The 54,461-nt window shown below is 73.4% G+C and carries 59 protein-coding genes and 6 pseudogenes (2 of these 65 cut by a window edge); 29 read left to right on the top strand and 36 right to left on the bottom strand.

Annotated features, from left to right (window positions below; all coding sequences use genetic code 11):
* The 6 genes from QQK22_RS07545 to QQK22_RS07520 all read right to left on the bottom strand — a co-directional run.
* Positions 1-44, bottom strand: the beginning of a protein-coding gene (locus tag QQK22_RS07545; protein ID WP_284250373.1) for a hypothetical protein. 310 nt of this gene lie to the left of the window's left edge; only the first 44 of its 354 coding nucleotides appear in the window; it begins with the start codon at positions 42-44; its stop codon lies beyond the left edge, outside the window.
* Positions 37-192, bottom strand: coding sequence for a hypothetical protein (locus QQK22_RS07540; protein WP_284250372.1), 156 nt, complete (start codon positions 190-192; stop codon positions 37-39). Before QQK22_RS07540 ends, QQK22_RS07545 begins: the two co-directional genes overlap by 8 nt.
* Positions 180-656: a hypothetical protein gene (locus QQK22_RS07535; protein ID WP_284250371.1), complete on the bottom strand. Its 477-nt coding sequence runs from the start codon at positions 654-656 to the stop codon at positions 180-182. The genes QQK22_RS07540 and QQK22_RS07535 overlap by 13 nt, the downstream gene beginning before the upstream one ends.
* The gene (locus tag QQK22_RS07530) at positions 656-859 is read right to left on the bottom strand and encodes a hypothetical protein (protein ID WP_284250370.1); all 204 of its coding nucleotides are present in this window, start codon (positions 857-859) and stop codon (positions 656-658) included. Before QQK22_RS07530 ends, QQK22_RS07535 begins: the two co-directional genes overlap by 1 nt.
* An 80-nt stretch (positions 860-939) precedes the next feature.
* The gene (locus tag QQK22_RS07525; protein WP_284250369.1) at positions 940-1,152 is read right to left on the bottom strand and encodes a helix-turn-helix domain-containing protein; all 213 of its coding nucleotides are present in this window, start codon (positions 1,150-1,152) and stop codon (positions 940-942) included.
* 88 nt (positions 1,153-1,240) lie between these two features.
* Positions 1,241-1,516, bottom strand: coding sequence for a helix-turn-helix transcriptional regulator (locus tag QQK22_RS07520; protein ID WP_284250368.1), 276 nt, complete (start codon positions 1,514-1,516; stop codon positions 1,241-1,243).
* Positions 1,517-1,733: 217 nt separating this feature from the next.
* Between QQK22_RS07520 and QQK22_RS07515 the strand changes: the two genes are divergently transcribed.
* The 5 genes from QQK22_RS07515 to QQK22_RS07495 all read left to right on the top strand — a co-directional run bounded on the left by QQK22_RS07515 (position 1,734) and on the right by QQK22_RS07495 (position 5,676).
* Positions 1,734-2,414 carry a hypothetical protein gene (locus QQK22_RS07515; RefSeq protein ID WP_284250367.1) on the top strand — a complete coding sequence of 227 codons (681 nt, stop codon included), beginning with the start codon at positions 1,734-1,736 and terminating at the stop codon, positions 2,412-2,414.
* A 92-nt stretch (positions 2,415-2,506) separates the two neighbouring features.
* On the top strand, positions 2,507-2,980 hold the full coding sequence (locus QQK22_RS07510) for a DUF6932 family protein (RefSeq protein WP_284250365.1): 474 nt from the start codon (positions 2,507-2,509) through the stop codon (positions 2,978-2,980).
* A gap of 674 nt (positions 2,981-3,654) precedes the next feature.
* Positions 3,655-3,915, top strand: a complete 261-nt coding sequence (locus QQK22_RS07505; protein ID WP_284250364.1) for a hypothetical protein — start codon at positions 3,655-3,657, stop codon at positions 3,913-3,915.
* A gap of 28 nt (positions 3,916-3,943) precedes the next feature.
* Positions 3,944-4,360 carry an ImmA/IrrE family metallo-endopeptidase gene (locus tag QQK22_RS07500; protein WP_284250363.1) on the top strand — a complete coding sequence of 139 codons (417 nt, stop codon included), beginning with the start codon at positions 3,944-3,946 and terminating at the stop codon, positions 4,358-4,360.
* Between the two features lie 191 nt (positions 4,361-4,551).
* The gene (locus QQK22_RS07495) at positions 4,552-5,676 is read left to right on the top strand and encodes a tyrosine-type recombinase/integrase (RefSeq protein ID WP_284250362.1); all 1,125 of its coding nucleotides are present in this window, start codon (positions 4,552-4,554) and stop codon (positions 5,674-5,676) included.
* A 140-nt stretch (positions 5,677-5,816) separates the two neighbouring features.
* On the opposite strand, the gene QQK22_RS07490 is transcribed toward QQK22_RS07495, so the two are convergent.
* From QQK22_RS07490 to QQK22_RS07475, 4 genes are all read right to left on the bottom strand, one after another.
* Positions 5,817-6,227, bottom strand: a complete 411-nt coding sequence (locus QQK22_RS07490) for a hypothetical protein (RefSeq protein ID WP_284250361.1) — start codon at positions 6,225-6,227, stop codon at positions 5,817-5,819.
* Between the two features lie 529 nt (positions 6,228-6,756).
* Entirely contained in the window at positions 6,757-7,641 is an 885-nt protein-coding gene (locus QQK22_RS07485; RefSeq protein ID WP_284250360.1) for an LGFP repeat-containing protein, read from the bottom strand.
* Between the two features lie 270 nt (positions 7,642-7,911).
* Positions 7,912-8,670 carry a hypothetical protein gene (locus tag QQK22_RS07480; protein ID WP_284250359.1) on the bottom strand — a complete coding sequence of 253 codons (759 nt, stop codon included), beginning with the start codon at positions 8,668-8,670 and terminating at the stop codon, positions 7,912-7,914.
* A 4-nt stretch (positions 8,671-8,674) separates the two neighbouring features.
* Positions 8,675-9,397 carry an LGFP repeat-containing protein gene (locus QQK22_RS07475; protein ID WP_284250358.1) on the bottom strand — a complete coding sequence of 241 codons (723 nt, stop codon included), beginning with the start codon at positions 9,395-9,397 and terminating at the stop codon, positions 8,675-8,677.
* A 349-nt stretch (positions 9,398-9,746) separates the two neighbouring features.
* Between QQK22_RS07475 and QQK22_RS07470 the strand changes: the two genes are divergently transcribed.
* Positions 9,747-10,280, top strand: coding sequence for a hypothetical protein (locus QQK22_RS07470; protein WP_284250357.1), 534 nt, complete (start codon positions 9,747-9,749; stop codon positions 10,278-10,280).
* Positions 10,281-10,296: 16 nt separating this feature from the next.
* On the opposite strand, the gene QQK22_RS07465 is transcribed toward QQK22_RS07470, so the two are convergent.
* Positions 10,297-10,434 (bottom strand): hypothetical protein, encoded by a 138-nt coding sequence (locus QQK22_RS07465; protein ID WP_284250356.1) that lies wholly within the window; start codon positions 10,432-10,434, stop codon positions 10,297-10,299.
* 156 nt (positions 10,435-10,590) lie between these two features.
* Between QQK22_RS07465 and QQK22_RS19240 the strand changes: the two genes are divergently transcribed.
* Positions 10,591-10,872 (top strand): hypothetical protein, encoded by a 282-nt coding sequence (locus QQK22_RS19240; RefSeq protein ID WP_284250355.1) that lies wholly within the window; start codon positions 10,591-10,593, stop codon positions 10,870-10,872.
* Between the two features lie 79 nt (positions 10,873-10,951).
* The gene (locus QQK22_RS07455) at positions 10,952-11,317 is read left to right on the top strand and encodes a hypothetical protein (RefSeq protein WP_284250354.1); all 366 of its coding nucleotides are present in this window, start codon (positions 10,952-10,954) and stop codon (positions 11,315-11,317) included.
* Here QQK22_RS07455 and QQK22_RS07450 read toward each other — a convergent pair.
* From QQK22_RS07450 to ppgK, 4 genes are read right to left on the bottom strand one after another with little or no spacing between them, the layout of a single operon-like run.
* Positions 11,269-11,583, bottom strand: a complete 315-nt coding sequence (locus tag QQK22_RS07450) for a hypothetical protein (protein WP_284250353.1) — start codon at positions 11,581-11,583, stop codon at positions 11,269-11,271. The genes QQK22_RS07455 and QQK22_RS07450 overlap by 49 nt on opposite strands.
* Before the next feature lie 48 nt (positions 11,584-11,631).
* A complete protein-coding gene (locus tag QQK22_RS07445; protein WP_284250352.1) occupies positions 11,632-11,946 on the bottom strand; it encodes a hypothetical protein in 315 nt (104 codons plus the stop codon).
* A gap of 50 nt (positions 11,947-11,996) precedes the next feature.
* Positions 11,997-12,380 (bottom strand): hypothetical protein, encoded by a 384-nt coding sequence (locus tag QQK22_RS07440; RefSeq protein WP_284250351.1) that lies wholly within the window; start codon positions 12,378-12,380, stop codon positions 11,997-11,999.
* A 1-nt stretch (position 12,381) separates the two neighbouring features.
* Positions 12,382-13,143, bottom strand: a complete 762-nt coding sequence (gene ppgK / locus QQK22_RS07435; protein ID WP_284250350.1) for a polyphosphate--glucose phosphotransferase — start codon at positions 13,141-13,143, stop codon at positions 12,382-12,384.
* Between the two features lie 153 nt (positions 13,144-13,296).
* Here ppgK and QQK22_RS07430 point away from each other — a divergent pair, with 153 nt between their 5' ends.
* Complete coding sequence (locus QQK22_RS07430; RefSeq protein WP_284250349.1) at positions 13,297-13,494, top strand: hypothetical protein; 198 nt, start codon at positions 13,297-13,299, stop codon at positions 13,492-13,494.
* 54 nt (positions 13,495-13,548) lie between these two features.
* Here QQK22_RS07430 and panB read toward each other — a convergent pair whose 3' ends face one another.
* Entirely contained in the window at positions 13,549-14,385 is an 837-nt protein-coding gene (panB, locus tag QQK22_RS07425; protein WP_284250348.1) for a 3-methyl-2-oxobutanoate hydroxymethyltransferase, read from the bottom strand.
* A gap of 146 nt (positions 14,386-14,531) precedes the next feature.
* Here panB and QQK22_RS07420 point away from each other — a divergent pair, with 146 nt between their 5' ends.
* On the top strand, positions 14,532-15,869 hold the full coding sequence (locus QQK22_RS07420; RefSeq protein WP_284250347.1) for a glutamine synthetase family protein: 1,338 nt from the start codon (positions 14,532-14,534) through the stop codon (positions 15,867-15,869).
* A 4-nt stretch (positions 15,870-15,873) separates the two neighbouring features.
* A pseudogene (locus QQK22_RS07415) lies at positions 15,874-18,941 on the top strand (bifunctional [glutamine synthetase] adenylyltransferase/[glutamine synthetase]-adenylyl-L-tyrosine phosphorylase).
* Between the two features lie 102 nt (positions 18,942-19,043).
* Here the strand turns inward: QQK22_RS07415 and QQK22_RS07410 are convergent.
* The 3 genes and pseudogenes from QQK22_RS07410 to QQK22_RS07400 all read right to left on the bottom strand — a co-directional run bounded on the left by QQK22_RS07410 (position 19,044) and on the right by QQK22_RS07400 (position 22,176).
* Positions 19,044-20,158, bottom strand: a pseudogene (locus QQK22_RS07410) (threonine aldolase family protein).
* A complete protein-coding gene (locus QQK22_RS07405) occupies positions 20,145-20,870 on the bottom strand; it encodes an SDR family NAD(P)-dependent oxidoreductase (RefSeq protein WP_284250346.1) in 726 nt (241 codons plus the stop codon). Before QQK22_RS07405 ends, QQK22_RS07410 begins: the two are co-directional and overlap by 14 nt.
* Positions 20,863-22,176, bottom strand: coding sequence for a DUF6421 family protein (locus QQK22_RS07400; protein WP_431310186.1), 1,314 nt, complete (start codon positions 22,174-22,176; stop codon positions 20,863-20,865). Before QQK22_RS07400 ends, QQK22_RS07405 begins: the two co-directional genes overlap by 8 nt.
* A gap of 403 nt (positions 22,177-22,579) precedes the next feature.
* Here QQK22_RS07400 and QQK22_RS07395 point away from each other — a divergent pair, with 403 nt between their 5' ends.
* The 4 genes from QQK22_RS07395 (at position 22,580) to QQK22_RS07380 (ending at position 29,461) form a co-directional block, all read left to right on the top strand.
* Positions 22,580-23,263 carry an alpha/beta fold hydrolase gene (locus QQK22_RS07395; protein WP_284250345.1) on the top strand — a complete coding sequence of 228 codons (684 nt, stop codon included), beginning with the start codon at positions 22,580-22,582 and terminating at the stop codon, positions 23,261-23,263.
* Between the two features lie 14 nt (positions 23,264-23,277).
* Positions 23,278-24,303 carry an LLM class flavin-dependent oxidoreductase gene (locus tag QQK22_RS07390; RefSeq protein WP_284250344.1) on the top strand — a complete coding sequence of 342 codons (1,026 nt, stop codon included), beginning with the start codon at positions 23,278-23,280 and terminating at the stop codon, positions 24,301-24,303.
* 43 nt (positions 24,304-24,346) lie between these two features.
* On the top strand, positions 24,347-25,144 hold the full coding sequence (locus QQK22_RS07385) for a 2,3-bisphosphoglycerate-dependent phosphoglycerate mutase (protein WP_284250343.1): 798 nt from the start codon (positions 24,347-24,349) through the stop codon (positions 25,142-25,144).
* Between the two features lie 123 nt (positions 25,145-25,267).
* Positions 25,268-29,461, top strand: a complete 4,194-nt coding sequence (locus tag QQK22_RS07380) for a lamin tail domain-containing protein (RefSeq protein WP_284250342.1) — start codon at positions 25,268-25,270, stop codon at positions 29,459-29,461.
* A 25-nt stretch (positions 29,462-29,486) separates the two neighbouring features.
* Here QQK22_RS07380 and QQK22_RS07375 read toward each other — a convergent pair whose 3' ends face one another.
* The 3 genes and pseudogenes from QQK22_RS07375 to QQK22_RS07365 all read right to left on the bottom strand — a co-directional run bounded on the left by QQK22_RS07375 (position 29,487) and on the right by QQK22_RS07365 (position 31,328).
* Positions 29,487-30,002 carry a GyrI-like domain-containing protein gene (locus tag QQK22_RS07375; RefSeq protein ID WP_284250341.1) on the bottom strand — a complete coding sequence of 172 codons (516 nt, stop codon included), beginning with the start codon at positions 30,000-30,002 and terminating at the stop codon, positions 29,487-29,489.
* Between the two features lie 68 nt (positions 30,003-30,070).
* A complete protein-coding gene (locus QQK22_RS07370; RefSeq protein WP_284250340.1) occupies positions 30,071-30,427 on the bottom strand; it encodes a DUF3626 domain-containing protein in 357 nt (118 codons plus the stop codon).
* A 110-nt stretch (positions 30,428-30,537) separates the two neighbouring features.
* Positions 30,538-31,328, bottom strand: a pseudogene (locus QQK22_RS07365) (SDR family NAD(P)-dependent oxidoreductase).
* An 87-nt stretch (positions 31,329-31,415) separates the two neighbouring features.
* On the opposite strand from QQK22_RS07365, the gene QQK22_RS07360 reads away from it, so the two are divergent.
* On the top strand, positions 31,416-32,306 hold the full coding sequence (locus QQK22_RS07360) for an AraC family transcriptional regulator (protein ID WP_284250339.1): 891 nt from the start codon (positions 31,416-31,418) through the stop codon (positions 32,304-32,306).
* A gap of 70 nt (positions 32,307-32,376) precedes the next feature.
* Here the strand turns inward: QQK22_RS07360 and QQK22_RS07355 are convergent, their stop codons facing one another.
* The 3 genes from QQK22_RS07355 to QQK22_RS07345 are packed head-to-tail and all read right to left on the bottom strand — an operon-like array spanning position 32,377 to position 34,774.
* Positions 32,377-32,574, bottom strand: coding sequence for an S-layer homology domain-containing protein (locus QQK22_RS07355; RefSeq protein ID WP_284250338.1), 198 nt, complete (start codon positions 32,572-32,574; stop codon positions 32,377-32,379).
* Positions 32,553-34,430, bottom strand: coding sequence for a bifunctional metallophosphatase/5'-nucleotidase (locus QQK22_RS07350; RefSeq protein ID WP_284250337.1), 1,878 nt, complete (start codon positions 34,428-34,430; stop codon positions 32,553-32,555). The genes QQK22_RS07355 and QQK22_RS07350 overlap by 22 nt, the downstream gene beginning before the upstream one ends.
* A gap of 35 nt (positions 34,431-34,465) precedes the next feature.
* Positions 34,466-34,774 carry a hypothetical protein gene (locus QQK22_RS07345; RefSeq protein ID WP_284250336.1) on the bottom strand — a complete coding sequence of 103 codons (309 nt, stop codon included), beginning with the start codon at positions 34,772-34,774 and terminating at the stop codon, positions 34,466-34,468.
* 154 nt (positions 34,775-34,928) lie between these two features.
* On the opposite strand from QQK22_RS07345, the gene QQK22_RS07340 reads away from it, so the two are divergent.
* A complete protein-coding gene (locus tag QQK22_RS07340) occupies positions 34,929-35,357 on the top strand; it encodes a pyrimidine dimer DNA glycosylase/endonuclease V (protein ID WP_284250335.1) in 429 nt (142 codons plus the stop codon).
* Complete coding sequence (locus QQK22_RS07335; RefSeq protein ID WP_284250334.1) at positions 35,354-35,926, top strand: GNAT family N-acetyltransferase; 573 nt, start codon at positions 35,354-35,356, stop codon at positions 35,924-35,926. The genes QQK22_RS07340 and QQK22_RS07335 overlap by 4 nt, the downstream gene beginning before the upstream one ends.
* Before the next feature lie 29 nt (positions 35,927-35,955).
* Here the strand turns inward: QQK22_RS07335 and QQK22_RS07330 are convergent, their stop codons facing one another.
* Complete coding sequence (locus QQK22_RS07330) at positions 35,956-36,534, bottom strand: TetR/AcrR family transcriptional regulator (RefSeq protein ID WP_284250333.1); 579 nt, start codon at positions 36,532-36,534, stop codon at positions 35,956-35,958.
* 50 nt (positions 36,535-36,584) lie between these two features.
* Here QQK22_RS07330 and QQK22_RS07325 point away from each other — a divergent pair.
* Positions 36,585-37,162, top strand: a pseudogene (locus QQK22_RS07325) (sugar O-acetyltransferase).
* A gap of 83 nt (positions 37,163-37,245) precedes the next feature.
* Positions 37,246-37,461 (top strand): hypervirulence associated TUDOR domain-containing protein, encoded by a 216-nt coding sequence (locus QQK22_RS07320; protein WP_284250332.1) that lies wholly within the window; start codon positions 37,246-37,248, stop codon positions 37,459-37,461.
* Between the two features lie 7 nt (positions 37,462-37,468).
* Here the strand turns inward: QQK22_RS07320 and QQK22_RS07315 are convergent.
* Positions 37,469-38,316 (bottom strand): annotated as a pseudogene (locus tag QQK22_RS07315) (SDR family NAD(P)-dependent oxidoreductase).
* Here QQK22_RS07315 and QQK22_RS07310 point away from each other — a divergent pair.
* Positions 38,276-39,595 carry an SLC13 family permease gene (locus QQK22_RS07310; protein ID WP_284250331.1) on the top strand — a complete coding sequence of 440 codons (1,320 nt, stop codon included), beginning with the start codon at positions 38,276-38,278 and terminating at the stop codon, positions 39,593-39,595. The pseudogene QQK22_RS07315 and the gene QQK22_RS07310 sit on opposite strands and share 41 nt — an antisense overlap.
* 98 nt (positions 39,596-39,693) lie before the next feature.
* The gene (locus QQK22_RS07305) at positions 39,694-39,921 is read left to right on the top strand and encodes a DUF6480 family protein (RefSeq protein ID WP_284250330.1); all 228 of its coding nucleotides are present in this window, start codon (positions 39,694-39,696) and stop codon (positions 39,919-39,921) included.
* 24 nt (positions 39,922-39,945) lie between these two features.
* On the opposite strand, the gene QQK22_RS07300 is transcribed toward QQK22_RS07305, so the two are convergent.
* The 4 genes from QQK22_RS07300 to QQK22_RS07285 all read right to left on the bottom strand — a co-directional run bounded on the left by QQK22_RS07300 (position 39,946) and on the right by QQK22_RS07285 (position 44,231).
* Complete coding sequence (locus tag QQK22_RS07300; protein ID WP_284250329.1) at positions 39,946-40,746, bottom strand: glycosyltransferase family 2 protein; 801 nt, start codon at positions 40,744-40,746, stop codon at positions 39,946-39,948.
* The gene (locus QQK22_RS07295) at positions 40,743-41,651 is read right to left on the bottom strand and encodes a glycosyltransferase (RefSeq protein ID WP_284250328.1); all 909 of its coding nucleotides are present in this window, start codon (positions 41,649-41,651) and stop codon (positions 40,743-40,745) included. Before QQK22_RS07295 ends, QQK22_RS07300 begins: the two co-directional genes overlap by 4 nt.
* 142 nt (positions 41,652-41,793) lie before the next feature.
* Positions 41,794-42,996 carry a glycosyltransferase gene (locus tag QQK22_RS07290; RefSeq protein WP_284250327.1) on the bottom strand — a complete coding sequence of 401 codons (1,203 nt, stop codon included), beginning with the start codon at positions 42,994-42,996 and terminating at the stop codon, positions 41,794-41,796.
* Positions 42,993-44,231, bottom strand: coding sequence for a glycosyltransferase (locus QQK22_RS07285; protein WP_284250326.1), 1,239 nt, complete (start codon positions 44,229-44,231; stop codon positions 42,993-42,995). Before QQK22_RS07285 ends, QQK22_RS07290 begins: the two co-directional genes overlap by 4 nt.
* A 191-nt stretch (positions 44,232-44,422) precedes the next feature.
* Between QQK22_RS07285 and QQK22_RS07280 the strand changes: the two genes are divergently transcribed.
* From QQK22_RS07280 to QQK22_RS07270, 3 genes are read left to right on the top strand one after another with little or no spacing between them, the layout of a single operon-like run.
* Positions 44,423-45,346: a WcbI family polysaccharide biosynthesis putative acetyltransferase gene (locus QQK22_RS07280; protein WP_284250325.1), complete on the top strand. Its 924-nt coding sequence runs from the start codon at positions 44,423-44,425 to the stop codon at positions 45,344-45,346.
* A complete protein-coding gene (locus QQK22_RS07275) occupies positions 45,343-46,428 on the top strand; it encodes a glycosyltransferase family protein (protein ID WP_284250324.1) in 1,086 nt (361 codons plus the stop codon). The genes QQK22_RS07280 and QQK22_RS07275 overlap by 4 nt, the downstream gene beginning before the upstream one ends.
* Entirely contained in the window at positions 46,425-47,714 is a 1,290-nt protein-coding gene (locus QQK22_RS07270; protein ID WP_284250323.1) for a glycosyltransferase, read from the top strand. Before QQK22_RS07275 ends, QQK22_RS07270 begins: the two co-directional genes overlap by 4 nt.
* A gap of 38 nt (positions 47,715-47,752) precedes the next feature.
* Here QQK22_RS07270 and QQK22_RS07265 read toward each other — a convergent pair whose 3' ends face one another.
* Positions 47,753-48,607 carry a CPBP family glutamic-type intramembrane protease gene (locus QQK22_RS07265; protein WP_284250322.1) on the bottom strand — a complete coding sequence of 285 codons (855 nt, stop codon included), beginning with the start codon at positions 48,605-48,607 and terminating at the stop codon, positions 47,753-47,755.
* 106 nt (positions 48,608-48,713) lie between these two features.
* Between QQK22_RS07265 and QQK22_RS07260 the strand changes: the two genes are divergently transcribed.
* The 3 genes from QQK22_RS07260 (at position 48,714) to QQK22_RS07250 (ending at position 50,768) form a co-directional block, all read left to right on the top strand.
* Complete coding sequence (locus tag QQK22_RS07260; protein WP_284250321.1) at positions 48,714-49,163, top strand: DoxX family protein; 450 nt, start codon at positions 48,714-48,716, stop codon at positions 49,161-49,163.
* Between the two features lie 112 nt (positions 49,164-49,275).
* Positions 49,276-50,070 carry a 3-keto-disaccharide hydrolase gene (locus tag QQK22_RS07255; protein WP_284250320.1) on the top strand — a complete coding sequence of 265 codons (795 nt, stop codon included), beginning with the start codon at positions 49,276-49,278 and terminating at the stop codon, positions 50,068-50,070.
* Complete coding sequence (locus QQK22_RS07250) at positions 49,971-50,768, top strand: S-layer homology domain-containing protein (protein ID WP_284250319.1); 798 nt, start codon at positions 49,971-49,973, stop codon at positions 50,766-50,768. The genes QQK22_RS07255 and QQK22_RS07250 overlap by 100 nt, the downstream gene beginning before the upstream one ends.
* Before the next feature lie 86 nt (positions 50,769-50,854).
* On the opposite strand, the gene QQK22_RS07245 is transcribed toward QQK22_RS07250, so the two are convergent.
* The 3 genes from QQK22_RS07245 to QQK22_RS07235 form a co-directional block, all read right to left on the bottom strand.
* Positions 50,855-51,718, bottom strand: coding sequence for an alpha/beta fold hydrolase (locus tag QQK22_RS07245; RefSeq protein ID WP_284250318.1), 864 nt, complete (start codon positions 51,716-51,718; stop codon positions 50,855-50,857).
* Positions 51,715-52,512, bottom strand: coding sequence for an SDR family NAD(P)-dependent oxidoreductase (locus tag QQK22_RS07240; RefSeq protein WP_284250317.1), 798 nt, complete (start codon positions 52,510-52,512; stop codon positions 51,715-51,717). The genes QQK22_RS07245 and QQK22_RS07240 overlap by 4 nt, the downstream gene beginning before the upstream one ends.
* Before the next feature lie 95 nt (positions 52,513-52,607).
* Positions 52,608-53,843 carry a glycoside hydrolase family 15 protein gene (locus QQK22_RS07235; protein WP_348525531.1) on the bottom strand — a complete coding sequence of 412 codons (1,236 nt, stop codon included), beginning with the start codon at positions 53,841-53,843 and terminating at the stop codon, positions 52,608-52,610.
* Positions 53,844-53,855: 12 nt separating this feature from the next.
* Between QQK22_RS07235 and QQK22_RS18665 the strand changes: the two genes are divergently transcribed.
* On the top strand, positions 53,856-54,194 hold the full coding sequence (locus tag QQK22_RS18665; RefSeq protein ID WP_348525656.1) for a hypothetical protein: 339 nt from the start codon (positions 53,856-53,858) through the stop codon (positions 54,192-54,194).
* On the opposite strand, the pseudogene QQK22_RS18660 reads toward QQK22_RS18665, so the two are convergent.
* Positions 54,122-54,461, bottom strand: a pseudogene (locus tag QQK22_RS18660) (trehalase-like domain-containing protein) (its annotated part continues 41 nt past the right edge of the window); the annotation flags it as partial. The gene QQK22_RS18665 and the pseudogene QQK22_RS18660 overlap by 73 nt on opposite strands.

The raw sequence follows: 54,461 nt of genomic DNA, 5'->3' as shown, positions 1-54,461 counted from the left end.
TCGTGGGCGAGGGCCTCGAGCTGGTCGGGGGTGTAGTCAGGCACGGGCGTTCTCCTTGATCTGGTCGGCGTGCTCTTCGAGCTGCGCGAGGTGGTCGGGCATGTCGTCGGGGGTGAGGGCGTCGTCGCGCTGGCGCTGCCAGAGGTCCTCGTCGAAGTCGTCCCAGCCGTCGGCGCCCATCAGGCGGCCCATCCGGTGAGGGCGGCGCCGGCGGTGGCGAGGTCGCGGCTGATCCGGGCGAGGCGGCGGGTGCGGGCGCGGGAGGCCCAGTCGGTGAGGAGCTGCTCGGCGTCGGCGTACTTGCGGGCGCCGTCGTGGTCGCCGGCACGGAGGTACTGGCAGGCGAGGTGGGCGGCGGCATTGGCGGCGGCGTCGAACACGTCGGCGCCGCGGGTGCTGGGGGTGCGGGTGCCGCGGATGGCGGCGATGAGCTGGGCGGCGACGCGGCGGCCGGGCTGCGGCTTCACGGTGCCGAGGCCTTCGCGCATCGCGGCGGCGAGGCGGAGCCGGTGCGCGGCGCCGGTGGCGGGCGCGGGCATCAGGCGGCGTCCAGCGTCGAGGCGGCGGCCGGGCTGCGGCTTCACGGTGCCGAGGCCTTCGCGCATCGCGGCGGCGAGGCGGAGCCGGTGCGCGGCGCCGGTGGCGGGCGCGGGCATCAGGCGGCGTCCAGCGTCGAGGCGGCGGCGGAGCGCAGCTGCGTCGCACGCCGGATGAGGGTGATGATCTTCGGCTTGGTGCGGTGGCGGCCGGTGGGGGCGTCGTTGACGCCGTCGGCGTCGTCCAGGGCCCGCAGGGGACCCATCGGGACGGCGAGGCCGTCGGTGATGCGGCGGTGCTTGCGGGGGAGCGTGGTGGTCATCGGTACGCTGCTTTCTGTCGGTGAAGGTCGGCTTCTCGTTGGCGCGGGGGCCGGCCTTCGCTGTTTCTGAGGGTGGGGCGTTAGTGCCCGGTGGCGCGCTCGTTGAGGAACGCGCGGACGGCGTCGGGGTGGACGCGGTACTTCCCGCGGGTCCCGCGGCCGACGCGGTGGGCGTCGAGGTCGCCCCTGCGGATGAGGAGGCGGACGGTCCAGGCGGACTCGCCGAGCAGGTCGGCGACGGCGTCGACGCTTAGGAGCGGGACGAGCGGCAGCGCCGCGGCGGGGGTGGTCACAGGACCCACGCCGAGACGACGTAGCCCATGAGCGCGCCGAGCGCGAGGAGCGCGCCGAGGCCGGCGGCGTCCGCGAGACGACCCCACATCAGGCCACCGCCGCCGCTGCGTGCCGCGTGGTGGAGACACCGTTTGTCACAGTGGCGATGGAGACGACCTCATGGGCCTCGAAGAGGTCCTCCCACGGGACGTCGAGGCGCGCGGCGATGGCGAGAGCGAAGTCCTCCTCGAGGGTGCGGAGCTTGCCGTTCTCGATCTGCCAGATCGCAGCCTGCGATCGGCGGGTGAGGAAGGCGAGATCGCGCTGCGAGAAGTGGCGCTGCTTGCGCCAACGGCGGATCTGACCGGGGTCCTTGACCTTCATCCAGACCTCCTTGCGGACTCGGGGCGGTCGCTGTCGGGTCTTCATCATGCTCTCCAATCGTCCGGTTGACAAGTAAAGAATCCACCACACGGCACTACTTGTCAAGCCGACAACTGGGACGACCGCGATCCGACCTGCCAAGATGTGCTCGGCACTTGTCATCCACGCGCCGAGCGCCGCTTCAACCACTGACAACGCAAAGGGCATGGTCGTCGCCGTGAACGAACCTCAGACGCTGCAGACGCTGGTCCGCCAGGCGCTCGAGACCCGCAAGGTCTCCGGCCGCCGGCTCGCGGACCTCGCCGGCAGAGCTGGCCTCAAGGTCACGCACACGACGCTGAACCACCTCGCCGCCGGGACGTACAAGTTCGCCCCGAGCCCCGAGACGATCCGCGCCGTCGCATGGCTCGCTGAGGTCTCCGAAGAGGACGCGTTCGCAGCGGCGGGAGTCCCCGTGCCCGGACCGCCGTTCTCCGACGAGCTCCCACCGGGAGTGGACTACCTGTCGCCGCGGTCCCGCCGCGCCGTGATCGAGGTACTTCGGGCGCTGGTGGAAGCAGAGCGCGAGGAGGTGGGGAGCGATGCAGACCGTTCCGCCCCCAGAACGGTGGCCGGCGAGGAGCCGGCCACGAGCACGACGGCGGGTGGTTCCCGACCCGGAACCACCCGAGGCGATTCCGACGCGGTGAGTGGTTCCGGTGCCCCTACGGGGGGCGCACCGGCGGGAACCACCCAACAGGGTGACCCCGGAACCACCGGGAACCACCAGGGAACCACCCGGGACGACGTCGGCCTCGCCGCCTACGCCAAGACCGGCCCGACCCGCCTGCAGCAGCTCCGCGCAGCACAGGACGCCGACGCGCTGCGACAGGATGACTCTGAGTCGGTGGCGGATTGATGGACGATTCGTTCCGGGTGGCGCGTCGTCAACCGGTGAGATTGGTGCGTGCTCCGTCTCCACCGGAACCCGAACCGCGCTTGATGTCCTTGATGGAGGGTGACCTGCTGAGGATCGGCAGGCACCGCGCAACCCTGGCGGAGGTCGAGGAGACGTTCGTCTACCGCGCACCGTTCGTGCACGAGCGGAAGGTGCTCTGGGAGGCGTTCTCGGTCTACCGTTCGCTGATCGGTCGCTACCTACCAAGCGTCCGCTACTGGATCAACGGTGGCTTCGCGACGCACAAGGCGTGGGCGCCTCCGGACGACATTGACGTATGCGTCATCGCCCCTCCGGCCGACTACGAAGCCGCGGGCCCCGTCCTCTTCGATCTCTTCACTGACACGGGGCCACCCCGAGTACAGCCGATGTCCGGCCTGGTCGACGCGTTCCCGATGCCAGGGGGCTTGAAGGAAGATGGTGCCTACTGGTACGACCTGTGGTCGCAGGTGAGAGGTGCCGACGGGAACCGTGACTACAGCCGATCAAAGGGATTTCTGGAGGTGATGCCCGATGAGCACCAGTGATCTGCTGCGCGATGCCTGGTCGGCGTCGTCGGGAAGCAACTTCCTCGATCAGCTCCGTCGGCGCGGCCTTGCGGCATCCGCCTCGCAAGTGCCCGAGCTTCAGTCGACCCTTCGGACTCTGCAGCTCGGCGAGCGAGCCCAGCTTGACCTCCACATCGAGGACGCAAAAAGCGATTCAGGCCACGAGACATCGGCCTCCGCATTGGGGGAGTTTCTCCAACGCGTTGCCAAGGCGGTCCGCGAGCTCGCAAGATCGGGTGGCGATGCTCTTCGGTTGCACGGCGATCTGAACGTTCTTGCTCCGTCGCCAGGATCGGTTCGCGTCGTGTTCGTTGAACAGGAAGACGAGCGGCCCGCTGACTCGAGACCGCAGTCGGCCTATCTCTGGGGGCGGGGATGGAGCGCCTGGCTGAGACGTTCGACCTCGCTGTCGCGGGTGACGATGCTCTCGATGGCGCCGTTACCTCCTACAGCTTGGCCGCCCGTGACGCCCTTAAGAGTCTGGGTCAGACGATCGCGGAGCGCGGATGGACCGTCTCCGGCACTCTGACCGATCGTGACGGCGAGACGCGGGTGACGAGTCTGACGACCCACGCCGCCGACCGAATGGTCGATGCGGTGAGGCGCCAGCCGAAGTCCACCAAGTCCGTTATGACGTCCGGGACGCTCGACGGGTGGCGATGGTCGAACTCCACGCTCCGCTTCATTCAGGAGAAGGGGGAGCGATCGACGTGTACGTCCCGGCGTCCTTGCGCGCGACCGTTGCCGCCTTGCACGCGGAGCAGGGCGATCAAGCTGACAAGTTCGAGGCCAAGCTCATGATGGCTGAAGCGTTCACCCGCACTGGTCGTGGGATCAGCCGGTCGTACTCCCTAGTCGCACTCGACAAGATTCCGGATCTCTTCGAGGCCGTGGAGGGCTCGTTCCCGGAGTGATGTCGGTGGGGGACCGTACGGTCGCTGCATGACCCACCACCCCTGGCGCTTCCTGCGCGGGTTGCCGCACGTCACGCTCGAGTGGGTGCGGATGCACGGGCGGGTGGGGGAGACGAACGGGGTCGACCTCATCCGGATCCACCCGGATCAGCTGCAGGTCGAGCGCAGGGTCACGCTGACGCACGAGACCGTGCACCTCGAGCGTGGACACACCACGGGGTGTGCGCCGGCGGTCGAGTCCGAAGTGCGCGAGGAAGCTTCGCGGCGCCTCATCGAACTCCCGGCGCTCCTGGATGCTCTCGCGTGGACTGAGGACTGGGACGAGGCAGCCGACGAGTTGTGGGTGACGGTCGACGTGCTCCGGGACCGCATCGACACCCTGAGCGAGGTCGAGCGGGCGGCGCTCGTGCGTCGGGCTCGCGAACTCGACGAGGCCACGCACTGACGGGGGCATGACACGTATGACACGTCTCCGCGTTGACCGTCACGGGCGCGTGTGTGCGTGCGTGGAGCCTGATAAGGGAACGGTTCGCGTCATACCCGTCACGATCTGCGACAACGCTTCACCCGCATGTGTCATGGGCCATCAGCCCGTAGCCGCTGATCCGAGCGCATCACCCGAAGGAGGTTGATCCCGTGGCGCACGTCAAGGACCTCTGGACCATCCCCAACCCCAGCGGGCGCGGACGCATCAAGGGCCCCCGCCACGGCTCCGGGCGACGCTGGCTCGCCTCGTGGGTCGAAGCCGGCGGCGCCCGCCGATCCAAGACGTTCGACACCAAGGACGCCGCCGTCGCACACCTCGAGCAGGTCGGTCACGAGCAGCGCGCCGGCACCTACGTCTCCCCAGCCTCCGCGCGCGCGACGTTCGTCGACGTCGCCGAGCGCTGGTACGCCGAACAGGTCCACCAGCGCGCCTCGACCCTGCAGGTCATCCGCCGGCGCCTGGACCGCACGATCCTGCCCGCGTTCACCGGCTACCGCTGGGACGAGATCTCGCGCGCCACCGTCCAGGCCACCATCACGAAGTGGACGCGTGACCTCGCCCCGTCCACCGTCCGCGTCGCCTACGTCTACCTCGCCGGGATCTGCCAGCTCGCCGTCGACGAGCGCCGCATCGCCACGACGCCGTGCACCCGGATCAACCTGCCCACCGTCGCCCACGAGCTCGTCGTCCCGCTCACCGTCGCCCAGGTCCAGGCCCTGACCGATTCCGCGGGCGCCGAGCACCGCGGCATGTTCGTGCTCGGGGCGGCGTCGGGGATGCGGAGCTCGGAGATGCGTGGGCTCACGTGGGACCGTGTGCGGCCGGTTGCGGACGGGGGAGCGGTGGTGCGGGTGGATCGTCAGCTGCTGCGGGCCTCGACGTCGATGGCGCCGTCGTGGGGGCCGCCGAAGACGATCTCGAGCGTGCGGAACGTGGCGATCGGGCCGGCGACGGTGGCGGCGTTGGGGGAGCCGGGGGAGGGGCTGGTATTCCGGTCGCGCCGTGGCGGTGCGGTGGTGTCGTCGGGGGCGTGGACGATCTGGCGGGAGGCGGCAAAGCGCGCGGGGGTGGAGTCCTCGGGGTGGCACGACCTTCGGCACTTCCACGCCTCATTGCTGATCGCGGGCGGGGCGTCACCGGTGGCGGTCGCCCACCGGCTGGGGCACAAGGACGCGACGGAGACGCTGCAGACGTACGCGCACCTGTGGCCGGATGATGATGAGCGGATGCGGGACGCGACGGACGGCCTGGTGCTCGCGACGCGGAGCTCGTAGCGAACAGGGAGCGAACAGCGCAGCGTCGTCGCAGGTCAGAGGGTCGGGGGCAGATGCCTGGCGTATCGGCCGGCTCATCCGCCGAACGAGTGAAGCCGCTGACAACGGTGCGGCGTGGGGGGATGACCAAGCATCGCGGATCAGTCCTGGGGGATCTCCCACGTCCAGAGGGGGCCGTTGTCGGGTGCGTAGGTCACCCACTTCTCGTTCCCGGTGACGTCCAGGACAAGCAGGCCTTCGGTGCTCTGGCCGGGTGTCGTCGCGGTGACAATGCCGTCGCCGCGCTGGGTGCAGTACATCGTCCCTTCGGTCCACTCGACCGGAGTGGGGTCGAGCTGGTCATCCCGTTCGACGCTCGTCCGCCACCGCCAGGGCTCGAAGAACCAGACCTGGTCGTCGGGTGCGCCTGCCGAGAGCTCGATGGCGAGGTCGAGGAACAGGTAGGTGCCCCGCTCTGATGGGTAGCGCGCTTCGTGGTTGCAGCCGTCCGCGTCGAAGTAGGCGTCTCGGAGCGTCAGTCGAAGGCCCTCGTCGGTGTCCCGGTAGGACATGAAGACCTCGTCGCCGATCTGCTTGACGGTCGCTCCGCTCGCGACGACGTCTGCGCCGGGTGCCGGCGGGAATGGATCGTCCCACAGTGCGTCGGGGATGATCTGGCCCCCCTGCTCGTCGACCTCGGTCCCGACTTCGGGGTCGGATGACGGCTCGTCAGTCGGTGAGGGTGACGTCGGGGACGGGGTCTCTGGCGCGGGGATCTCGGACTGCGTCGGCGCGGGCTGCGACGCGCCAGGCTGTGCGCATGCGGTGAGCACCAGGCCTAGCGCGGCGAGAGCGGCCCATCGCTCGGTTGGGCGGCGGGTCATTGCTGTCACGTCCAATCGCTGACATCGAGCTGGAGGGGATGGTCGGCCGGGTGTGACGACCGCGGAAAAGTTGTCGGTCGGTACGCCTTCTTGTGCGCGAACCACTGGAGGAGACTCGGCGGGTCTCGCCAACGACGGTGCCGGCCGCGTCTCAGATCATCGACCAGCCGCGTCGACGGAGCGCCCCCGCCCGCACGAGGAGGACGGGGCGGTCGTGTCAGCGGGTGATAGTGACGCCGGTGGCGGAGACGTAGATCGAGCCTCGTTCGAAGAGCTGCCACCAGGTGCCGTTGCCGACGTAGGCCTGGTCCTGCTTGGGGTAGCCGAGTGATCCGGTGCCGCCGCCGTTGGCGTTGTGCGCGTCGCGGATGGCACCGGAGACGGCGCTGCACTGCGGAACGTCGGGATAGGCGCTGGGCAGGCAGTAGATGATGGCGCGCTCGAAGGTCTGGAACCGGTAATCGTGACCCTGGACGGTGTCACGGCCGGTGGGGTAGCCGATGGGCCCGCCTCCGCCGCCGAGGGAGTTGTGCAAGGACTGGACGCTGCCGTGCGTGGCGTAGGTCCCGGCGGGGCTGGAGTAGACGTAGCCGGTGGCGAACTCCTGGTACCAGTGCTGGTAGCCCTCGCGGATCTCACCCTTCCACGGGTAGCCAAGCCATCCGCCTCCGCCACCGTTGGCCTGGTGGAAGCGCGCGATCGCGGAACTGTTAAAGGTGGTGGCGGTGAGGGGGCCCGCGTAGACGATGCCGCGCTCGAAGCGCTGGTAGGTCCGCTCCCCGAGGAACGGGTCACGGACGTCCGCTCGGACGGTGTCGATCGGGTAGCCCAGCGCGCCGCGGCCGCCGCCGTGGGCGAGGTGCTCGTCGTTGATGCTGCGTCCGCCGTCGGTACGAGAGGGGACGACGAACTGGCCGCGGGGGCTGTCGTAGACGACGCCGTCGGCGGTCCGCTGCCAGGACCAGCCCGGGGCGTCTGTGGACCATGCGGGGGCAGGTGCCACGACGGGTGGCGCCGGTTGGGCTGACGCGGCGGGCGTCGCGACGACTGTCAGGGCTGTCGCGACCGCCCAGAGCGCTGACAGCTTCGATCGCACGGTCATTCTCTTCTCCTCGAGATCATTTCGGTGTGCTGATCGTGGCAGGGCTGACCAGCTCGTGCCACCGGAGCGCACAGGCGAACTCGCCCTGTCCGCTCCCCGGTCCGACGAGGAACGGGGCGGTCGGGTCGAGATGCGATCGGGCCGAGGTCGGTGAGATCGCCATCGGCACGTCGTGATGCCCGACCGGCGATCTGCTGTGGACCGTGGCAGGTGCCGACCCCAGCACGGAGCTCGTGCCGCTTGCGGGAGCGCCCCAGCAGGACCGTGGCGTCAAACTTCAGGGATCTTCCAGGTCCAGAGGGGGCCGTTGTCGGGTGCGTAGGTGACCCATCCCTCCATGCCGGTGACGTCGAGGGCGTAGAGGCCCTCGGTGGACATTCCCGGGACCAGGGCCGTGACGGCGGACTCCTCGCGGGGGATGCAGTACATGGTGCCCTCGGTCCACTCCCAAGGCGTCGGGTCGAGCTGGTCGTCCCGTTCGACGCTGGCGCGCCACCTCGTCGGGTCGAAGAACCAGATCGTCTCTTCGGGGAGGTCCTCCGACAGGCTGACCTCGACGTCGAGGAAGAGGTAGGTGCCGCGCTCGGAGGGGAGCTTGGCCATGTGGGTGCAGCCCTCGCCGTCGAAGTAGGCGTCGCGCAGGGTCAGACGCAGCCCGTTCTCCGTCCCGCGGTAGGAGATGAACGCCTCCTCGCCCATCTGCTGCACCGAAGCGCCGCTCGCGACCAGCTCCGCATCGGGCGCCGGCTCGAACGGGTCGTCCCAAGGCGCGTCGCCGACCGGTGTTCCCTGAGTCGGTAGCTCCGGCGTCGCCTCCGACGGACCCGTCGAGGGATCCAGTGTCTCCGGCGTCTCGGGCGACGGCGTCGTCCCAGAGTCCGTGGGGATGCTCGACTCGTGGGCCTCGCTCGCAGAAGAGTCGGGTGCGGGCGCGGCGGGTTCCGCCTGTTCCGGGCCGGCGGCGCACGCGGCGACGAGGGTCATCAGGATCGGGAGGGCACCCCACCGGGGTGCATGTCTGACGGTCACGTGCTCAGGGCCGCGAATAGGTGACTGTCGCGCCCGAGGGCGAGACGGAGATCGAGCCGCGCTCGAACAGCTGCCACTCGTCACCGTTGGCCCTCTGCACCACACGCTGCATCGGGTACCCGAGCGATCCGGTTCCCCCGCCGTGAGCGTCGTGAACCCGGCGGACGGTGCCGGACACGTCGCTGCACTGCTCCCTACCCGTGTACGGGTGGGGGAAGCAGTAGATCGTGGTTCGCTCGAAGGTCTGGAACCGGTAGCCGGGCGCCTGAACGGTGTCCGGACCCGTGGGGTACCCCACCGTGCGACCGCCGCCGAGCCCCCGGTGCAGACCCATGAGATTCCCGGCCGTCACGTACGTGCCCGAGGGGCTGTCGTACAGGACGGTCAGGCGGAACTCCTGGTAGCGGTGCTGAGAGCCCTGGGTGATCTCATTCGTGACGGGATAGTTCAACCATCCACCTCCACCACCGTTGCGCAGGTGGAGCTGGGTGATCGGGGAGCGGTACAGCGTCGTGGCGGTCCAACCACCCCGGTAGACGATGCCGCGTTCGAAGCGCTGGAAGGTGCGCTCGCGGGTCCACGGGTCGGCGGTGTCGGACCGCTCCCTGTCCACCGGATAGCCCAGGGCGCCTCGTCCTCCTCCGTGCGCCGCGTGCTCGTCGGCGATGCTGCGCCAGCCCTCGGGGAGGTCGCGGACCAGGAACCTGCCGTGGGGGCTGTCGTACACGACTCCGTCCGCCGACCGCTGCCAGGTCCACCCCGGTGCGTCGCTCGTCCAGGCAGGGACAGGGGTGACGACCGGTGGGGCAGGACGTCCGACGGCCGTCGGCGCAACTCCCACGACCATCACGGCGGACAGGACCCACAGCACCGCACGTCTCGTTCTCCGGCCCACGGGTGGCTCCTTCTCTCCGTCACAGATGAACGGAGCATGTCAGGCGCTGCCGGTGGGCGCCACCGGAGGCGTGGACCAACCGCCGGTCGCACACCCACCCCGCCCCGTCGTCCCACGGGACCACCCCACGACGCGACCACGAACCGATGGCCGCGCCGCCTCCCGTTCGTAGCGTCGAGGCATGACGAATACGACCACCCGCACCCGCCGCACCGCCCCCGCGACCGCCACCCTCGCCGCTGTCGCCCTCCTCGCCCTCACCGGGTGCAGCACCTTCAGCGACCTGGGCGACAGCCTCAGCGGCAGCGACACCAAGGAGCACAGCGTCGACACCGGCGCCGAGGGCAAGGAGAGCCAGCTGCTCGCCTCCTGGGTCCCGGACGACGCGAGCGACGTCAAGGTCATGCAGCGCACCACCGGCAGCGAGCGCCTCCTCACCTTCACCCACGACGGCGACCTCCCCGCCGACTGCACCGCGATCGCCACCCCCGGCACGCCCACCGAGGAGGAGCTCGCCGCCTCCTACGCCACCGACGCCCGTACCGCCGACTTCCCCGTCGAGGACTGGACCACCACTCCGACCCTCGAGGCCGAGTGGTGGCCCGAGGGCACGATCGAGGGCACCACGCACCTGTGCGGCCGCTGGTGGGTGAGTACGTCCGGCAGCACCGTCTACGGTTTCGCCGCGTCGCAGAAGATCGAGCCGGCGAGCTGAGCCGCCCGCCCATCCGTCAGGCTGGGATCATGAGCGGACCGAGCGAGAGCACCGACCGGCGCCCCAGCAGCATCGAGCTCCTCCTCGACACCGAGACCGAGGCCCGGGTGCGCGAGGAGTGGCGCGCGCTGGCGGACGCCGGGCTGTCGAGCATGGGCGCCCACACGTCCGACAGCAACGCTCCGCACGTCACGCTGGTCGAGCACCTCGGGCCGCTGCCGCCGCTGCAGCGATGTCACCGCGCCGCCGTCGGGCTCCCGCTCCCGCTCGTGCTCGGCCCGCCGGTGCTGCTGGGGGAGGGGAGCGGCGCGTGCTCGCCCGGGTCGTCGTCCCGACGGCGGAGCTCCTCCGGCTGCACCGCACCACCCTCGCGATGCTCGGGGGACGAGAGCCGTCGGACCACACCGCCCCCGACCGGTGGCTGCCGCACGTCAGCCTCGCGCGGCGCCTGCGGTCCGCCGATCTCGAGCGGGCGCTCGGCCTGCTCGGCGGTCCGATCAGCGGGCACGCGCAGGACCTGCGAACCTGGGATCCGCGCGAGGGGCGGGTGATGGTACTCACCCAGGACGACGGCGTCACCAATCTTCTCTAGGTGATGGGGCTCGGAGTTGCTACGGTCATCGGGGCACTCACGAGAGTGTTGCCATCCCCGCCGTCCTGGAGGACACTGCATGCCGTTCCGCAGCAAGGAGACCCTCGAGCACTGGCTCGAGGAGTTCACCACCGCCCGAGGCGCGGGCGCGAGCATCAAGGTGATCATCCAGGACGGTGACGACGGTGCCGACACCGGCCTCATCGTCGTCCCGCTGCGCGACTCCACCGCCTCGATCTTCATGGAGCCCCGCGAGATCGGCGCTCCCGAGTGGCGGATCACCCTCGAGCCGCAGCCCGACCTCACCGTCCTGAGCCACCACGAGGTCAACGCCTTCGCGATGGAGATGCTCGTGGCCGCCGAGCTGTGCGCGTTCCTCGAGGCGAAGTCGGTCGGTCACGTCGAGGCTGACGACGTCGACGAGGACGACTCCGTCGACGCCTGACGCCGCACGTCGGCAAGCGCGAGCCACACGCCGTTCACCATCAGGCGCGCGTCCACGACCTCGACCAGGACCAGCTGCCGCGTCCACGCCGTCGCCCGCCCTCGGACGACCTCGACACCGTCGCGCTCCCACACCAGCCGCACCACCACCGGGATCGGCCCGGCCGGGTAGCGGCACGGGGTGAAGAACCGAGGGACGGGCCGCGCGTTGCGCAGCTCCTGCCGCTCGTGCGACCACGGTTCGACGTCGACATGGATCCCCGGCACGCGCCGACCCTCGCACGCGGGTCCGACATCGCCGTCGCACTCCACCGCTCACGCCACCACCCCCGCCCCCGACGGCGGGACGAGCCGCCGCACGTCGGCGGCCGGCAGCCACGCCGTCCCGAGCGGCCACCGCTCGTCCCGCACCTCCACGAGCACCAGGGTCCGGGTCCACGCCCGCGCGAGCGAGCGGACGTGCTCCGCGCCGTCGGACGCCCACACCAGCCGCGCCTCGACCGGGATCGGCCCGGCCGGTTCCGGTGCCAGTGTCCAGGCCAGCGGGAAGCGCCCCGGCTCCCCGACGGCGTTCAGCAGCCGCTGCGGTCCGGGACCCGACCGCGGGATCTCCCACGCCTGACGTGCCATGGCGCGATGGTGGCACCGGGGTCCGACATCGGGTCCGCCGCCCGACGGGCTCAGCCCTGGTCGACCTCGTCGACCTCCCGCAGCGCCAGCTGCTCCACGTGCGGCAGCGCCGCGAGCAGCACCGCGCTGTCGCTCACACCCGGGTCGAGCACGACGGCGTCCACACCGTCGGCCGCGAACCCCGTCAGGTACTCGACCGCGGCGGCGCGCGGCAGCGCCACCAGCGTGCCCGCCTCCTGCTCCGACAACCCCGAGGCGAGGCCGAACGCCTGGGCCCGCTCCGGTGTCGTGAAGATCGTGATGACGCCCTGCCCGTCGGTCTCGACGGCGTAGGGGGTGACCTGGTCACCCCATCCGCGTGCGATCACGAACCACTGCTCGAGCGCGAACGCGTCGCGCCACGCGGCGAGGTGGTCGGAGGTCTCGCCCGCCACGTCAGGACGCCTGTCGGGCCGCCAGCGACGCGGCGCCGACGATGCCCGCGGCGTTGCGCAGCTTCGCCGGCACGATCGGCGTCCTCAGGTCCAGGAGCGGCAGGAACTCCTTGTGCTTCTTGCTGATGCCGCCGCCGACGACGAACAGGTCGGGGGAGAAGAGGAACTCGACGTGTGCGAAGTAGCGCTGCAGCCGCGGCGCCCACTCCTCGAAGCTCCAGCCCTCGCGCTCCCGCACGCCCGAGGAGGCGCGGGACTCGGCGTCGAACCCGTCGATCTCGAGGTGGCCGAGCTCGGCGTTGGGGATGAGGACGCCGTCGTGGATCATCGCCGAACCGATCCCCGTGCCGAGGGTGATGACCAGCACCAGGCCCTTCTGCTCGCGCGCGGCGCCGTAGACGACCTCGCCGAAACCGGCGGCGTCGGCGTCGTTGGCGACGACGGCGCGCAGCCCGGTCGCCCGGCGCGCCACCTCGGCGACGTCCGTGCCGATCCACGCGTCGTCGACGTTCGCGGCCGACTTCGCCACCCCGTTCTTGATGATCGCGGGGAACGTCAGCCCCACCGGGGTGTCCTTCGGGAGCGTGAACGACGACGTCAGCTCGCCGAGCACGCTGCCGACCGCCGCCGGCGTCGCCGGGACGGGCGTGGGGATGCGGATGCGGTCGGCCGCGAACTCACCCGTGGTGAGGTCGACGGGGGCTCCCTTGATGCCGGAGCCGCCGACGTCGATCCCGAGTGCGAGGGCGTGCTTCTTCGCCATGACGATCCTTCCCGCGTGCGCGGTCGTGGGTCTGCGGTGGTGGTGTGGTCGGTTGGCCGGACGCTGATAGCCGGTCGGGGCGCGGTCCGGTGCCACGATGGAGTCTAGGAGTTCGGCGCGTCGGAGCGCCGGACCGGAGACGGAGGTGGCGTGATGGCGCAGGACGACACGGCCGAGCGGGGCTTCTACTTCAACGTCGAGACCGGCGCCGTGGAGCAGGGGATGCAGTCCTCCTGGACGCGGCGCATGGGCCCGTACGCCACGCGCGAGGAGGCGGCGCAGGCGCTCGCGACGGCGCGGCGTCGCACCGAGGACTGGGACGAGCAGGACCGGGAGTGGAACGACTCCTGACGGGGGCGAGCGCGTGAGGCGCCCGACGGCGCAGCGCGCGTCCCGCCGGCGGGCCTACGCCTCGTAGGTGTGCTCGGGCCCGGGGAACGAGCCGTCGTGCACGGCCGCGACGTAGTCGCCCGCAGCCTGCGCGAGCGCGGTGCCCACGGCTCCGAACTGGCGCGCGAACCGGGGCGACCAGTCGGCCATGCCGGCCATGTCGAGCCACACGAGCACCTGCCCGTCGCAGCCGGCCCCGGCGCCGATACCGATGGTCGGGACTGGCAGGGCGTCGGTGATCCGATGCGCGAGCGGTCCGGGGACCATCTCGAGCACGACGGCGACGGCGCCGGCCGCCACCAGCGCCTCGGCGTCCGCGAGCAGGCCCGCGGCGGCCTCCTCGCCCCGGCCCTGGACCCGCTTGCCGCCCAGGGCGTTCTCCGCCTGCGGCGTCAGGCCCAGGTGCCCCACGACGGGGATGCCCGCCCCGGTGAGGAGCTCGACGTGGGGTGCGATCCGCCGTCCGCCCTCGATCTTGACGGCGTTCGCGCCGCCCTCCTTGAGCATGCGGACCGCGGAGGCGTGCGCCTGCTGCGGCGAGGCCTCGTAGGAGCCGAACGGGAGATCGGCGACCACGAAGGCTCGCTGCGCCGCCCGCGATACCGCCCGGACGGCGGGGACCATCTCGTCCATCGTCGTGGGGATCGTGGTGTCGTGGCCGAGCATGTTGTCGCCCATCGAGTCGCCCACGAGCAGCATGTCGACCCCGGCGGAGTCGAAGATCCGCGCCGTGGGGGCGTCGTAGGCCGTGAGCATCGTGAGGCGGCGACCCGCGGTCTTGGCCTCGCGAAGGTGGTGCACCCGGACCCGCTTGGCGGTGCTGACGGACGCGGGCGGCGGTGCGGTGCTCATGACCTCCAGCCTAGCCAGCGGGCGGACGGCCACCGGCGTGGCGAGCGCCACCCGTCGGACCCGCGTGCGCAGGGGTGCCGTGCTGTGGAACGGTGGGCGAGGCAGCATGATAGGAACGTCGCGCACCAGCCTCGGATAGGAGAACGATGGACAAGCAGCAGGAGTACGTGCTCCGGGCGATCGAGGAGCGCGACATCCGGTTCATCCGGCTGTGGTTCACGGATGTCCTGGGCATGCTGAAGTCCGTGGCGATCGCACCTGCCGAGCTGGAGAGCGCCTTCGCCGAGGGCATCGGGTTCGACGGCAGCGCGATCGAGGGCCTGGCCCGCGTGTCGGAGGCCGACATGCTCGCCCGCCCCGACCCCTCCACGTTCCAGCTGCTGCCGTGGCGCGGTGACCAGCGCGGCACCGCGCGCATGTTCTGCGACATCCTCACGCCCGACGGCGAGCCCGCGGCCGCCGACTCCCGCAACGTCCTCAAGCGCGCGCTCGCGAAGGCGTCCGACCTCGGTTTCGCCTACTACACGCACCCCGAGGTGGAGTTCTACCTGTTCGAGACGCCGCAGGGTCCTGGCGCCCCGCTCGTCCCGGTCGACGACGCCGGGTACTTCGACCACGTGGCCCGCGGCACCGCGCACGACTTCCGCCGCGCCGCGATCGGCCTGCTCGAGTCGATGGGCATCTCGGTGGAGTACTCCCACCACGAGGGTGGCCCCGGCCAGAACGAGATCGACCTGCGCTATGCCGACGCCCTGTCGACCGCGGACAACATCATGACCTTCCGGACGGTGGTCAAGGAGGTCGCCCTCGACCAGGGCATCATGGCCTCGTTCATGCCGAAGCCGCTCGCGGGTCAGCCCGGTTCGGGGATGCACACGCACGTGTCGCTGTTCGAGGGCGACTCCAACGCGTTCTACGACCCCGCCGGCCGCTACGGGCTGAGCTCCACGGGCCGCAAGTTCATCGCCGGCCTGCTGCGCCACTCGGCCGAGATCACGGCCGTGACCAACCAGTTCGTCAACTCTTACAAGCGCCTGTGGGGCGGCGGCGAGGCCCCGAGCTACGTCTGCTGGGGACACAACAACCGCTCGGCGCTCGTGCGCGTGCCGATGTACAAGCCGAACAAGGGTCAGTCGGCCCGGGTGGAGTACCGCGGCCTCGACTCGGCGGCCAACCCGTACCTCGCCTACGCGCTCCTGCTCGCGGCCGGCCTCAAGGGCATCGAGGAGGACTACGAGCTGCCCGACGAGGCCGAGGACGTCGTGTGGGACCTCAGCGACTCCGAGCGCCGTGCGCTCGGCATCGCCCCGTTGCCGAGCAACCTGCAGGACGCGCTGGAGATCATGCAGTCCTCCGAGCTCGTGGCCGAGACGCTCGGGGAGTCGGTGTTCGAGTTCTTCCTGCGCAACAAGCGCCAGGAGTGGGAGTCCTACCGCGCCGAGGTGACGCCGTGGGAGGTCACCCGGTACCTGCGAGCCCTGTGAGCCGATGAGAGCGGCGTCCCCCCAGACCCGACTCATCCGCTCGGGGTTCCGCGAGCTGGAACGCGCGGCGGCGATCCTCGCCGAGCCGTGGTTCGGCGTCGTCGCCGGTGACGACGGCGGTGACCGGCTCCTCGCGGACCTCGCCCGCACGGCCGATCCCGACCTCGCCCTGCTGACGCTCTCGCGCGTGCAGCAGGCGGCCGGCGGGTCCCACGAGCGGTGGCAGCAGGTGCTGCGCACCCCCGGGGAGCCGCGCGAACGGCTGCTCGCCGTCCTCGGTGCCTCCGCCGCCCTGGGCGACACGCTCGCCGCGCACCCCGACGACCTCGCGTTCGTGGTCGACGAGGTCGGCCAGGGGATCCTGGCGGAGTCGGCCGACGACGTGCGCGCCACCCTCCTGCGCAGCGTCGGCGCCGATCCGCAGGACGCCGCCCCCGTGGCGGGCGTACCGGACGCCGCCGACGCCATGCGGCGCTGCTACCGGCAGCAGCTCCTGCGCGTGGCGGCCACGGACCTGACCCGACCCGACCCGCTCTCGACCCTCCCGGGCGTCGCGGCGACCCTGGCCGACCTCGCGGCGGCGGCGCTCGAGGCGGCGCTCGCGATCGCGCGGACCGAGGTCCCCGACCACCACCTGGTCCGCCTCGCGGTGCTCGGGATGGGCAAGACCGGCGGCCGCGAGCTGAACTACATCTCCGACGTCGACGTCGTCTACGTCGCCGAGGTGGCCGACGGCGTCGCCGACGCCGGTGACGGGGACGCCGCCGACCCCGCCGACCTCGAGGAGCGCGCCCTGCGCGTCGGCGCCCGCCTGGCCACCGGCCTCGCCCGCGCGTGCTCCGGCACGAGCCTCGAGCCCGCGCTGTGGGAGGTCGACGCCGCGCTGCGGCCCGAGGGCAAGCAGGGTCCGCTGGTCCGCACGCTCGCGAGCCACCTCGCCTACTACGAGCGGTGGGCGAAGACCTGGGAGTTCCAGGCGCTGCTGAAGGCCCGCCCCGTGGCCGGCGACCGCGCCCTCGGAGCCGCGTACGTCGACGCGCTCGGACCGCTGGTGTGGACGGCGGTGCAGCGCGAGAACTTCGTCGAGGACGCGCAGGCGATGCGGCGCCGCGTCGAGGCGCACGTGCCGCGCAAGGAGGTCGACCGCCAGCTCAAGCTGGGTGCCGGCGGCCTGCGCGACGTCGAGTTCACGGTGCAGCTGCTCCAGCTCGTGCACGGCCGGCTCGCCCCCGACATCCGGCGGCGCAACACGCTCGACGGGCTCGCCGCGCTGGCGCAGGAGGGGTTCGTGGGCCGCGCCGACGCCGCCCGCCTGGCCGTCTGCTACCGCTTCCTGCGACTCATGGAGCACCGCATCCAGCTGTACCGGATGCGCCGCACCCATCTCGTGCCGACCCAGGACCGCGACCTGGATCGTCTCGGCCGCTCCATGCGGATCGTCGCCGAGGACGAGGCCGACGTCACCACCGAGCTGCTCGTGCGCTGGCGCCACACGCGGCGCGACGTGCGCCGGCTGCACGAGGAGCTCTTCTACCGGCCCCTGCTGCCGGCGACGGCGCAGCTGTCGGCCGAGGACGCCGCGCTCGCTCCCGAGGCGGCTGGTGCGCGCCTGGCGGCGCTCGGCTACCGGGCGCCCGAGGCCGCGCTGCGCCACATCGCGGCGCTGACCGAGGGCGTCTCGCGGCGCGCGTCGATCCAGCGACAGCTGCTGCCCGTGATGCTCGGGTGGTTCACGGGCGGGCCCGACCCGGACGCCGGGCTGCTGGCGTTCCGCGCCCTCTCGGAGGACATCGGGTCCTCCCACTGGTACCTCAAGCTGCTGCGCGACTCCGGGGTGGCGGCGCAGAACCTCGCCCGCGTGCTGTCCTCCTCCGAGTACGTCGCGGCGGGGCTCCGCCGGTCGCCCGAGTCGGTGACCTGGTTGGCGGAGGACGGCGACCTCGCCCCCGCACACCCGAGGCGCTGGAGGCGGAGCTGGCGGGTGCGCTGCGCCGTCGGGAGGGGGATGCGACGGCCGCGGCGACGCGCGTGCGCCAGCTGCGCCGTCGGGAGCTGAACCGGACCGCCGTCGCCGACGTGCTCACCAGCCTGGAGTCCGACACCACGCCAGGGATCTCGTCGGCCGCCGACGCCGCGCTGCGCGGCGCCCTGCGGATCGCTACGGCGCGCGTGTGCGAGCAGCGCGGGCTCGACGCGCCGCCGACGACGCAGCTGGTCGTCGCGATGGGCCGCCTCGGCGGGCACGAGCTCGGCTACTCCTCCGACGCGGACGTCATGTTCGTGCACGACCCGCACCCCGACGTCGAACCGGCCGCCGCCCAGACGTTCGCGCTCGCCGTCGCGCAGCAGGTGCGCAGCCTGCTCGGGGAGACGGGACCGGAGCCGTCGCTCGAGGTGGACGCCGCGCTGCGCCCGGAGGGCCGCAACGGCCCGCTGACCCGCAGCTTCGCCGCCTACACCGAGTACTACGGCCGCTGGTCCTCGATCTGGGAGCGGCAGGCGCTGCTGCGCGCGCGGCCCGTGGCGGGCGACGACGCGCTCGGTGAGCGGTTCACGGCGCTGATCGACCCCCTGCGGTACGCGGGCGGTCTGGACGACTCGCAGGTGCGCGAGCTGCGCCGCATCAAGGCGCGCGTCGAGAGCGAGCGGATGCCGCGCGGGGTGCCGGCCAACCGTCACCTCAAGCTCGGTCGCGGGGGCATCACCGACGTCGAGTGGACGGTGCAGCTCGTGCAGCTGCTGCACGCGCACGACGTCCCGGGGCTGCGCACGACGCGCACGCTCGAGGCGCTCGACGTCGCCGTCGCGGCGGGGCTCGTGACGCCTGAGGACGGCTCCGTGCTCCGCGCGGCGTGGCGACTCGCGGTGCGGGCGCGGGACGCGATCGTGCTCGCCACGGGCCGGACGTCGGGGGCGCGGATCGACGTCCTCCCGTCCGAGCGTCGGGAGCTCGGGCACGTGGCGCAGCTGCTCGGGTACGGGCCCGACGCGGGCGGCGTGTTCGAGGAGGACTACCTCAGGACCGCCCGGCGGGCGCGCGGCGTCGTCGAGCGGGTGTTCTTCGGCGAGTAGCGCGCCCGGGCCGATCGCGCCCCGCCGCAACCGCGCCTCGTGGGGAAGGTCCGGATGTCATGGGCGTCCGGATCTTCCCCACGAGAGGCGGGCCGGTCCGGCTCAGGCGGCGGGCGCCGCCAGCACGGTGCGGATCGCCTCGACGAACGCGTCGATGTCCGCCTCGGTGGTGTCGTAGGACGCCATCCAGCGGACCTCGCTGCGCGCCGCGTCCCAGTCGTAGAACCGGAACTGCTCGCGCAGGCGGTCGGCGACGCCGACCGGCAGGGTCGCGAAGACCGCGTTGGCCTGCGTCTCCTGCGTGAACGCGAGCCCCGGCAGCTCACCCGCCGCGACCCCGGCCTCGAGCGCCGTGCGCAGGCGCTGCGCCATGGCGTTCGCGCGTCCGGCGTTGCGGAGGTACAGGTCGCCGCCGTAGAGCGCGATGAGCTGGGCCGCGATGAAGCGCATCTTCGAGGCGAGCTGCATCGAGAGCTTGCGCACGTACGGGAGAGCGTCGGCGCCGCCCAGCACGCGCTCGGGGTCCAGCACCACGACCGCCTCGCCCAGCATCATGCCGTTCTTCGTCCCGCCGAGGCTGAGGACGTCGACGCCGGCGTCGCGCGTGAAGGCCCGCAGCGGCACGCCCAGGGTGGCGGCGGCGTTGGAGATGCGCGCGCCGTCGAGGTGCAGCGCCATACCGCGCTCGTGCGCGTGGTCCGCCAGAGTGCGGATCTCCTCCGGGGTGTAGCAGGTGCCGAGCTCGGTCGTCTGTGTGATCGAGACCACGAGTGGCTGGGCACGGTGCTCGTCCCCCAGCCCCACGCCTCCCTGTCGACCAGGTCGGGCGTGAGCTTGCCGTCGGGCGTCTCGACGCCGAGCAGCTTCAGCCCGCCCATCCGCTCGGGGGCGCCGCCCTCGTCGACGTTGATGTGCGCCGTCGTCGCGCACACGACCGCGCCCCAGCGCGGCAGCACCGACTGGAGCGCGACGACGTTGGCGCCCGTCCCGTTGAAGGTCGGGAAGATGCGCGTGCCCTCGCCGAAGAGGTCGACGGCGAGCTCGGTCAGCCGCGTCGAGTAGACGTCCTCGCCGTAGGCCACCTGGTGGCCGTCGTTGGCGGCGGCGATGGCCGCGAGGACCTCGGGGTGGATGCCGGAGTAGTTGTCGGAGGCGAAGGCGCGCAGCGTGGCGTCGTGAAGGGGGAGGGCGTGGTCACGGTTGTCATTCTCCTGCAGCGTTCGGGGTGGTTCCGGTGATCGTGGTGGTGCTGCCGTTCAGGTCGGCCGCGGGGGAGTCCCAGAGCGCGGCGACCCGCGCCGCGAGGACGTCCTCGAGTCCGGCGACCGCCTTCACCCGCAGCACGACGGCGGCGCCCCGGAGGGCGGCGGCCTCGCCGTCGTCGGTGCGTGCGGCCAGCGTGAAACCGTGCGCGAGCGCGCCCGTCCAGTGCTCCGCCGCGGCCTTGAGCGCCCCGTAGGTGGCGCTACCGGCGCGGGGTGCGGCGACCGACGTCGAGGAGGCGATCGCGACCCGGCCCGCGTCGGAGGCGACGAGGTCCTCCCAGAACGCGGTGGTCGTCAGGCGCAGTGCGGTGAAGGCCGGGGCGAGCGCGTCGTGGACGTCCGGCGTCTGGCCGGGGACGCCACCACCACCGCGCCAACCGCCGACGAGGGGGAGCACGCCGTCGACCGGGCCGACGGCGTCGTGCACCTCACCCACGAGCCGGGCGACGGCGTCGGGGTCGGTGAGGTCGGCGCGCAGGGTGGTGACGCCGTCGAGTGCGGCGAGGTCGGGCATCTCCCGGCGCGCGACGGCGAGGACGCGGGCGCCCGCACCGCCCAGGACCTGGGCGAGGCGGGCGCCGAGCGCCGAGGAGGCGCCGGCCAGCACGATCGTGCGGCCGGCGACCCCTGCGCGTGCGTCGCTCCGGTAGGGCTGCTCAGGCATCGGCGGCGGTGATGCCGACCGTGGAGTCGATCACCGGCTTCAGCTTCTTGCCCAGCGCCTCGTGGAACATCGAGAGCGGGAACTCGTCGTCCATCACCGCGTCGGTGTAGCCCTTCGGCGGTCCGGCGAGGATCTCGCGCTCGAGGCCGGGCGCCCACAGCGATGCCGGGTGCGGCGGCAGGACGCCGCGCACGAGGTCGTAGGCGGCGAGCCAGTGCACGAGCTTGGGGCGGTCGATCGAGGCCCAGTAGAGCTCGTTGATCGCGTCCGAGAGCGCGACGACCGCGCCCTTGGCCGCCTCCCAGTCGATGTGCAGCTTCACGTCGGTCCACTCGATCACGTGGCGCTGGTGCAGCCACGCGAACAGCAGCTGGCCGCCGAGGCCGTCGTAGTTGCGCACGCGGGTGCCCGTGAGCGCGAACCGGAAGATCCGGTCGAGCACGACGGCGTACTGCACGCCCCGAGCGTGCCGACCCTCGGCCAGCTCGACCTCGGACAGCTCCTCGCCCGCGGCGAGCCGGGTGGCCGTGCGCTCCTCGATCGCGACGGCCTCGCGGAACGCGGTGAGGTCGCAGCGCATCTCCTCGAGGGAGTACAGGAAGAACGGCATCCGCTGCTTGATCATGAACGGGTCGAACGGCAGGTCGCCGCGCATGTGCGTGCGGTCGTGGATGAGGTCCCACATGACGAACGTGTGCTCGGCCTGGTGCTGGTCCTCCAGGATCGCGGCGAGGTCGTCCGGCAGGTCGAGCTGCGTGATCTCGGCCGCGGCACGCGTGACGCGCCGGAACCGGGCGGCCTCGCGGTCCTGGAAGATCGCGCCCCACGTGAACGTGGGGATCTCGCGCATCGCGACCGTCTCGGGGAAGAGCACGGCGGAGTTCGTGTCGTAGCCCGGCGTGAAGTCCACCAGGCGCAGCGAGCAGAACAGCGCGTTCGTGTACTGCTCCTTCTCCAGCGCGGCGACGGACTCCGGCCAGATGTTCTCCACCACGAGGGCCTCGACGTGCCGGTTCGGCGAACCGTTCTGCGTGACCATCGGGAACAGCACGAGGTGGCGCAGACCGTCCACGCGGTGGCGCTGCGGCTGGAACTCGTTCAGCGCGTCGAGGAAGTCCGGCACGCCGAAGCCCTCCTCGCGCCAGCGGTGCAGGTCGAGCACGACGGCGGCCAGGTAGGCGTCCTCGTGCGGGAATCGGGGTGCCAGGGACGCGACGGCGGCGACCATCCGCTCGACGAGCGCCGCGGCGGCCTCGTGGGCGCCGGTGTCGGGGATCGAGCCGTCCTTGACCTGGAGCGCCTGGATCTCGGTGGCAGCCGCCTTGAGGTCCAGCCAGGCGGGGTCGTGCTCGACACCGGCCGCGAGGAGAGGTCGACGGCGGTGGGGTCGACGGCGGTGGCGGAGCGGTCCTCGACGACCTCGGGCTCGCCGATGATCGCCTTCGTGACCTGCGGGTGGGTGGTCTGCGACATGAGAGGAACCTCCGATCCGGATCGAGCGGCAGCGTCCGCGCTGCAGCGGTGCCCGGCGCGATCGCGCCGGTGTGCGGTCAGGCTACCCGGCGCCGGTGACGGCCACGTGACGGCCCCGTGACGGGCGCCCCGCTCGCAGATCGCTTCCAGGATCGGGGCGTACCGTCGCGGTCGGAGGTCGGGCCGACCGAGGGCTGACCAGCGCCCGACCAGGGCCGAGTGCGGAGGAGGCGAGCATGGGTACACCGGTGGTGTTCCTGCACGGCACCCGCTCCTCGTCCCGGGTCTGGGCGGCGCAGGTGGCGGTGCTGCAGCGACGCGGCGTGGCGAGCATCGCGCTCGACCTGCCCGGCCACGGCGCCCGTGCGGACGAGCGCTTCACGCTCGCCGGCGCGATGGCGGTGCTGGACGACGCCGTCGCGCGCCTGGGGGAGCCGCCCCTCCTCGTGGGTCTCTCGCTCGGCGGCTACACCGCGCTGCACTACGCCGGTCAGCACCCCGAGCGCATCGCCGGGGTGATGGCGGTGGCGTGCTCGACCCAGCCGCACCGCCGACTCGTCCCCGCGTTCCGGGCCGCGGCGCACCACGTGACCCGGCTGACCGGGTGGGGCGGCGGCACCTGGAACGTCGTCACGGACGTGCTGCGGGAGGTCGTGGCGGTCGATCCGATCTCGGTGCTGCGGCGCACGACGCTGCCGGTGTGGTTCGTCAGCGGGAGCCGGGACCCGATGCGGGTCGGCGCCCTCCGGTACCGGCGGGCGAACCCCCGAGCGCGGCACAGCGTGATCCGCCGGGCGGGTCACGACGCGAACCTGCACCAGCCGCTGGCCTTCAACGCCCGCATGGTGCGGGCGCTGGAGGAGCTGGCGGCGCTCGCGCGCACCGCGCTCGCACCCGTCGGGAATAGTCCATCCACCTGAATGTTGTACGGGGCATGAAGAACATCGGCTTCCTGTCCTTCGGGCACTGGTCCGACACCTCGCACTCCCGCACCCGGTCCGCGGCCGACGTGCTGCACCAGTCGATCGACCTCGCCGTCGCCGCCGAGGAGCTCGGGGCCGACGGCGCGTACTACCGGGTGCACCACTTCGCCCGGCAGCTCGCCTCGCCGTTCCCGCTGCTGGCCGCCGTCGGCGCCCGCACCAGCCGGATCGAGATCGGCACCGGCGTCATCGACATGCGCTACGAGAACCCGCTGTACATGGCGGAGGACGCGGGGGCGGCCGACCTCATCTCCGGCGGGCGGCTGCAGCTCGGGATCAGCCGCGGCTCACCCGAGCAGGTGATCGAGGGCTACCGCTACTTCGGCTACGGCGCGCCCGAGGGGCAGTCGATGGACGACGTCGCGCGCTCGAACACCGAGGTCTTCCTGAAGGTGATCCAGGGCGCGCGGTTCGCCGAGCCGAACCCCCGCCCGATGTTCCCCAACCCGCACCCGGGGCCGCTGGGCATCGAGCCGCAGTCGCCCGGGCTGAGCGAGCGGATGTGGTGGGGGTCGGGGTCGAACGCCACCGGCGAGTGGGCGGCGAAGCTCGGGATGAACCTCATGAGCTCGACGCTGAAGAACGACGAGAACGGCAAGCCGTTCCACGTGCAGCAGCGCGAGCAGATCGACGCCTACCGGGCCGCGTGGCGCGAGGCCGGGCACGAGCGCGAGCCGCGCGTGTCGGTGAGCCGGTCGATCTTCGCGCTGGTGGACGACACCGATCGCGCCTACTTCGGGGGTGGTGGTGACAGCGCGGACCAGATCGGCAACATCGACGCCACGACCCGCGCGATCTTCGGTCGCTCCTACGCCGCCGAGCCCGACAGGCTGATCGAGGAGCTCGCAGCCGATGAGGCGATCGCGGCGGCGGACACGCTGCTGCTGACCGTGCCGAACCAGCTCGGCGTGGACTACAACGCCCACGTCCTGGAGGCCATCCTCACCCACGTCGCGCCGGGGCTCGGCTGGCGCTGAGGGTCGGCGACGGCGGGGCGCACGTCCCGCCTACGGTGGAGGCATGCCCGTCACGCCCCACGCCCACCTCGGCCGCGTCGTCCTGGTCCGCCACGGCGAGAGCGTCGCGAACGCGGCCGGCATGTTCACCGGGGTCCTGGACGTGCCGCTCTCGGAGCGCGGCGTGCGCGAGGCGCACCGCGCCGCCGAGCTCGTGGCCGCGACGGGTATCCGCTTCGACCTCGCGCTCACGTCCGAGCTCGAGCGGGCGTGGGCGACGGCGGACGTGCTGGCCTCGTCGGACTCGGCCGGCCCGCACCTGCCGCCCGTCGAGCGCACCTGGTTGCTCAACGAGCGCACCTACGGCGCCCTGACGGGGCGGACCAAGGCCGACGTGTGCGCCGAGGTCGGTGAGACGCAGTTCCTCGCCTGGCGCCGCTCCGTGCGTGTGCCCCCGCCGGCCATGGGCGACGACGCGTTCCGCGAGCTCGCCGAGTCGCCGCTGTTCCGGCGGCTGCCGGCCGAGGCGCTCGTGCGCACGGAGTCGCTCGCCGACGTCATGGTGCGCGTCGGCCGCCTGTGGCGCGAGCGGGTCGACCCCGTGCTGCGCCGCGGTGGCTCGGTGCTGCTCGTCGCGCACGGCAACTCGCTGCGCGCGCTGTGCGGCGTCGTCGACGCGCTGGATGACGTCGAGATCCAGCAGCTCGGTCTCCCGACCGGGCACCCGCTGCTGTACGAGCTGGACCCCGACGGCGCGGAGCGCGACGGGCTGCTCGTGCCCCTCGTGCGCGGGGGCGTCTACCTCGACGAGCCCGCGGCGCTCGCGGCCGCCGAGCGGCTCGCCCGCGAGGGCGGCACCTGACGGACAGCGGGCGAGAACAGATCGTCGCCCCGGGGTCATCTGCCGCTCGCCGGCCGTTCACCCCGGCCGGGGAGGGTGGGCGGGTGCCGCGCGTCGCGGCGCCCCGACGAAAGGCCACGCCCCGTGCGCTCACGCCGTCCCGTCCTCGCCACGCTCGCCGCGGTCCTGGCCGCGAGCTTGCTCCCCGCCGGGAGCGCCGTCGCGACCCCGGAGTCTCCCGAGGTCCTGGAGGCTCCGGAGGCCGCCGCGCCCGCCGTCGTCGCAGCGCCGGCCGACGGCACCGTGGCCGCCGCCCCGGTCACCGGCGTCCTCATCAGCGAGGTCGCCTCCGGCGGACCGTCGGGCGGGTCGGACAACTTCATCGAGATCGCCAACTTCGGCGAGGCCGACGTCGACGTCTCGGGCTGGCGCGTCTTCCGGTGCGGGCAGGCGGGTGACGCCTACGGTCCGCAGGCGGTCGCGCCGGCCGGCATCGTGCTCGCCCCCGGCGAGCGGTGGACCGCGGTGCGCGAGGGATCCGCGCTGGCGGCCGCCGGCGTCGGCGACGCCACCTACGGCACCTCGCTGCACAGCTTCGGGTTCGGCGCCTACCTGGAGACGGCGGAGTTCGACGTCGTCGACCGCGTCGGTTTCTACCACCCGAGCGTCGACACCGAGTGCGCCAACCCGGTGGCGCTGCAGAACGTCGCCTCGTGGGCGCACGGCGAGTCCCACCAGCGCGTCGCGCTGACCGGCGACATCACGCGGGACTGGGCCGTCGCGCCGCGCACGCCCGCCCAGCCGAACGCCGCGCAGGGCCAGGACCTCACGGTCGTCAGCGACGTCGTCATCACCGAGTTCGCCCCGGGCGGCCCCGGCGGCTACAACGACGACTTCATCGAGATCGCCAACCTCGGCACCGGCGCCGTCGACGTCTCCGACTGGAAGGTGTGGCGCTGCGGCGACAACGCGCAGTCCTACGTCCAGTCCGCCGGCCTGCCCGCCGGGACCGTGCTCGACCCGGGCGAGGTGTTCACCCTCGTGCGCTCCGGTACCAGCAGCACCGTGCCCGCCGCCGAGCGCGACCTGACCTACGGCACGAGCGTCCACTGGATCAACTCCGGCGCCATGCTGCTCACGCCCGACCTGCGCATCGCGGACCGGTTCGCGATGTACCGCGACCGGATGAGCCCGTGCACGGACGGCGAGGCGCTCCCGATGGACCTCGACGTCCTCGCGGGTGAGAGCTACCAGCGCACGTCCGTCGGCGGCACGAGCGCGTCGGACTTCACACCTGGCCTGCGCACCCCCGGCACCGACCCGACGGCGGAGGCCGTCGTCGCCGTCGACCGCGACGTGAGCCCCCACCGCGGCGCCGTCGAGGTGAGCGAGCTCGTCGCCGCCGGCCCCGCCGGCGGGAGCGACGACTTCGTCGAGCTCGTCAACCGCAGCGACGCCCCGGTCGACACCACCGGCTGGTCCCTGCTGCGGTGCGAGGGCGACGGTCGGCTCTCGCCCGGTGCGCAGGTCGCCGACCTCGGACGCGTGCTCGAGCCCGGCGGCGTCTACCTGGCCGCGGCACAGGGTGCTCCGGCGTCGCTGCGCGAGCTGGCCGACGCGACCTACGCGACGTCGATGAACGAGACGGACGGCTACGGCGCGCTCGTGCTCGACGCGCAGGGTCGCGTCGTCGACGGCGTCGCCGTCTGGGACACCATCGCCTTCACGCCGTGCGCCTTCGGCTACAGCATCCAGAACACGACCCGCAACGACCTCGGTGAGAGCCACCAGCGCGCCCGCAGCACCGGTGTCAACGGTGACGACTTCGTCAAGGCGCCGCGCACACCCGGTGTCGACGAGCCTCCGGTCTGGGAGGACCCGACCGTGCCACGCCCCGGGCAGCTCGACCCCGTGACGGTCCCGGCCACGCAGGTGCCCGGCACGCCGGTCACCACGACCACCGCGCCCGACGGCGAGACCGGCGCCACGACGTCGGTCACCCCCGCGCACGCGGGCCCGGAGGCGCTCGCGCTCGACCTCCGCGCCGCGACCCCGATCGGGATCGACGACGTCGTGGTCCACACCGGGACGACGCCCCTCGCCCCGCCCGCCTCCCGTGAGATCGACGGCGAGGTGCGCGCCGCCGTCGCCGACCTCCCGGACCTGACCACGCAGGGCGGCGCGGGCGAGCTCGCGTTCCAGCGGTACACGATCCCGTCCACCGCGCTCCCGGCCGACGGCGGGGAGCTGACCTGGAGCGGGACCGCCGCGCCGCGCAACGAGCTGCAGATGTACGCCTGGGACCCCGCCGCCGGCGCGTGGGCGCTCCTGAGCGCGGGCCAGCCGTCGGCCGACGGCGATCTCACGCTGGTCGGTGCGCTCGCCCCGGCACTCGCGGCCGACGGCGGTATCGACGTCCTCGTGATCGACGGGCCCCGGACCTCCGGCGGTCTGATCGACGAGGTCGGCGTCACCGACGGTGCGTTCGCCGACCCCGGCAGCTACGACGTCGCGATCAACCACATGACCGACACCCAGTTCCTCGCCGAGGACTTCCGCCGCGTCTTCACCGACATGGCGGCGTGGGTGGTCGCGAACGCCGACGGCCGCAAGATCGGCTACAACGCGCACACCGGCGACATCGTCGAGAACTGGATCGGCGGCAACACCGACGTCGAGCGCGGGCGGCGCGAGTTCGCCGCGGCGCGCGACATCATGGCGCTCATCAACGACGCCGACATCCCCAACGGCGTGCTCCCGGGCAACCACGACAACCTGTGGGGTCGGAACAACGACCTGTACAACGAGTACTTCCCGACCGAGATGTACTCCGACAAGCCGTGGTGGGGCGAGGCGTGGTCCGAGGGGGACAACAGCGCCCACTACGACCTGTTCGAGCACGAGGGCACGGACTTCCTCGTGCTCCACCTGCCTTACCGCCCCTCGGGCGCGCAGCTGGCGTGGGCGTCCGACGTCGCCGCGTCGCACCCGCAGCACAACGTGGTCCTCGCGACGCACTCCTACCTGAACACCGACGGCACGCGCGACGACCGCGACCGCCGCTACACCGCGCGCGGCATCGAGCTGTGGGAGACCGTCGTCGCCCCGAACGACAACGTCTTCCTCGTGCTGGGCGGGCACTACCACGGTGTCTCGACGCAGTACGCCGACCCCGTGACCGGCGAGCAGACCGACGCCACCGAGGTCGCCGAGGGCACCGTCGTGGTCGACAACGTCGGCGAGAGCGGTCGCCGGGTCGTGGAGATGCTGGCCGACTACCAGGGCTACCGCTCCACCCAGCCCTCGCCCCGCGCCGACACCCTCGACCGCGACACCGGGTTCCAGCGGCTGCTGCAGCTCGATCTCGACGCCGAGCTGATGGCGGTCAACGCGTACTCGCCGACGCTGGACTCCTTCGACGCGTGGGCCTACGACGAGCCGGGCTTCCGCGGCGACGACGCCCGCTACGACGCCGGGGACGACGAGTTCGTCGTCGAGCTGTCGCTGCTGCGGTCCTCGGAGGTCGCGACGGCGTCGGTCGGGCTGAGCGGTCCGTCCGCGTCGGTCGCGACGGCGAGGCTCGCCGCGGGCGAGACGCTGAACCACCCGTGGCCGGCGCAGGCGGCCGGGCAGGTCTGGTACGCGGCGATCGAGCCGGTCGTCGATGAGGGCGAGGCCTCGCGGGGCGACGCCACGCGCCGCGTGGTGACGGCTCCGGCCGTCCTCGAGAGGCCGGCGGCTCCCGAGCCGTCCTTCACCGACGTCGCCGCCGACGACCAGTTCTTCGCGCAGATCGAGTGGCTCGCCGAGCGCGGGATCTCGACGGGCTGGGACAACGGTGGCGGGACGGCCTCGTTCCGTCCGCTGGAGCCGATCGCGCGTGATGCGATGGCGGCGTTCCTGCACCGCCTCGCCGGATCGCCCGAGGTCGAGCTGCCCGCGTCCTCGCCGTTCAGCGACGTGGCCCCGGACGACCAGTTCTACGACGAGATCGTCTGGCTCTCGCAGCGGCAGATCTCCACCGGGTGGGACAACGGTGACGGCACCGCGTCCTTCCGGCCCCTGGATCCGATCGGGCGCGACGCGATGGCGGCGTTCCTGCACCGGCTCGCGGGCTCGCCGGAGCACGAAGGTCCGGGCGCTTCGCCCTTCACCGACCTGACGCCGCAGACGCAGTTCTACGACGAGATCACGTGGCTCGCCTCGACCGGTATCGCGACGGGGTGGCAGGGCAACGACGGCACGGCGATCTACCGGCCGATCTCGCCCGTCGCGCGCGACGCGATGGCGGCGTTCCTGTTCCGCTACGTCGAGGCCGGGCTGCCGACGGGGGAGTGAACGCGCTGCCGGGCGCCGGCCCGGCTCAGTCCGCCGTCACCGGTTGGACGAGCCGGGTCCGGTTGTCGGCGGGGTCGCCGTCGGGCGTCGGCTCGGTGAGGTAGACCTCCCAGGACTGCAAGGCGGGGGTCAGCCCCTGCTCGCGGATCCACCGCTCGAGGTCGTCCCACGCCTGAGCGAGCGAGTCGTAGCCCCCGGCGTGCACGACGACGGCGGCGCGACCGCCGGGCAGCGTCAGCGCCGTGATCTCGCCGTCGGACCCCGCGCCGACCTCGCCCCGCTCGTCGAGGCGCGACGCGACCGGGAACCCGACCGCCAGGTCGCTCGTCTCCGCGGGAGGGCGGGAGGAGTAGGCGATGGCGTGGCCGCTCGGCGTCAGGCCGCGGCGCTCGAGCTCGCGCGCCAGCGTCGCGAAGGCGCGGTCGAAGAAGTTCTCGAGGTCCGCCGTTGCGACGACGCCGCGCACGACGACGGCGGCGGTCGCCTCGAGTTCGACGAGCTCCGGATCCTGGGGGTCGGCGGGCTGGGGTGTGGAACCCATGATCTGTCTCCTTCTGTCGGACGCGCTCGGATGCGATTCGTGGGTCTGACCGGTGCGACGCGGCGAACTCATCGGTCCCACGCGTGACCAGAGCGCGCGCCGCAGTGCCACAGCGGCTCGACCCGCTGCGGCGACCGCCACGGGGGTGCCGCGGAACGACGGATCGAGCACCAGCGCCGCGACGTCCCGGGAGATGACCGGTCCGCGGGGCCGGGGAGCGGCAGGTGGGCGGCCGTGCCGAAGACGGTCGGCCGCTCGACGCTGTCGCGGTAGCAGAACGTGAGGCGGTCACGCACCTCGCCGCGCAGCCGCAGGTGGGCCGAGCCGAAGCGCACGGACCCGCCCGCCGGGCGCCGTCGGTGGTTCAGGGAACCGTAGACCTGTCGTTCTGGGGCGGGCGCGTCGTCGTAGACGCCGCCGAACAAGGCGCTCTCCCACCGCCAGCGGTCCCCGCCGGGGTGCAGGTGGACGCTGACCTCGAGGTCCGGTGGGAGCGGCGCGCCCGACGCCGATGCCGACGCTGACCCACGGGCCGTCAGCTCACGCGTGCCGCGACAATGCCACCGTCCACCTCCAGGACCGTCCCGTGGATGTAGGCGGCCTCGTCGGAGGACAGGAACCGAACGGCGTGGGCGATGTCGATCGGCCGGCCGACCCGGCCCGCCGGCGCCGCGGCCGTCATCGCCTCGAGCACGTCGCGGGACGCCTCGTTGCCCGGGGTCAACGTGGCACCGGGCGCGACGGCGTTGACCCGGACCCCCGAGGGCCGAACTCCGCCGCCCAGGCTCGGGTCAGGTGCTCCAGTGCCGCCTTCGTCGCGGGGTACAGGCCGACTCCCGGCGTGCCCACGTGCGCCATCCACGAGGTGATGTTGACGACGACTCCGCTCCCGCGTGCCGCCATCGCGGGGGCCAGCGCGCCCACGAGGTCGTGCGGCATGCGGATGTTCGTCGCGAGCAGCGCCGCGACGTCGTCGTCGGGGAGGGCATCGGTCGGGCCGACCGGGAAGATGCCCGCGTTGTTGACGAGGATGTCGACATGGCCGCCCAGGACGTCTGTGGCGCGCGACGCGAAGGCGCGAGCGGCGTCCGGGCTGGACGCGAGGTCGCCGGTCACGACCGATGAGTGGCCCCCGTTCGCGCTGATCTGCTCGGCGACCCGTTGTGCTCGGGACGTGTCACGTCCGTGCACGACGACGTGAGCACCGGAGGCGGCGAGCACGTGCGCGGTCGCCTCTCCGAGCCCGCTCGTGGAACCGGTCACGATCGCGGTACGACCGGTCAGGCGCTCGTCTCGGGGAAGTGTGGTCAGGGTGTGCTGAGTCATGCCTCCACGGTGCTGCTCGAATCGATCGGCGGATTGACGCCCACGGTCAGCCGTGTGCCGATCCCGGTCATCGTCTTCAATGGGTGCGTGGACCCCCGGATCTCGGCCTCGTTCGCGCGGGGCGCGGAGCGCGCCCGCCGTCACGTGGACAGGCCGCACCGGGCTGAGCGCCTCGGCCTCCTGCTCGCCCGGACGCTGGCGCCGACCCCGATGGTCTACGTCCGCTACCCACCGTGTCTCTCGATCGTCCTCAGCGGCCGCAAGCGCTCGCTCGAGCACGAGTCGGACGAGCAGGAGTGGGGATCGGAGAGGTTCCTGATCACCCCCGTCGACCTGCCGGTGCTCGGGCGCGTCGTGGGTCTCGGCGATCGCGGCGACTTCATCTCCGTCAACTGGCGGCTCGACCCCGCCGTCGTCGCCGAGGTCGCGGCGCAGCTGCCGCGTCGCCCGCACGAGGGCGACGGCGAGCCGGAGAGGCTCGGGACGATGACACCGGAGCTGGCCGACGCTATCGATCGCCTGCTCGCGCTGCTCGACGCGCCCGAGGAGGTCGACGTCCTGGCCCCGCTCGTCGAGCGCGAGATCGTCCTCCGACTTCTGCTCGGTGATCAGGCGCCCCGCCTGATGCGGGCGGTCCGACGCGCGAGCGCCGAGGTCGTGACGGAAGCGGAGCGGCTCCTCGACGCCGACCTCGCCCGGCCCTGGAGCGTCGAGGAGCTGGCTCTCGCCGTCGGCACGAGCCCGGCCACTCTGCGACGGCGGTTCCGCGAGCTGACCGGGCTGGCACCCGTGGCGTACCTGAGGCGGCTTCGTCTCGGCGAGGCTCGGCGTCGGATGCTCGCGGAGGGGAAGACAGCGACGATGGCCGGCGCCGGAGTCGGCTATCTCAGTCCTTCGCACTTCTCGCGCGACTACCGGGCCGCCTACGGAACCTCCCCGGGCGCCGATGCGGCGCATCTGCGCGCCGGTGTCGGCTGAGAACGAGGACGGCCGGCCCGCACCCGAGAGGGGTGCGGGCCGGCCGTCCGCCGGGGAGGTCGTCAGCGCGTCACGGCACGGTGATGAACCCGGCCCCCGCGTACCGGAACAGGAAGGCGGCCATCGCGTCGCGGGCGATCGGCGCGGTCGGCCGGTAGATCGCCGTCCCGTCGTTGCCGAGCCAGCCGGTGGCGATCTCGTTCTCCACGAGCCAGGTGACCTCGTCGTAGAACTGCGCCTGCGGCGTCATGTCCGTGAACGGGGACACCTCGGGCGCCGCGTGGGCGGGGAGTCCGCGAGGCGGTAGAGGAACGCCGCCATCGCATCGCGACCGATCGGGTCCAGCGGCCGGAAGGATGCCGTGCCGTCGCCGTTGTCCCAGCCGGTGGCGATCTCCTGCTGCGAGAGCCAGACGATCTCGTCGTAGAACTGGTTGTCCGGGCTCACGTCGGTGAACGGCGAGGTTGCCGGCAGCTCGACGTCGGGTGAACCCGCCATCCGGTGCAGGAACGCCGCCATCGCGTCGCGCGCGATCGGTGCGAGGGGCCGGAACTCGGCACCGCCGTCGGCCAGCGGCCAGCCGGTGGAGATGTTCTTCTCGGCGAGCCACTGGATCTGGTCGAAGAACAGGTTGCCGCGCGGGACGTCGGTGAACGCCGGCGCGGTCCAGGCCGTCGTCAGCTCCCAGTTCGGCATGAAGAAGTCGGCCGGGTCGATCACGCCGCGCTCCTGCGCCCGGTCGATCAGCAGCTGGCGGATCTCCAGGAGGTCGTCGTAGACGACCGGGGCGTCGGCCACGTGCGGGAAGCCGCCGCCACCGGAGGCGCGGTAGTTGTTGACCGCCATGACCACGACGGCGTCGTCCGCGAGCGGCGAACCGTCGGGGAACGTCAGGCCCTTGATGCGCTGGCCGACGGGCTCGGACACGTCGATCGTGTAGTCCAGACCCGACAGGACGTCGTAGTTGTAGTCCGGGATGCCCCGGGTGTCGCCCGGGTACATGGCGTTCGTGCCGGTCTCCGGGTCGAACGTCGCGCCGCGCTCGGTCTGGACGAAGTAGCGCGCGGAGTACTCGAGGTAGTCGCGCACCTGGGCGCCCGTGAGCTCGACGGCGCGCAGCGTGTTCTCGTAGATGTACAGACCGGCGATGTCGCGGATGGTGACCTCGCCCTCGGGGAACAGCGCGGTGCGCGAGAACGGCGAGGCCTGAGAGATCACGGGCAGGTCGGCCTTGTCGGTGCCGGCCAGGGCCTGCGCGACCGTGGTCTGCTGCACGTCGTTGATGAAGTCGATGATCGGCGTGTCCTCGTAGCGCGAGGTCGCGGCGGGCAGCTCCTGCACCGACGTCGCCACAGGGGTGTTGACGTACTCGACCGTCGCCTCGTGCTGCTCCGCGATGGCCTCGACCACGGCCGGGTCCTCCGCGTAGCCGTCCCGCCCGTAGTGGGGCACGACGATGGGCGGGGCCGTCTCGGTGTCCACGCTGAAGCCGCCGTCGCCGTCGGGCAGGAGCGTGAGGGTCGTCTCGGTGATCCCGCGGCCCCAGTGGCTCGGCTGCGTGATGACGGTGCGCTCGCCGGCGACGTTCGTCACCACGGTCTCGGGCAGGTCGCGGTGGCTGTGGCCGGCGACCAGCAGGTCGATGCCCGGCACCTGGTAGGCGATGTTGTTCGCGACGTTCTCGTGCAGCGCGGCGGGGTCGTAGCCCTCGTCCGGCACCGTCCCCTGACCGGTGTGCGCCAGGACGACGACGACGTCGGCCTGCTCGGCGACGACCGGGACCCACTCCTTGGCGGTCTCCACCATGTCGCGGAACTCGACCTCGCCCTCGACGTACTGGCGGTCCCAGATGCGGACGCCGGGCGTGACGAGACCGAGGATGCCGACGGTGACCTCCTCGCCACCGATCGTGCGCTCCTCGAGCACGAAGGGCTCGTGATAGGGCTCGCCGGTCTCCTCCGAGACGACGTTGGCGCCCAGGACCGCGGTGTCGGCGAGGTCGCGCTCGTACGCGTCCAGGAGGTCGAGGTCGTAGTTGTACTCGTGGTTGCCGACGGTCTGCGCGTCGAACTCCACGACGTTGAAGGCCTTCGCCATCGGGTGCTGCGTGGTGCCGTCGAGCACGGCCTGGCGCTCGCGGCCGAAGCCGTAGAGGTAGGTCAGAGGCGTGCCCTGGATCGTGTCCCCGTTGTCGACGACGACGACGGAGTCCGCACCCTCGCCTCCCGGATCTCGTTGATCGCGGTGCTGGCGCGGGCGACGCCGAGGCTGTCGGTGGCGGGGAACGGGGCGTTGCGGAAGTAGTCCCAGTCGCGGACGTGACCGTGCAGGTCCGTCGTGGCGACGAGAGTCAGCTCCAGGGGGTCGGGGGCGACGACGTCCGCCCCGGCGGGTGCCGCCAGGGGGAGCGTGAGAGCCGCGGCGCCGATCGTGGCGACGCCGAGGCTGAGTCTGCGGTGGGCAGGCATGGTGTCCTCTCGGGTGTCAGGGGGCTCGACCACCGTAGGTCGCCCCTGTGACACGCGCAGGTCGGGCGGGTGAACGGGGGATTGAGTGCAGGCGCGGAAGGCTCGACGACGCCGAAAACGCTGACGGCACGGACCCCGCACTAACCTGGAACGGATGAGGATCTGGTCGCTGCACCCCGACCTGCTCGACCGACCGGCGCTCGTGGCCGGATGGCGCGAGGGGCTGCTCGCCCAGGCGGTGCTCGCCGGGCGCACCACGGGCTTCCGCGCCCACCCGCAGCTCGTCCGCTTCCGCGAGGACCCCGCACCCGTGCGAGCGATCGGCGCGCACCTCACCGCGCTCGCGCAGGAGGCGACGGCGCGTGGCTACCGCTTCGACGTCTCACGCATCCTCGAGCCCGGGCCCGCCGACGGCCGGCTGGAGGTGACGTCAGGGCAGCTCGCGTTCGAGCTGGCCCACCTGCGCACCAAGGTCGAGGCGCGCAGCGCCGCGCACGTGCCGGTCCTCGACGCCCGGGTGCTGCGCCCCCATCCCGTCTTCCGCGAGGTTCCCGGCCCCGTCGCCGCGTGGGAGCGGACGTGACGGCGCCGCACGGGTCGACCGGGCGGGTCGCCCTCCGCCCCCGGCGTCCGCGGGACGTTCCGGAGCTCGCCCGGATGGTCCTGACCCAGCAACCGCTCACGCGGTACCCGGTGCGGAGCCCGCTGCCGTTCCCGATCGAGGAGTTCCTGCACGCCGACGACGCCGCCGCTGCCTGGGTGGCCGAGGCGGACGGTCGCGTGGTGGGGCACGTGTGCTGGACGACGCCGGCGGGGCGGCGGGCGGCCGACGACGGCGCACCGGCGGCGTGCGCCGCGGCTCACGGGTGTGAGCCGGTGGACCTGGCGTGGGTCTCGACGCTGGTGGTCGACCCGGTGTTCGGGGGACGCGGTGTCGGGCGCCGCCTCCTCACCACGGCGACGGCGGACGTCCGCGCCGTCGGGCGCCACCCGTGCCTCGAGGTCGTCGACCTCAACCCCGTGGCGCGCCGGCTCTACGACTCGGCGGGCTGGGTGGAGGTGCTGCGCACGCGTCCGGACTGGCTCGCGGCGGCGGTGGACGACCCCGAGGCGGGGGAGTCGATCATGGTGCTCCCCGCCGCGAGCACCTGACCCCGGGGGCGGATCCGCCCGGCCGGCCGTCAGTCCTCGGCGTGGATCGCCGCGATCTGACGGACGACGGCGGGCACGTCCAGCTCGGTGCTCGGCGCCGGGTCGAACGCCTGGTGGATGGTCAGGCCCTCGATCGCCGCGTCGATGAGGCGGGCGGTGGCGGGGTCGAAGTGGCGCTCGAGCGCGTGCCTGCTCGCCGCCATCCAGTTGCGGGTGAGGGTCCGGTACTCGGGGCGGCGTGCGGCGAAGGTGTACAGCTCGTGGGTCAGCACCAGCTCGCGGTCGTCGGTGAAGACGTCGTCGGCGATGATCGCGGTGACCGCGGCCAGCGCCTCCTCGCGCGAGCCGGCGGCCGCCATCCGCGTCTCGAACCGCTCGCTCATCTGCTGCGAGAACCGCTCGAACGCCAGGCGCAGGAGCTCGTCCATCCCGGTGAAGTGGTAGGTCATCGACCCGAGCGGGACGTCGGCCGCGGCCGCGACCTTGCGGTGGGTCGTACCGGCGACGCCGTGCCGGGCGATGACGTCGAGGCACGCGTCGACGATGCGGTCCCGACGGTCCGGATCGGTGCGCCGTGCGCGGGGCGCCTCCTGGTCTCGACCCGTCACCGTTCCTCCTCCTGGTTCAGACCGCGGGTGTACGAACGTACGCTACCGGGATGACCGACTACTTCGCCGGAGACCCGCGGACCCACCGGGAGCGGATGCTCGCCGGGGACCTCTACATCGCCGACGACCCCGAGAACGACCGACTCGCGCGACGCGGCGTCGCCCTCGCCGACGCCTACCACCGCGCCGAGGTCGAGGGAGCCCCGGGGCGAGGGCCATCCTCGAGGACCTCCTCGGCACGCTGGGGCAGGACGCCTACGTCAAGCCCCCGCTGTTCGTCGACTACGGCGGGGGCATCCACATCGGCCCGCGCACGTTCGTCAACTACCACCTGACGGCGCTCGACGTCGCGACCATCACGATCGGCGCGGACTGCCAGATCGGTCCGAACGTCCAGCTCCTGACGCCCACGCACCCGATCGAGCCGGGGCCGCGCCGGGACAAGCTCGAGGCGGCGAAGCCGATCACGATCGGTGACAACGTCTGGCTGGGTGGCGGCGTGATCGTCTGCCCGGGCGTCACCATCGGTGACAACAGCGTGATCGGCGCGGGCGCCGTCGTGGTGCGGGACGTCCCCGCCGACGTCGTCGCCGTCGGCAACCCGGCCCGGGTGGTGCGCCACCTCTGACCCGCGCGCTGAACGCCGTCCTGGACGACACGATCCCCGCGGGGGAGTCTGGGAGGCGACGGACGAGGCGAGAGGAGAACGGCGTGACCAAGGATCTGAGCAAGGGCGACCGCGTGAGCTGGGGCACCTCCCAGGGCCGCACGCAGGGCACGGTGAAGGAGAAGCGCACGAAGGACTTCACGTTCTCCGGGCAGGACTTCACCGCCTCGAGCGACGAGCCGGCCTACATCGTGGAGTCGGAGAAGACCGGCGCCGAGGCCGCCCACCAGGGCTCGGCGCTGCGGAAGCTGAAGAGCTGACGCCCCCTCAGTCCGCGAGCCCCACCATCGCGGCGCTGCGACGCCACAGCTCGGTCACGAGCTCCGCGTCCTGCGCCTGCGGGTGGGGCTCGCGCACGAGCGAGCGCTCGTCGTAGTACTGGCCGCTCTCCCAGTCGCGTCCGGCGGTGCCGGCGAGGAAGTGCTCGAGCGTGCTCCCGCCCTTCTCGGCGCTGATGAGGATCAGGTGGCGCAGGGGCGTGCGGTAGATGAACCGGAACCAGCTCGTGGTGTCGGCGGCGAAGTTGGTGCCGACCATCCCGGGGTGGAAGGCGACCGCCGAGACGCCCTCGGCGGTGTAGCGCTCGTGCAGCCCCCGCACGTGCAGGATGTTCGCGAGCTTCGCGCTGCCGTAGGCGCGGTTGGCGTTGAACCGCTTCCGGTTGTCCAGGTCGTCGATGTCGATGACGCCGAACCGCGCCGCCGCGACGCTGGAGGTGTTGACGACGCTCCCGCCGCCCACGAGCCGGTCGTGCAGCAGCTCCGTCAGGAGGAACGGCGAGAGGTGGTTGATCTGGAAGGTGCGCTCGTGGCCGTCGTCGGTCGGGCGGCGCTCGCCGAACACCCCGCCCGCGTTGTTCGCCAGGACGTCGATGTGCTCCACCCGGTCACGGATCTGCGAGGCGAGCCGACGCACGTCGTCGAACCGGGCGAAGTCCGCCACGAACGACTCCGCGCCGGTCTCCGCGGCGACCGCCGCGGTCTTCTCGGGGACCGCCCCACCAGCAGCAGACGGTGACCGGCCGCGGCCAGGGTGCGGGCCGCCGCCGCGCCGATGCCGTCGGACGCACCCGTGATGACGATGGTGCGGGGCGTGGTCGTACCGGAGTCGCTCATCCCCCCACGCTACGACCGGGTGGACCCGGTCGCCCAGGTCTACGGTGAGCCCGTGCAGGACCACGCGCGGGACGTGCCCGCCACACCCGACGCATCACCCTCGCGGCGGCGCCGCGGCCGCCCGGGCCTAGGACGCCCCTGGTGGGCCCTGGCACTCGTCGTCGGTGTCGTCGTCGTCGCGACCGGCCTGCTGCCACGCCCGGAGGCGACGGCGCTGGCCGAGCGCACCGGCCCGGTTCTGCTCTTCCTCGCCGCGCTCACCGTCGTCTCCGAGCTGTGCGCGGGCGCGGGGCTGTTCGCCGCGGCCGCCGGGCTCGCCGCGCGGGTGGCTGCCGGGCGGCGGTGGCTGCTGTGGGTCCTGGTCGTCGTGCTCGCCACGCTCAGCACCGCGGTCCTGTCCCTCGACACGACGGCGGTGCTCCTCACCCCGGTCGTCATCGCGCTCGCGCGTCGCACCGGCACGTCGCCGCTGCCGTTCGCGCTCGCCGTCGTCGCGCTCGCGAACACGGCCTCGCTGGTGCTCCCGGTCTCGAACCTCACCAACCTGCTGGCCGACCACGCGCTGCGTGCGGCGGGTGGCAGCTTCCTCGCCCTGATGTGGGCGCCGGCGCTCGCGGCGATCCTCGTGACGGTCGCGGTGCTCGGCGTCCGGGACCGCCGCGAGCTGCGCGGCCGGTACGAGACGCCGCCCGCCCCGGAGGCGCCCGACCCCGCCCTGCTGCGCATCGCCGCCGTCGTCGTGGCCGTCATGGCGCTGGCGTTCGTGCTCGGCGTCGAACCGGCGGTGGCGGCCACGGTGGCCGCCGTCGCGCTGCTCGTCGCGACCCGCGTGCGACGGCGGCCGCTGCCCGTGCCCGCCGGCGACCTCGTGCCGTGGCGCACGCTGGTCGTCGTGGCGGCCCTGTTCGTCGTCGTGGCGGCGCTGCGCCCCCTCGGGGAGGGCCTCACGGTGGCCGCCGGGACCGGTGACGGACCGCTCGACCTGCTGCGACTCGCGGCCGTCGCGGCTCTCGCGTCGAACGCCGTCAACAACCTCCCGGCGTTCCTCGCGCTGGACCCCGCGGTCGCGGGGGAGCCGCTGCGCATCGCCGCGCTGCTGATCGGGAGCGGGGTCGCCCCGATCATGACCCCGTGGGGCTCGCTCGCCACGGTGCTGTGGTGGCAGCGGTGCCGGCAGGCGATGCTCGAGGTCCCGCTGCGCACCCTCGTGCGGCAGGGGCTGGTGCTCGCACCCCTCGCCCTGCTGGCCTCCGTGGGTGCGCTCGTCCTGGTCGGATGAGGCCCGTCAGGTCGCACCGGCGGACCGAACTCGTTCGAGGTGGTTCGGGCCCGCGCGGGTACGTTGGAGATTCCGGCAACACCTGGGAGAACACCGCCATGACCACGCCCGATCCCGACCCGCAGAACACGACCGGCCTCGAGCCCGGTGGCGGCACCCCACCCGGTGAGACGCCCCCGGGCGAGGCCAGCACCGTGGCCGCTCCCAGCCAGACGCCGAAGGAGCGCAGCCCCGCGTTCGGACGCGTCGCCGTCGCCGTCGTGATCGGCATCGGCGTCCTCACCGCGGTGTTCTTCGTCGCCCACCTGGCGGGCATCCTCGGCTGAGGACGGCGTCGGGTCAGTCGGGGCTCAGGCGCGGCGCCAGCCGGTGCCGTCGCCCTCGCGCACGACGGCACCCGCGGCCTCGAACGCCTCGAGCCACCCGGTCATCGGCCAGGTGCCCCACCGCCCGTGGAACAGGGCGCCGTTGCGCAGGATGTCGTCGAGGTGCTGCCACGGCGGGGACGACGTCGGGTGGTGCTGGTGGTAGGCGTCGGCGCCACCCACCCACACGAGCGGGGCGCCGGCATCCCGCGCCCGGAACGCGAGGTCCGTGTCCTCCCCGCCGTACCCCTCGTAGGCCTCGTCGAAGCCGCCGATCCTCGCCCAGCCGGCGGGGGTCGTCGCGAACGAGAGCGACCAGAAGAGCGGGTACTCCTCGGGCGCGGCCTCGACGAGGTCGCCGACGGCGGGCGCCGGGCGCGCGGGGTGCGGCGCGGTGAGAGCGGCGAGGTCGGTGTCCGCCTCGACCGTGACGCCCTGCGCGAGGTAGGTGACGGCGCCGCACAGGAGCCCGTCCTGGTGCGAGGCGGCCGCCGCGGCGTAGGCCGCCAGCAGGTTCGGCCCGGGGACGCAGTCGGCGTCGAGCAGCACGAGCAGGCCGTGGCCGCGCGCGGTCGCCTCCGCCACGCCGAGGTTCCGGCCCGCCGCGAGCCGCATCCCGTGCGCTCCCGGCGGCACGTGCAGCACGATCGCGCCGTCCAGGGCGGGAGGCTCCTCGGCGTCCAACCAGACCACGACGCGCTCGACGTCGGCTCCGGCGAGGCGCGCCTGCTGCCGCCGCACGTGGTCGAGCCGGGCGGCCGAGGCGAGGGTGACGACGGCGGTCACGCGGCACCGCCGGAAGCCGGGGTCGGTACCGCGGCGGGCGTCGCGCGGGCGGCCACCGCCGCGATCACGTCGGCCGCGCGGGCGGCGGCGCCCGCGACCCGCCACCGCGACCAGTCGGGATCGAGTGCGCGGGCCCGCTGCAGCAGCCCGGGCCACTCGTCACGGGACGGCCAGGCGGGGACGACGACGGCGAGGCCCGCCCGGCCGAGGGCCTCCGCCGTCGCGCGCTGCTCGTCGAACGGGCGATCCTGCGCGACGACGATCGCGCGCGCCCCCGCCGCGGCGAGGTCGGCCACCGCGTTCTGACCCGCGGCGGAGACGACGACCTCGGCCGCGCAGATCGCCGGCCAGGGGTCCTCGGCCCACGGGGCGTGGCCGCCGAGGTGGTGCCACGTGGTGCTCCCGGCCCCGGGGACGCCGTCCGGGTCGTCCGTCCCCGTCCCCTCGTCCGCGGCGCCGCCCCCGAGCACGAGCACCCGCCCGGGTACCGGGGCGCCGGCGCGCGGTCGCCCGTCGAACCGCGAGATCCCGCCGACCTCGTGCAGGTCCCGCCCCAGCGGGTCGTACCGTCCGGCCGGCCAGGGGGCGACCACGGCGTCCGCGATGCGCCACGCCAGCCGGTGCGGGTCGTCGTCGCGCGCGCCGGGCTGCGTCATCACCACGACCGGGACCCCGAGGAGCCGTACGAGGAGCGTCACCTCCACCGACACGTCCACGACGAACGCGTCCGGCGGATCGGCGGCGATCTCGGCGGTGATCGCCGCGAACCGGCCCGTGTGGCCGGGGTGGTGCAGCGGTGCCCAGTGCAGCGCGCCGCCCGCCGTCGGAGCACTCGTGCCCGCGTCGTGCGGATCGCGCACCGCGCCACGGTGGTCGGTGCGGACGTCGTCGTCACGCTCCAGCACCACCCAGCGGGTGCGCGGGGGAGGTCGGGAGGCGCCGGCCGCGAGCTGAAGGCCACGACGTCGGCGTCCAGGTGGGGCCGGACGGCGAGGAAGCGCACGAGGTGCCCGCTGCCGTGGTGGTGGACGTACCAGCCGATCGTGCTCACGCGGGCACGCGGTCGCCGTCGCCCAGCACCACCGCGGGAGCGGCGGCGGACGCGGCGGGGACGACCGCGGGCGTCTGTGCAGTCACGGGAGTAGCCGCCGCGGCGCGGTGCAGGTCGACGATCTCGTCGAGCTGGCGCTCGATCGAGAAGCGCTGCAGCGCGTGCGCCCGGATGCGCGCCCGGGCGGTACGGGTCGGGTCCGCGAGCGCCGCGACGGCGGCGGCGAGACCCTCGACGTCGCCGGGCGATACGAGGCGCGCCCCGGGCGACCCCGCGACGACCTCGCGGACCCCGCCGCGGTCGAACGCCGCCACGGGGGTGCCGGTGCACAGGGCCTCCGCCAGGACCAGCCCGAACGGCTCCTCCCACAGGGGCGTGACGAGCGCGCACGCGCTGGAGCCGACCAGCATCGCCAGGTCGCGCTGCCGCAACGGGCCGACGTGCACGACGTCGTCGCCGAGGTGCGGCGTGATCTCCTCGCGCACGTAGCCCGCGTCGCCGACGCGTCCCGCCAGCACGAGACGCCGTCCGAGCAGCCGGGCCGCCCGGATCGCGACGTGGGCACCCTTCTCGGGCACCAGCCGGCCGAACCACACGAGGTCCTCGCCGCCCGGTCCGAGCGCCCACCGAGCCGTGTCGACGGCGTTGGGCAGCACCCGGGCGTGCACGCCGTGCTCGTGCCAGGCGCGTGCGGTGTGGGTGCTGACGGCGAGCACCGGTCCGAGGTCCGGTCCGGCCTCCCGGATGGCCTCGACCATCGCGGGCAGGGGCGGGGTGTGCAGCGTCGTGACCATCGGGATGCCCAGGTGGGGTGCCCGGACGAGGGGCAGCGCGTGCAGGCTGTGGTTCTCCACGACGTCGAAGTCCGCGCGGTGGCGGCGCAGGTGCGTCAGCGCACGGTCGAGCGCCGCCTCGGCGACCGCCACGTAGCCCTCGGGGTAGTCCGTGTCGGAGGAGACGGCGCCGGACCAGTGTGCGGCGGGCAGGTGCAGGGCGTCGGGGGAGTCGGCCATGAAGTCCGACCCCGCGGCCGCCACGAGGTGCACCCGGTGGCCCCGCCGGCGCAGGCTGTCGACGCGGTCCCAGACCGCGGCCTCGAGCCCGCCCGCGTGCGGCTGGCGCAGGGGGTGGCGCGAGGGCGCGATCACAGCGATCCGCAGCCGACCCGGGCGACGCCCCGCGTCCCCGAGCCCCCTCATGCGCGGTCCCCGAACGGGGCGTCCGCGCGTGTGCCCACGCGCGCCGCGTCGACCGCGGCCGCGTAGACCTCGTGGTGGGCCAGGGCGATCCCGGGCCGGTCCGCCCGGCGCTGCTGCGCGCGCCGCTCGACCAGGGTCCGCCGGGCGTGGGTCCCGGGCCGGGTGCCGCGGGCGGCGGCCGTGGTGAGCGCCTCGGCGAGGGCCGCGGGTCCGTCCTTCGCCACGACGTACTCCTGGGGATGCTGCTCGTGCGCGTACCCGACCGCCGGTCCCACCACCGGCACGCCGAGGTCGTGGCACAGCTCGACCCAGCCCGAGTGCGTGCCGTGGCGGTAGGGCAGCAGCGCGACGTCGAGGTCGGCCACCTCGCGCTCGAGCTCGGCGTCGTCGACCCGCGGCCGGACCAGGATGCGGGCGGCGGCGTGCCCGTCGGTACGTACGAGGTCCGCGGCATCCGCGACGACGGCGCGCAGCCGCTCCAGCACCTCCGGTTCGCGCACGCGGTCGTTGACGATGACGCGCGCGACGGCGTCGACCCCGTCCGCGCGCAGCGCGCGCACCGCGCCGACCAGGGTCGCGACGGCAGTCTCGCCGTCGATCCCCGGGCGCAGGTCGCGCAGGTGCACCCCGACCACGAGCGCCGCCGGGGGCGGCGCGCCGACCGTCGTGCGGCCCGCGGGGTCGAGCACGGCGGGGTGCGCGATCACTCGCGCGGTCCGTCCCCAGCGCCGGGCGACCTCCGTGGCGGCACCGGGTGTGAGCGTCACGACGGCGGCGGCGTGCGCCAGCAGCAGGTCGAGGTCCGCCTCGTGCCCGCGCTGGTCGAGCAGCTGCGGGTTGCTCAGGTCGTGCACGGTGTGGACGAGCGGGATGCGCAGGCGCCGCATCTCGGCGAGCGCAGCCGCCAGGCGACCGGTCGGGAGGGACTCGGCCCCGAAGTGGGTGTGGACGAGGTCGATGCGGTCGGCGTTCGCCCGGATCCAGGCCGGGTCCAGGACGGCGTGCGGCCACCACCGGCCCGGGTCGCCCGGATCGGGAAGGGGGTCGGGGAGGCGACGGATCGCGTCACCGGCCCACGTGCCGGGGGCGCCGATGCCGCGGACGTAGGGATGGTTCGTCGGGACGGAGGCGACGACGAACCGGCGCGGGGCGGGGGGAGTGGTGGGGCTGGGGACAGGGGTCGGCGTGACCGGGGTGGGTGCGGCGGGTCGCTCGGGCGAGAGCTGCTCGGTCACGAGCCTCCTGTCCTGGTCGGAGCTGCGGGTGCGGCTCTCGGGAGGGTGCACCGGGCCGCCGGAGCGCCGCTGACGGGCGGTCCTGTCGCCACCGTAGGACTCCCGGGGCCGATCGCCTAGATTCGGTTTCGCCGGGGGATCGGGAACCAGGTGCGCCCACGAGCGGGCCGACGAGGAGCGGAGCAGCACGGGTGCAGCACGAGGCGCCACCGGATCACCTGGCCCGGTTCCACGACGACCCCGACCACGCCGACGACGCCGTGGGCAGGGACGGACGGCCGCTCGGCCTCGTCGTCGGCAACTGCCAGGCCGAGTCGCTGCGGATCGCCCTGGGCGACGAGCTCGACCTCGTGCGCACGCCGCCCGTGCACGAGCTGACGCGCTCCGACCTGCCGCACCTGACCCGGCTGCTCGGCCGGGCCGACGTGCTGGTGACCCAGCCCGTGCGGGACGACTACCGGGATCTCCCCGTCGGCACGCGGCAGCTCGAGGCGCTGCTGCGACCGGGGGCCCGCACCGTGCGCGTGCCGGTGATCCGCTTCGCCGGCCTCCACCCGCACCACGCGATCGTCCGACCGCCGTCGGACACCTCCCTCGTGCCCCCGCTGGTGGCCTACCACGACCTCCGCGTCCTGAGCGAGGCTGCCGGACACCCGCTCCCGCCGACCGCCCCCGCCGCCGCGGTGCGCGAGATCGCCCGGGAGTCGCTCGAGCAGCTGCGCCGGCGCGAGGCCGCCCACGGCACGGTGGTTGTCCACGACCTGTTCACCCACCCGGACTTCGCGCAGATGCGCACCCTGAACCACCCCGGCAACCCGGTCTGGGAGGCACTCGCGGCGCGCGTCGCGGACGCGCTCGGCATCGCGGCGCCCCCGCCCCTCACCCGACCGCTCCTGGCGTCGGTGCACGCCCCGCGCGAGGCCCACGTCATCGAGGCGTGGGGGCTGGCGGACGAGCCGCGGCCGGACTGGGTCGTGGACGGCCGCACGGTGACAACGGGGCAGGTGCGCGAGGCCCACCTCGACTTCTACGCCCGCCACCCCGACGCCGTCGCCGCCGGGCTGGAGCGGCACGCCGGAGCGATCGCCGTGCTCGCCGGGGCGGGTGCGCGATGAGGCCGCCCCTGCTGGTGCACCTGGCGGACGAGAGCCACGGGGTGGACCGCTGTGCGCGGACCGTCGCCGGCGCCGTCGCCCGCCTCTCGCCCGCCACCGAGCTCCGACGCGGTGACGCCGCCGACCTCGACGCCGGGGCGGCGGGCGCGACCGCGTTCCTCGGCGGGGGCCTGCCGCGGGACGCGCGCGTGCACGTCCACGTCACCGACCGGCTCTGGGGCCCGGACCCCGAGCGATCCGCGGCCCGGATCGAGGCGCTCGCGGCGGTGTGCGACCTCGGCGTCACGCTGCACGACCTCCCGCAGGCCTCCGACGGCCCGACCCGCCTGCCGCGTCGGCTCGCGTTCTACCGCCGCGTCGTGGCCGCGGCGTCGGTCGTCGTCGTCAACAGCGAGCACGAGCGGCACCTGCTGCGCGACGCCGTGGGCGGCGGGGAGGGGGCCGGTGTCGCGCAGGCTGCGCAGGTCGCGCACGTCGTCCCGCTCCCGGTGCCGGCGCCGCGATCCCCGGGCGGCACCGACCCCGCGGACAGACCCGCACCGGACGGCGCCGTCGCCGTCCTCGGCTTCTTCTACCCGGGCAAGGGGCACCGGGAGGTGGTCGACGCCGTCGCCCGCCTTCCGCGCGGCGCGGCGCGGCGGGTGACCGCGCTCGGCCGCGCCTCGGCCGGGCACGAGGGCGAGCTGGCCGAGCTCGTCGCGCACGCCGTCGAGCTCGGCGTCGACCTGCGCGTCACCGGGTTCCTGAGCGACGACGACCTCGCGACCCGGGCCCGCACCGCCGCCGTCCCGGTGATCGCCCACCAGCACGTCTCGGCCTCGGGCTCCCTGACGGACTGGCTCGCCGCCGGTCGCCGTCCCCTCGTCCTGGACTCGCCGTACTTCCGCGAGATGGCCCGGTTGCGACCGGGGACCCTGACCCTCGTGGCCGCCGACGCGCTCCCGGACGCGATCGCCGGGGCGCTGGACGATCCGGCGAGCACGTGGCAGGAGTCGGGGGCGAGCACGCGTCCCGACCTCGACGACGTCGCGCGGGCCTACCTCGACCTGTGGGCCTCGCGCGGCCCCGGGGAGCGCGCGTGAGCGCCCCGCCCTGGGGCACCACGGTGCCGGGCAACCGCTGGGACCTCGCGACAGAGTCGGACGCGCACGCGCACGCGCTCCGTCGCTCGGTGACCGTCGTCGTCACGCACTACGACCAGCCGGGCGAGCTCGCCCGGACCCTGTCCGCGCTCGCGCGCCAGACCTACCCGGCGCACCTCGTGCAGGTGGTCGTGGCCGACGACGGCTCCCCGGTGCCCCCGAGCGTCCCGGACGGCGTGGCGCTGGTGCGCCAGGAGGACCGCGGGTTCCGCGCCGCGGCCGCGCGCAACCTCGGGGCGAGCGCGGCGACAGGCGACCTCCTGTGCTTCCTGGACGCCGACACCGCGCCGGAACCCGACTACCTGGCGCGACTCCTGCGGCTGCCCGCCCTCCTGCCCGAGGCCGTCACCGTCGGTCGGCGCCGGCACGCCGACCTCGCCGCGTCGGCCGCGCCCGTCGAGCGCGCGGGGCCCGCGCACGAGCTGCCCGAACCGTCCTGGCTGACGCGGGCCTACGCGGACTCGCGCGACCTGCTCGACGCCGACGACCGCTCCTACCGCTTCGTCATCAGCGCCGTCCTGGCCTGCTCCCGGTGGTTCTTCGAGCAGGTCGGCGGTTTCGACGAGTCCTTCGACACCTACGGCGGCGAGGACTGGGAGTGGGCGCACCGCGCTTGGGCGGCGGGCGGCGTGCTCGCCCACGTGCGCGACGCCGTCGCCTGGCACGACGGTCCGGAGTGGGCCGGGCGCGAGGGCGCCTCCGAGCGACGCCGCCGGAAGAACGCGGAGACGCTGCGGCTCGCGCACCGGATCACGGTCCCCGGGTCGCGGCCCCGCGCCCTCCTGACCGGCGGCGTCGAGGAGCTGGTGGTGCTCGAGCGGGTCGCGAGCCCCTCCCAGGCGCTGGTGTGCGTCGACAGCGTCCTGCTCGCGCTGCCGCACGCGCGCGTGGTGGTCCCGTCGCACGTCCACGGGCCGCTGCGGGGGGACCCCCGGGTGCTCCTGGACGAGCCCGACGGCGTGCCCCGCGTCCGCATCGACGTCACCGACGCCGTGCGGGTGCGCGACGCGTCCGGGCTCCGCGAGGCGGTGGCCCTGCTGCGCGACGACGTCGCGCGCGTCCGGCTGGGTGAGCACGTGACGCTCACGGCCGGTCGGGCGGTGCACCGGCGCCGCCGCTGGGGATCGCTCGTGGGGTGGCAGGACCTGGCGCGGGAGGCGCCGTGGCTCGAGCCGGTGGCCGACGAGCCCGAGCTCGCCGCGTGGCTCGGGGGCTGGGACGACTGAGGCGGTCCGGCCCTTCACCCGTCCGGGCCGGCCCCTCCTCAGGACAGCCGGGGGTCGACGAGCGCCCGCCGCAGCGGGTCCCGCCGCAGGGTGGTCGCGAGGGCGGCCACGACGGCGACGGCGAGCACGAGGGCCGCGGTCGCCACCAGCGGTCCCTCGAGCGTCGAGGCCCCGCCGCCGGCGCGCTCGAGCTGGCTGCCGACGTTCCACACCGCGTGCACGCCGACGGCCGCGAGCAGGCGCCGCGTGGTGCGCCGGACCAGGTGCAGCAGCGCTCCCAGGGCGAGGAGCGCGGCGACGTCGGCCACCGCCGTGAGGCCCCGGCCCGTGGCGGAGGGCACGAGCACCAGGACGACCACCTGCGGGAGGGCGGAAGCCGCCGTCGCGGTCCACGCGGCGACCATCTCGCTGCGGCGACCGACGCGCAGCGCGCGCAGCAGCACGCCGCGGACGGCCACCTCGTGCACGACGGCGCCGAGCACGGCCGCCGCGAGGAGCGGGCCGAGGTCGACCCCGGCCGGTGAGAAGTCCTGCACGGCGGCCCGGGCGAGGACCGCACCGCAGGCCACGGCGACGACGACGCGCACCGCCACCGGGGTCGGCATGCGGAAGGGGTCGCGCCAGACCGCGTCCCACTGCGACCACACGACGAACGCGACGAGGAAGACCGCCGAGACCACGAGCGGGACGACCTCCGCCAGCACGACCGCACGGTCGGACGAGCCCCAGGCTCGGTAGGGCGTGCCGCTGACGAGCTGCAGGCCCAGCGTGAGGACCGCGGCGGCGAGCGTGACGACGAGCCCGCGCGCGAGCGTCACCCGGATGCGCGGCGCGACGTCGTGGCGACCGAGGATGAAGGTCGCCGGGCCAGGGGTGTCGCCGCGGCGGGGCATCTCACGATCCTGGCACGGCCCCGCGTCCAGGACTCTCCCAGGATCGCCGCCTACGGTCGAGAAGTTGCAGCGACAACTGATTTCCGTCCCTCTCGCAAGGAGCATCGTGACCACGACCAGCACCACCGCCCCTCCCGCAACGCCGTCCGCCACCACCCTCTCGATCGGGCTCCTGCTCGCACGCGTCGTCCTCGGGGCCGTGATGATCGCGCACGGCGCGCAGAAGGTCTTCTCCTTCACGCTGTCCGGCACGGCGGCCTCGTTCGAGGAGATGGGCGTGCCGCTCGCGTCCGTCGCCGGTCCCGGGCTCGCGCTCCTCGAGCTCGTCGGGGGCGTCGCGATCGTCCTGGGCGCGGCGACGCGCGTGATCGGCGTCCTGTTCGCGCTCGCCATGGTCGGTGCGATCGCGATCGTGCACCTGGAGGCCGGGTTCTTCGCGAGCGACGGCGGCTACGAGCTCGTGCTGCTGCTCGCGGGCGTCGCGGGCGCGCTCGCCCTCACCGGAGCGGGCCGCTGGTCCGTGGACGGGCTGGTCGCCGCGCGCCGCCGGGCCTGACGGGCCGCGCCCCGTCCGCTCCCCGTCGGTCTTCGGTTTCGTTGACGCACGGCGAAAGCCGTGACTACCGTCGACGCAAGAGTCGATGAGACCAACGAGGGAGTTGATCGGGATGGACCGCACCACCACACCACCGCACCGCGACGAGCAGGTGTCGCGGCGGCGCCGACACGGGGGCGCGAGGGTGCTCACCGCCGGGGTCGCCGCGCTCGCCGTCGGGACCAGCCTGGGCCTGGCGGGGAGCGCGGCGGCCGACGTCCGGCCGGACGACGCCGCCGCCCCCGCCGTCGACCTCCTGCCGGTCGACGACGAGGGCTACACCGTCCTGTTCGACGGGTCGCAGGAGTCCTTCGACGCGTGGGAGTACGCGGGCGACGGCGGCTTCGACCTCCAGCCGGACGGCACGATCACCAGCCGCGGCGGCGAGGGCGGCGGGTTCGGCACGCTCTGGTTCCCGGGGCGCGAGCTCGCCGACTTCTCCCTCAAGCTGGAGTTCCGCGACGACGCCCCCGGCGCCGCGGACGTCCGAGGCAACAGCGGCGTCCAGGTGCGCTTCCCCGAGCTCGACGAGCCGCTGGCGGGCTGCCCCACGACGTTCAACGGCTCCGAGACGAACAACCTCTCGTGGATCGCGGTGAACTGCGGGCACGAGATCCAGATCAACGACTCCCCGGAGGAGGGGTCCAACGACCCCCGCAAGACCGGGTCGGTCTACGGCTTCGCGGACATCGGGAGCGCCGAGTCGGCCCCGACGCCGAAGGGGAGTGGAACACCTACGAGATCCGCGTCGTCGGGCACGAGTACACGGTGCTCCGCAACGACGAGGTCATCAACACCTACACGAACCTGCCCGACGTCGCGTTTCCGGGCCGACCGAACGACCCCGACTCCTCCAGCCGAGGCCTGACCGGGTACGTCGGGCTGCAGGCGCACGGCGCGACCCAGGACGTCGTCTCCTTCCGCAACGTGCGCGTGCAGGAGATCCCGGCGTTCCCCGACGTCGTCGGCAACCTCTTCGTCCGCGAGATCTCGTGGCTCGCGAACGTCGGCGTCACGACCGGCTGGGTCGACGAGACCACCGGCCTGCGCGAGTACCGCCCCCTGGCGCCCATCGCGCGTGACGCCATGGCGGCGTTCCTGTACCGCCTGGCCAACTCGCCCGAGTTCGACGCGCCGGACGTCTCGCCGTTCGTCGACGTCGCGACGGACGACCAGTTCTACACCGAGATCGCGTGGCTCGAGAGCGAGGGCATCGCGACCGGGTGGGTCGACCCCGCCACCGGTGACGCCGAGTTCCGTCCGCTGGAGCCGATCAACCGCGACGCCATGGCAGCCTTCCTGTACCGGGCGGCCGACGAGCCGGCGTTCGAGGCGCCGCCCCTGTCGCCGTTCACCGACCTGACGCCCCAGGACCAGTTCTTCACCGAGATCTCCTGGCTCGTCTCCGAGGGCATCTCCTTCGGCTGGCTGGGGAACGACGGCACGGCGATCTACCGACCGGTGACGCCCATCGCGCGGGACGCGATGGCGGCGTTCCTGTACCGCTTCGATGACGCGGGCTTCTCCGACGTCGACGTGTTCGCGAGCGTGCGCGCCGCCGGCTGAGCCGCCCGGTGTGACGAGGCGAGGGGCCGGTGGCCGGGAGCGATCCCGGCCACCGGCCCCTCGCCCTGTGGCGTCGGCGTGCGGTGTCAGCCCCGCCGCACGGGACCCGCGACCTGGTCGCGCACCCAGCCGAGCTCGCCCGCGACCATCACGGGCTGCTCCAGCACCGTCAGGTGGCCGGTGCGGGGCAGGCGCGCCGCACGCGTGCGCTCGTGGCCGCGCCGCGCCTCGAGCATCGCCGGCAGCTCGCGGTCGGGAGGCGTGGCGACGTCCTCCTCGCCGAACAGGATCAGCACCGCGCCGTCGAACCCGCGCAGGGTGTCCGCCCGGGGTGGTCGGGAGGCGATCGCGTCGGCCATCCACGCCGCACCCCGCGGTGATGTGCCGGCGATCATCTCCGCGACCTCGGTGACGAGCTCGGGCTGCTCCGTGCGGGCCGTCGCCCCGAGGGCCTCGTCCACGCTGTCCGTCACCGGCTCGATCGTCCCGGTGGCGCGTAGCCGCCCCGCGACCTCGCGCCGCTGCGCCGGGTCGTCCGGGGCGCCCACGCCGGTGCTCGTGCTCCCCAGGACCAGGGCGCGCACCCGCGCGGGGGCGAGCGCGGCGACGGCGAGCGCCGCGTAGCCGCCGGTGGAGACGCCCAGGAGGGTGGCGGCCTCGACGTCCGCGGCGTCCATCGTGGCCAGGACGCGTGCGGCGACCTCGTCCATCGACGGCTCGACCTCGGGCACCTCGCTCGCTCCCAGCCCGGGGAGGTCGACGGCGAGGACGTGCCACGCCGTCAGCAGGGGCACGAGACGGCGGAAGATCCGCGACGCGAGCGGGAAGGCGTGCAGGAGCACGATCGTCGGGGCACCCGGGTCACCGTGCTCCGAGAACGCGAGTGGGGAGAACGTGAGCGGCGCTCCTCCGGGCTCGCCCGCCGCGTCCGTCCCGTGGCCGGCGCTCACAGCGTGGCGACCGACCCGGAGTCGACGCGGTAGTTCGCGCCGTTGACGAAGCTCGCGAGGTCGGAGCACAGGAACGCGATGACGGCGGCGACCTCCTCGGGGCGGCCGCGGCGGCCGAGCTCCATGTACGGGCGCTCCTCCTCCAGGAACGTCTCGATGGCCTCGTCACGGTCCGTGCCGCGCTCGTCGGCGCGCTTGTCCATCATGGCGTCGGTCATCGGCGTCTCGATGAACGCGGGGGAGACGCTGTTGACCAGCAGACCCTCGGAGGCGTACGTACGGGCGAGCCCGCGGGCGAACGAGAGCAGCCCGGCCTTGGCCGCGCAGTAGGGCAGCTCGTCGTCGTAGGGCTGCACGGCGTCCTCGGAGTTGAGGTAGACGATCCGGCCCCACCCGCCGCGGCGCAGCGCCGGGAGAAACGCCCGCGTGACGCGGATCGGCGCGAGCAGGTCGGTCGTGATCGTGTCGACCCAGCCGTCGTCGTCGATCTCGTGGAACAGGCCCTGGGCGCCGGTGATCCCGGCGGAATTCACGAGGATGTCGATGTCGCCGACGGCGGCGCTCACCTCGCGCTCGAGGCGCGCGATCTCCTCGAGATCGTCCAGGTCCGCGGCGACGGCGTGGACGGCGTCCGCGTGGCCGAGGCGCTCGGCCGCCTCGACGAGGGAGTCGGCGTCCTTGTCGCTGACGACGACGCGCACGCCCTCGGCGAGCAGCAGGCGGGCGGTCTCGAAGCCGATGCCGGAGTCGGCTCCGGTGATCAGTGCGGTGCGGCCGGTGATGGCGAGGTCCACGGTGTGCTCCTGGGGATGGGCTGCGCTGGAACGAGTGGTGCGGGTGGGGTCGTGCGTCGGGGTGGTGCGTCCGGTGGGCGGCGACGGCGCGGGGGTCAGGACACCGGCTCGACCTCGCCGGTGCGGACCGAGTGGATCGTGAGCGCGGCGTTGACGAGCGCGAGGTGGCTGAGGGCCTGCGGGAGGTTGCCCGCGTGCGCACCGGTGGTGGGGTCGAGCATCTCGGCGAGCACGCCGACGTCGTTGGGTGCCTGCGCGAGCAGCTGCTCCATGAGCTCCTGCGCCCGCTCGACCTGCCCGCACAGCGCCCGCGCGGCCACCATCCAGAACGAGCACGCGAGGAACGTCTCCTCCTCGGACCGCATGCCGCTGTAGCGGTACAGGTGCGGCCCGGCTCCGAGCTTCTCCTCCAGCGCGTCGAGAGTCCTGATCATGCGCTCGCCCCGGTCGAAACCGCTGATGGCGTGCAGCAGGATCGAGGCGTCGAGCTCGTCGCTGCCGGGGTGGAACTCGTAGGCGCCGAGGTTCTCGGACCAGCCCTCGGTCCCGACCCACTCCCGGATGGCCTCGGCCTCGTGGCGCCAGCGCCCGGCGTCGCCGTCGATCTGCCCGAGGTCCGCGAGGTGGGCCGCGTGGGTGAGCGCCACCCAGCAGCCCAGCTTCGAGGTGGTGTAGTGCCGGTCGTCCTCGAGCTCCCACATCCCCGCGTCGCGGCGTCGCCAGTCGTCGGCGGCGCGGTCGGCGATCGACGTGAGCAGCCGACCGGTCGGCGCGTCGAGCACGTTGCCGTGGTCGACGTAGACCTGGACCGTCGAGAAAAGGTCGCCGTAGACGCCGAGCTGCAGCTGGTCGGTGGCGCGGTTGCCGGTCACGACGGGGGAGGAACCGCGCCACCCCGGGACGTCGTAGCACGTGACGTCGGCGCCCGGCCGGCCGCCGGCGAGCGTGTGCAGCACGCCGGGGCCCTCGCCCTCCTCGCGCAGGAGCGACAGCAGCCACGTGATGGAGGCATGGGTTTCCTCGCGCACCCCCAGCTGGAAGAGCGCGGTGAGGGAGAACGCCGTGTCGCGGATCCAGGAGTAGCGGTAGTCCCAGTTCTTGGCGGTCGTGCGAGACTCGGGCAGCGACGTCGTGGCGGCGGCCGCGATCGCACCCGTCGGCGCGAAGATGAGCTGCTTGAGCAGCAGTGCGCTGCGCCGGACCTCGTCCCGGAACGGGCCGTCGTAGGTGCAGCTGGCGCTCCAGCGCTCCCACGCCTCGATCGTGCGGTCGACGCCTCGGTCGAGACCCTCGGGGTCCGGCACGAGGAGCGGCCCGTCCTCCGTCGCCACGAGGCCCAGCAGGTGGCGCGAGCCGGGGAGGTGGTGAAGCCGACCGTCACGTCGCGGCGCGAGACGACGACGTCGTCCTCGCCCAGCGTGCGGACGGCGAGGGCGAGGCCGTCCACGCGCAGGATCGTGCCCGCGGAGGTGTCGCTCGTCCAGGGGGAGGCCGTGGCCAGCATCGTGCCGGGGGCGACGACGCCGCGCAGGCGCACGGTGCCGCTCACGCCGTCGATCCGTCGGGCGAGCTCGCACCAGGGCAGGCGACCGGCGAGGCCGGTGTTGAGCGAGTCGGTGACGCGGACGCTGCCCGACGCCGTCGTGAAGGTCGTCTCCAGCACGTTCGTCCCCGGGACGTAGCGGCGGGCGACGGCGAAGTCCTCGACCGGCGCCAGCGTCAGCGTCCCGCCCTGGGCAGGGTCGAGGATCGCCGCGAACGCCGGGACGGAGTCGAGGTCGGGCAGCGGGAGCCAGTCGATGCTCCCGTCGCGGGCGACCAGCGCGACGGTGCGGCCGTCCCCGATCGCGGCGTAGGTGCGCAGGTCCGCGAAGCCTTCGGCGTCGCGCTCGTCGGGGGCCGTGGGGGAGGCGCCGTCGCGATCGCGGGGAGGGGTGAGGTCGTGGGAT

It is taken from the genome of Litorihabitans aurantiacus, assembly GCF_030161595.1.
GTDB classification, from domain to species: Bacteria; Actinomycetota; Actinomycetes; order Actinomycetales; family Beutenbergiaceae; genus Litorihabitans; species Litorihabitans aurantiacus.
Note: the sequence above shows the minus strand (reverse complement) of the source record. Positions and strands in the feature narration are given on the sequence as shown.

Excerpts from the sequence above, each read along its gene's own strand:
- QQK22_RS07540 (WP_284250372.1), bottom strand. The coding sequence starts at position 192 with ATGGGCCGCCTGATGGGCGCCGACGGCTGGGACGACTTCGACGAGGAC.
- QQK22_RS07535 (WP_284250371.1), bottom strand. The coding sequence starts at position 656 with ATGCCCGCGCCCGCCACCGGCGCCGCGCACCGGCTCCGCCTCGCCGCC.
- QQK22_RS07530 (WP_284250370.1), bottom strand. The coding sequence starts at position 859 with ATGACCACCACGCTCCCCCGCAAGCACCGCCGCATCACCGACGGCCTC.
- QQK22_RS07520 (WP_284250368.1), bottom strand. The coding sequence starts at position 1,516 with ATGAAGGTCAAGGACCCCGGTCAGATCCGCCGTTGGCGCAAGCAGCGC.
- QQK22_RS07510 (WP_284250365.1), top strand. The coding sequence starts at position 2,507 with ATGGAGGGTGACCTGCTGAGGATCGGCAGGCACCGCGCAACCCTGGCG.
- QQK22_RS07500 (WP_284250363.1), top strand. The coding sequence starts at position 3,944 with ATGACCCACCACCCCTGGCGCTTCCTGCGCGGGTTGCCGCACGTCACG.
- QQK22_RS07490 (WP_284250361.1), bottom strand. The coding sequence starts at position 6,227 with ATGTCCTACCGGGACACCGACGAGGGCCTTCGACTGACGCTCCGAGAC.
- QQK22_RS07485 (WP_284250360.1), bottom strand. The coding sequence starts at position 7,641 with ATGACCGTGCGATCGAAGCTGTCAGCGCTCTGGGCGGTCGCGACAGCC.
- QQK22_RS07470 (WP_284250357.1), top strand. The coding sequence starts at position 9,747 with ATGACGAATACGACCACCCGCACCCGCCGCACCGCCCCCGCGACCGCC.
- QQK22_RS07465 (WP_284250356.1), bottom strand. The coding sequence starts at position 10,434 with ATGCTCGACAGCCCGGCGTCCGCCAGCGCGCGCCACTCCTCGCGCACC.
- QQK22_RS07455 (WP_284250354.1), top strand. The coding sequence starts at position 10,952 with ATGCCGTTCCGCAGCAAGGAGACCCTCGAGCACTGGCTCGAGGAGTTC.
- QQK22_RS07445 (WP_284250352.1), bottom strand. The coding sequence starts at position 11,946 with ATGGCACGTCAGGCGTGGGAGATCCCGCGGTCGGGTCCCGGACCGCAG.
- ppgK (WP_284250350.1), bottom strand. The coding sequence starts at position 13,143 with ATGGCGAAGAAGCACGCCCTCGCACTCGGGATCGACGTCGGCGGCTCC.
- QQK22_RS07430 (WP_284250349.1), top strand. The coding sequence starts at position 13,297 with ATGGCGCAGGACGACACGGCCGAGCGGGGCTTCTACTTCAACGTCGAG.
- panB (WP_284250348.1), bottom strand. The coding sequence starts at position 14,385 with ATGAGCACCGCACCGCCGCCCGCGTCCGTCAGCACCGCCAAGCGGGTC.
- QQK22_RS07420 (WP_284250347.1), top strand. The coding sequence starts at position 14,532 with ATGGACAAGCAGCAGGAGTACGTGCTCCGGGCGATCGAGGAGCGCGAC.
- QQK22_RS07405 (WP_284250346.1), bottom strand. The coding sequence starts at position 20,870 with ATGCCTGAGCAGCCCTACCGGAGCGACGCACGCGCAGGGGTCGCCGGC.
- QQK22_RS07395 (WP_284250345.1), top strand. The coding sequence starts at position 22,580 with ATGGGTACACCGGTGGTGTTCCTGCACGGCACCCGCTCCTCGTCCCGG.
- QQK22_RS07390 (WP_284250344.1), top strand. The coding sequence starts at position 23,278 with ATGAAGAACATCGGCTTCCTGTCCTTCGGGCACTGGTCCGACACCTCG.
- QQK22_RS07385 (WP_284250343.1), top strand. The coding sequence starts at position 24,347 with ATGCCCGTCACGCCCCACGCCCACCTCGGCCGCGTCGTCCTGGTCCGC.
- QQK22_RS07375 (WP_284250341.1), bottom strand. The coding sequence starts at position 30,002 with ATGGGTTCCACACCCCAGCCCGCCGACCCCCAGGATCCGGAGCTCGTC.
- QQK22_RS07345 (WP_284250336.1), bottom strand. The coding sequence starts at position 34,774 with ATGCCTGCCCACCGCAGACTCAGCCTCGGCGTCGCCACGATCGGCGCC.
- QQK22_RS07340 (WP_284250335.1), top strand. The coding sequence starts at position 34,929 with ATGAGGATCTGGTCGCTGCACCCCGACCTGCTCGACCGACCGGCGCTC.
- QQK22_RS07310 (WP_284250331.1), top strand. The coding sequence starts at position 38,276 with ATGACGATGGTGCGGGGCGTGGTCGTACCGGAGTCGCTCATCCCCCCA.
- QQK22_RS07305 (WP_284250330.1), top strand. The coding sequence starts at position 39,694 with ATGACCACGCCCGATCCCGACCCGCAGAACACGACCGGCCTCGAGCCC.
- QQK22_RS07290 (WP_284250327.1), bottom strand. The coding sequence starts at position 42,996 with ATGAGGGGGCTCGGGGACGCGGGGCGTCGCCCGGGTCGGCTGCGGATC.
- QQK22_RS07275 (WP_284250324.1), top strand. The coding sequence starts at position 45,343 with ATGAGGCCGCCCCTGCTGGTGCACCTGGCGGACGAGAGCCACGGGGTG.
- QQK22_RS07265 (WP_284250322.1), bottom strand. The coding sequence starts at position 48,607 with ATGCCCCGCCGCGGCGACACCCCTGGCCCGGCGACCTTCATCCTCGGT.
- QQK22_RS07255 (WP_284250320.1), top strand. The coding sequence starts at position 49,276 with ATGGACCGCACCACCACACCACCGCACCGCGACGAGCAGGTGTCGCGG.